The 56731-nt window shown below is 69.1% G+C and carries 51 protein-coding genes, 1 other RNA gene and 1 riboswitch (2 of these 53 only partly in view); of the genes, 28 read left to right on the top strand and 24 right to left on the bottom strand.

Going from position 1 to position 56731, the window contains the following annotated elements; genetic code table 11:
* Positions 1-520, top strand: the final stretch of a protein-coding gene (locus tag J4O73_RS13330; protein WP_426218019.1) for a cation:proton antiporter. The gene continues 1322 nt to the left of window position 1, outside the view; 520 of the gene's 1842 nt are visible here — the last part of the coding sequence; the start codon falls outside the window, past its left edge; the stop codon is at positions 518-520.
* A gap of 73 nt (positions 521-593) precedes the next feature.
* On the opposite strand, the gene J4O73_RS13325 is transcribed toward J4O73_RS13330, so the two are convergent.
* Complete coding sequence (locus tag J4O73_RS13325; protein ID WP_426218017.1) at positions 594-1001, bottom strand: hypothetical protein; 408 nt, start codon at positions 999-1001, stop codon at positions 594-596.
* A 368-nt stretch (positions 1002-1369) separates the two neighbouring features.
* On the opposite strand from J4O73_RS13325, the gene J4O73_RS13320 reads away from it, so the two are divergent.
* Positions 1370-2545 carry a vWA domain-containing protein gene (locus tag J4O73_RS13320; RefSeq protein WP_426218015.1) on the top strand — a complete coding sequence of 392 codons (1176 nt, stop codon included), beginning with the start codon at positions 1370-1372 and terminating at the stop codon, positions 2543-2545.
* Between the two features lie 55 nt (positions 2546-2600).
* Here the strand turns inward: J4O73_RS13320 and J4O73_RS13315 are convergent, their stop codons facing one another.
* Together J4O73_RS13315 and J4O73_RS13310 are read right to left on the bottom strand one after the other, a co-directional pair.
* Positions 2601-2921 (bottom strand): 2Fe-2S iron-sulfur cluster-binding protein, encoded by a 321-nt coding sequence (locus tag J4O73_RS13315; protein WP_378972443.1) that lies wholly within the window; start codon positions 2919-2921, stop codon positions 2601-2603.
* Between the two features lie 134 nt (positions 2922-3055).
* Positions 3056-3373: an Hpt domain-containing protein gene (locus J4O73_RS13310; RefSeq protein ID WP_426218014.1), complete on the bottom strand. Its 318-nt coding sequence runs from the start codon at positions 3371-3373 to the stop codon at positions 3056-3058.
* Positions 3374-3617: 244 nt separating this feature from the next.
* Between J4O73_RS13310 and J4O73_RS13305 the strand changes: the two genes are divergently transcribed.
* The 3 genes from J4O73_RS13305 (at position 3618) to J4O73_RS13295 (ending at position 13748) form a co-directional block, all read left to right on the top strand.
* Positions 3618-11243: a hypothetical protein gene (locus J4O73_RS13305; RefSeq protein ID WP_426218012.1), complete on the top strand. Its 7626-nt coding sequence runs from the start codon at positions 3618-3620 to the stop codon at positions 11241-11243.
* Positions 11244-11555: 312 nt separating this feature from the next.
* The gene (locus J4O73_RS13300; RefSeq protein ID WP_426218010.1) at positions 11556-12104 is read left to right on the top strand and encodes a protein phosphatase CheZ; all 549 of its coding nucleotides are present in this window, start codon (positions 11556-11558) and stop codon (positions 12102-12104) included.
* A 186-nt stretch (positions 12105-12290) separates the two neighbouring features.
* Positions 12291-13748 (top strand): sensor domain-containing diguanylate cyclase, encoded by a 1458-nt coding sequence (locus J4O73_RS13295; RefSeq protein WP_426218009.1) that lies wholly within the window; start codon positions 12291-12293, stop codon positions 13746-13748.
* A 121-nt stretch (positions 13749-13869) separates the two neighbouring features.
* On the opposite strand, the gene J4O73_RS13290 is transcribed toward J4O73_RS13295, so the two are convergent.
* The 4 genes from J4O73_RS13290 to J4O73_RS13275 all read right to left on the bottom strand — a co-directional run bounded on the left by J4O73_RS13290 (position 13870) and on the right by J4O73_RS13275 (position 20437).
* A complete protein-coding gene (locus tag J4O73_RS13290) occupies positions 13870-16734 on the bottom strand; it encodes a putative bifunctional diguanylate cyclase/phosphodiesterase (protein WP_426218007.1) in 2865 nt (954 codons plus the stop codon).
* Positions 16731-17537, bottom strand: coding sequence for a PstS family phosphate ABC transporter substrate-binding protein (locus J4O73_RS13285; protein WP_426218005.1), 807 nt, complete (start codon positions 17535-17537; stop codon positions 16731-16733). The genes J4O73_RS13290 and J4O73_RS13285 overlap by 4 nt, the downstream gene beginning before the upstream one ends.
* A gap of 74 nt (positions 17538-17611) precedes the next feature.
* Positions 17612-18649: a 2Fe-2S iron-sulfur cluster-binding protein gene (locus J4O73_RS13280; RefSeq protein ID WP_426218003.1), complete on the bottom strand. Its 1038-nt coding sequence runs from the start codon at positions 18647-18649 to the stop codon at positions 17612-17614.
* Positions 18650-18664: 15 nt separating this feature from the next.
* The gene (locus tag J4O73_RS13275) at positions 18665-20437 is read right to left on the bottom strand and encodes an ethylbenzene dehydrogenase-related protein (RefSeq protein WP_426218002.1); all 1773 of its coding nucleotides are present in this window, start codon (positions 20435-20437) and stop codon (positions 18665-18667) included.
* Positions 20438-20814: 377 nt separating this feature from the next.
* On the opposite strand from J4O73_RS13275, the gene J4O73_RS13270 reads away from it, so the two are divergent.
* Complete coding sequence (locus J4O73_RS13270) at positions 20815-21252, top strand: DUF2852 domain-containing protein (RefSeq protein ID WP_426218000.1); 438 nt, start codon at positions 20815-20817, stop codon at positions 21250-21252.
* Between the two features lie 95 nt (positions 21253-21347).
* Here the strand turns inward: J4O73_RS13270 and J4O73_RS13265 are convergent, their stop codons facing one another.
* The 10 genes from J4O73_RS13265 to J4O73_RS13220 form a co-directional block, all read right to left on the bottom strand.
* Positions 21348-22220: a type 1 glutamine amidotransferase gene (locus J4O73_RS13265; RefSeq protein ID WP_426217999.1), complete on the bottom strand. Its 873-nt coding sequence runs from the start codon at positions 22218-22220 to the stop codon at positions 21348-21350.
* Positions 22221-22427: 207 nt separating this feature from the next.
* Positions 22428-23099 carry a zinc metallopeptidase gene (locus J4O73_RS13260; protein ID WP_426217997.1) on the bottom strand — a complete coding sequence of 224 codons (672 nt, stop codon included), beginning with the start codon at positions 23097-23099 and terminating at the stop codon, positions 22428-22430.
* 93 nt (positions 23100-23192) lie between these two features.
* The gene (gene soxA, locus J4O73_RS13255) at positions 23193-23954 is read right to left on the bottom strand and encodes a sulfur oxidation c-type cytochrome SoxA (protein ID WP_426217995.1); all 762 of its coding nucleotides are present in this window, start codon (positions 23952-23954) and stop codon (positions 23193-23195) included.
* A 38-nt stretch (positions 23955-23992) separates the two neighbouring features.
* A complete protein-coding gene (locus tag J4O73_RS13250; protein ID WP_426217994.1) occupies positions 23993-24313 on the bottom strand; it encodes a thiosulfate oxidation carrier complex protein SoxZ in 321 nt (106 codons plus the stop codon).
* Between the two features lie 6 nt (positions 24314-24319).
* Positions 24320-24808, bottom strand: coding sequence for a SoxY-related AACIE arm protein (locus J4O73_RS13245; RefSeq protein WP_426217992.1), 489 nt, complete (start codon positions 24806-24808; stop codon positions 24320-24322).
* Positions 24805-25275, bottom strand: coding sequence for a sulfur oxidation c-type cytochrome SoxX (gene soxX, locus J4O73_RS13240; protein ID WP_426217991.1), 471 nt, complete (start codon positions 25273-25275; stop codon positions 24805-24807). Before soxX ends, J4O73_RS13245 begins: the two co-directional genes overlap by 4 nt.
* Positions 25272-26534, bottom strand: a complete 1263-nt coding sequence (locus J4O73_RS13235; protein ID WP_426217989.1) for an FCSD flavin-binding domain-containing protein — start codon at positions 26532-26534, stop codon at positions 25272-25274. The genes soxX and J4O73_RS13235 overlap by 4 nt, the downstream gene beginning before the upstream one ends.
* Positions 26534-26827 (bottom strand): c-type cytochrome, encoded by a 294-nt coding sequence (locus J4O73_RS13230; protein ID WP_426217987.1) that lies wholly within the window; start codon positions 26825-26827, stop codon positions 26534-26536. The genes J4O73_RS13235 and J4O73_RS13230 overlap by 1 nt, the downstream gene beginning before the upstream one ends.
* On the bottom strand, positions 26824-29019 hold the full coding sequence (locus J4O73_RS13225; protein WP_426217984.1) for a molybdopterin cofactor-binding domain-containing protein: 2196 nt from the start codon (positions 29017-29019) through the stop codon (positions 26824-26826). Before J4O73_RS13225 ends, J4O73_RS13230 begins: the two co-directional genes overlap by 4 nt.
* Before the next feature lie 14 nt (positions 29020-29033).
* On the bottom strand, positions 29034-29495 hold the full coding sequence (locus J4O73_RS13220) for a (2Fe-2S)-binding protein (RefSeq protein ID WP_426217983.1): 462 nt from the start codon (positions 29493-29495) through the stop codon (positions 29034-29036).
* A gap of 557 nt (positions 29496-30052) precedes the next feature.
* Between J4O73_RS13220 and J4O73_RS13215 the strand changes: the two genes are divergently transcribed.
* Positions 30053-31033, top strand: a complete 981-nt coding sequence (locus J4O73_RS13215) for an SMP-30/gluconolactonase/LRE family protein (RefSeq protein ID WP_426218370.1) — start codon at positions 30053-30055, stop codon at positions 31031-31033.
* A gap of 74 nt (positions 31034-31107) precedes the next feature.
* Here J4O73_RS13215 and J4O73_RS13210 read toward each other — a convergent pair whose 3' ends face one another.
* Positions 31108-31386: a hypothetical protein gene (locus tag J4O73_RS13210; protein WP_426217981.1), complete on the bottom strand. Its 279-nt coding sequence runs from the start codon at positions 31384-31386 to the stop codon at positions 31108-31110.
* 657 nt (positions 31387-32043) lie between these two features.
* On the opposite strand from J4O73_RS13210, the gene J4O73_RS13205 reads away from it, so the two are divergent.
* Both J4O73_RS13205 and ssrA read left to right on the top strand, forming a co-directional pair.
* Entirely contained in the window at positions 32044-32322 is a 279-nt protein-coding gene (locus tag J4O73_RS13205; RefSeq protein WP_378972303.1) for an adenylosuccinate synthase, read from the top strand.
* Between the two features lie 129 nt (positions 32323-32451).
* Positions 32452-32623: a transfer-messenger RNA gene (ssrA, locus tag J4O73_RS13200) on the top strand.
* 263 nt (positions 32624-32886) lie between these two features.
* Here ssrA and J4O73_RS13195 read toward each other — a convergent pair.
* The 3 genes from J4O73_RS13195 to J4O73_RS13185 form a co-directional block, all read right to left on the bottom strand.
* On the bottom strand, positions 32887-33108 hold the full coding sequence (locus J4O73_RS13195) for a hypothetical protein (RefSeq protein WP_426217980.1): 222 nt from the start codon (positions 33106-33108) through the stop codon (positions 32887-32889).
* Between the two features lie 165 nt (positions 33109-33273).
* Entirely contained in the window at positions 33274-33714 is a 441-nt protein-coding gene (locus J4O73_RS13190; RefSeq protein WP_426217978.1) for a DUF1489 family protein, read from the bottom strand.
* Between the two features lie 48 nt (positions 33715-33762).
* Positions 33763-34776, bottom strand: a complete 1014-nt coding sequence (locus J4O73_RS13185) for a hypothetical protein (protein ID WP_426217976.1) — start codon at positions 34774-34776, stop codon at positions 33763-33765.
* Between the two features lie 135 nt (positions 34777-34911).
* Here J4O73_RS13185 and J4O73_RS13180 point away from each other — a divergent pair, with 135 nt between their 5' ends.
* The 6 genes from J4O73_RS13180 (at position 34912) to J4O73_RS13155 (ending at position 41242) form a co-directional block, all read left to right on the top strand.
* Positions 34912-36081 carry an MFS transporter gene (locus J4O73_RS13180; RefSeq protein WP_426217974.1) on the top strand — a complete coding sequence of 390 codons (1170 nt, stop codon included), beginning with the start codon at positions 34912-34914 and terminating at the stop codon, positions 36079-36081.
* A 207-nt stretch (positions 36082-36288) separates the two neighbouring features.
* Complete coding sequence (locus J4O73_RS13175; protein ID WP_426218368.1) at positions 36289-37365, top strand: ABC transporter permease; 1077 nt, start codon at positions 36289-36291, stop codon at positions 37363-37365.
* A 140-nt stretch (positions 37366-37505) separates the two neighbouring features.
* Positions 37506-38303 carry an ABC transporter ATP-binding protein gene (locus J4O73_RS13170; protein ID WP_426217972.1) on the top strand — a complete coding sequence of 266 codons (798 nt, stop codon included), beginning with the start codon at positions 37506-37508 and terminating at the stop codon, positions 38301-38303.
* A gap of 4 nt (positions 38304-38307) precedes the next feature.
* On the top strand, positions 38308-39390 hold the full coding sequence (locus J4O73_RS13165; protein WP_426217970.1) for an MlaD family protein: 1083 nt from the start codon (positions 38308-38310) through the stop codon (positions 39388-39390).
* Positions 39391-39520: 130 nt separating this feature from the next.
* Complete coding sequence (locus tag J4O73_RS13160) at positions 39521-40102, top strand: ABC-type transport auxiliary lipoprotein family protein (RefSeq protein WP_426217968.1); 582 nt, start codon at positions 39521-39523, stop codon at positions 40100-40102.
* A 67-nt stretch (positions 40103-40169) separates the two neighbouring features.
* Positions 40170-40275, top strand: a riboswitch (SAM-I-IV-variant riboswitch).
* Between the two features lie 34 nt (positions 40276-40309).
* Positions 40310-41242: a homoserine O-succinyltransferase gene (locus tag J4O73_RS13155; protein WP_426217967.1), complete on the top strand. Its 933-nt coding sequence runs from the start codon at positions 40310-40312 to the stop codon at positions 41240-41242.
* On the opposite strand, the gene J4O73_RS13150 is transcribed toward J4O73_RS13155, so the two are convergent.
* The 3 genes from J4O73_RS13150 to thiE all read right to left on the bottom strand — a co-directional run bounded on the left by J4O73_RS13150 (position 41217) and on the right by thiE (position 43473).
* On the bottom strand, positions 41217-41855 hold the full coding sequence (locus tag J4O73_RS13150; RefSeq protein ID WP_378972279.1) for a helix-turn-helix domain-containing protein: 639 nt from the start codon (positions 41853-41855) through the stop codon (positions 41217-41219). The genes J4O73_RS13155 and J4O73_RS13150 overlap by 26 nt on opposite strands.
* A 101-nt stretch (positions 41856-41956) precedes the next feature.
* Complete coding sequence (gene thiD, locus J4O73_RS13145) at positions 41957-42760, bottom strand: bifunctional hydroxymethylpyrimidine kinase/phosphomethylpyrimidine kinase (RefSeq protein ID WP_426217965.1); 804 nt, start codon at positions 42758-42760, stop codon at positions 41957-41959.
* Positions 42757-43473 (bottom strand): thiamine phosphate synthase, encoded by a 717-nt coding sequence (gene thiE, locus J4O73_RS13140; protein ID WP_426217963.1) that lies wholly within the window; start codon positions 43471-43473, stop codon positions 42757-42759. Before thiE ends, thiD begins: the two co-directional genes overlap by 4 nt.
* A gap of 149 nt (positions 43474-43622) precedes the next feature.
* Here thiE and J4O73_RS13135 point away from each other — a divergent pair, with 149 nt between their 5' ends.
* The 13 genes from J4O73_RS13135 to J4O73_RS13075 all read left to right on the top strand — a co-directional run.
* A complete protein-coding gene (locus J4O73_RS13135; protein WP_426217961.1) occupies positions 43623-43919 on the top strand; it encodes a succinate dehydrogenase assembly factor 2 in 297 nt (98 codons plus the stop codon).
* 11 nt (positions 43920-43930) lie between these two features.
* Positions 43931-44173, top strand: coding sequence for a hypothetical protein (locus J4O73_RS13130; RefSeq protein WP_426217959.1), 243 nt, complete (start codon positions 43931-43933; stop codon positions 44171-44173).
* Between the two features lie 110 nt (positions 44174-44283).
* A complete protein-coding gene (gene mfd / locus J4O73_RS13125) occupies positions 44284-47892 on the top strand; it encodes a transcription-repair coupling factor (protein WP_426217957.1) in 3609 nt (1202 codons plus the stop codon).
* 308 nt (positions 47893-48200) lie between these two features.
* Positions 48201-49052: a manganese catalase family protein gene (locus J4O73_RS13120; RefSeq protein ID WP_426217955.1), complete on the top strand. Its 852-nt coding sequence runs from the start codon at positions 48201-48203 to the stop codon at positions 49050-49052.
* Positions 49053-49168: 116 nt separating this feature from the next.
* The gene (locus J4O73_RS13115; protein ID WP_426217953.1) at positions 49169-49519 is read left to right on the top strand and encodes a metal-sensitive transcriptional regulator; all 351 of its coding nucleotides are present in this window, start codon (positions 49169-49171) and stop codon (positions 49517-49519) included.
* The gene (locus tag J4O73_RS13110) at positions 49519-50823 is read left to right on the top strand and encodes an AmpG family muropeptide MFS transporter (RefSeq protein WP_426217951.1); all 1305 of its coding nucleotides are present in this window, start codon (positions 49519-49521) and stop codon (positions 50821-50823) included. The genes J4O73_RS13115 and J4O73_RS13110 overlap by 1 nt, the downstream gene beginning before the upstream one ends.
* Before the next feature lie 167 nt (positions 50824-50990).
* The gene (locus tag J4O73_RS13105; protein ID WP_426217950.1) at positions 50991-52118 is read left to right on the top strand and encodes a DUF2778 domain-containing protein; all 1128 of its coding nucleotides are present in this window, start codon (positions 50991-50993) and stop codon (positions 52116-52118) included.
* Between the two features lie 184 nt (positions 52119-52302).
* Positions 52303-52803, top strand: a complete 501-nt coding sequence (locus J4O73_RS13100) for a cupin domain-containing protein (protein ID WP_426217948.1) — start codon at positions 52303-52305, stop codon at positions 52801-52803.
* Between the two features lie 253 nt (positions 52804-53056).
* Entirely contained in the window at positions 53057-53392 is a 336-nt protein-coding gene (gene yajC / locus J4O73_RS13095) for a preprotein translocase subunit YajC (protein ID WP_426217946.1), read from the top strand.
* A 79-nt stretch (positions 53393-53471) separates the two neighbouring features.
* Positions 53472-55076, top strand: a complete 1605-nt coding sequence (gene secD / locus J4O73_RS13090; protein WP_426217944.1) for a protein translocase subunit SecD — start codon at positions 53472-53474, stop codon at positions 55074-55076.
* Positions 55077-55307: 231 nt separating this feature from the next.
* A complete protein-coding gene (secF, locus tag J4O73_RS13085; RefSeq protein ID WP_426217942.1) occupies positions 55308-56249 on the top strand; it encodes a protein translocase subunit SecF in 942 nt (313 codons plus the stop codon).
* A 12-nt stretch (positions 56250-56261) separates the two neighbouring features.
* On the top strand, positions 56262-56660 hold the full coding sequence (locus J4O73_RS13080) for an Mth938-like domain-containing protein (protein ID WP_426217940.1): 399 nt from the start codon (positions 56262-56264) through the stop codon (positions 56658-56660).
* On the top strand, positions 56660-56731 hold the beginning of the coding sequence (locus J4O73_RS13075; RefSeq protein WP_426217938.1) for a phytoene/squalene synthase family protein. It continues 816 nt past the right edge of the window; 72 of the gene's 888 nt are visible here — the first part of the coding sequence; its start codon is at positions 56660-56662; its stop codon lies beyond the right edge, outside the window. The genes J4O73_RS13080 and J4O73_RS13075 overlap by 1 nt, the downstream gene beginning before the upstream one ends.

Here is a 56731-nt window from a genome sequence, read left to right as displayed (position 1 = left end):
CATCCCCTATCTCGCCCTCGATTCCGATGCGGCCCGCGTCGCCGAGCAGCGCCGGGCCGGGGCGCCGGTCTATTTCGGCGATTCCGGCAATGTCGAGATCCTGCGCCGCAGCGGCATCGACACGGCCCGCGCCCTCGTCGTGACCCTCGACACGCCCCGCTCAGTCGAGGAGGCGGTGACGGCGGCGCGCAGCGAGCGGCCGGACCTGACCATCGTCTCCCGCGCCCGCGACGCGAAGCACGCCGCCGCCCTCTACGAGCTCGGCGTGGACGATGTCGTGCCCGAGACGATCGAGGCCTCGCTGCAATTGTCGGAGGCGGTGCTGGTGGATGTCGGGGTGCCGATGGGCCTCGTCATCGCCTCGATCCACGAGCGACGGGACGAGTACCGCACCCTGCTCAAGAAGCGTGAGAGCGAGGCGAAGCCGGTCTTCCGCGCCCGGCGGACCGTGGGGAAGGCCGCGCGTGCCGAGCCCGAGAAGCGCGAGGCTCCCGCCCGGCCGGAGAAAGCGGCGAGCTAAAGCGCTTTCCGGCGAAGGGGTCGCCGGTTCGCCGAAAGACAGCGCATGGCAACATTGGTCGCGAGCAGACCCGTCACACCGGCGGCGGGGCGGCGTCCTGGGTGGCGGCGCGGCGGGGGGCGCGGGTCCGTACGACGGGCTCGTAGCCTTCCGCGAAGCTGCACCGGTAGGTGATCTCGTCCGGTGCGCCGAGGCCGGTGACCAAGGGCACGGTCACGGTGTCGCCCTGGAAGCGCCAGCCGCGCGCGCCCTTGTCCCAATAGAGCCAGACGGTGCCGGGATAGCCGCGCAGGCTGAAGACGGCCGCCTTCTTCGACAGGGCCTGCACGGCCCGCGGCGCGTACATCCCCCTGTCCCGGTAGGCCGCCCGTGTCGCCTCGGGTTGCCGGTCCATAAAGGTGTTACGCACCACTTGAATCGTTGCGCCCGGCTTCGCTAGAAACCGCTTGAACTCGGGTAAACTACGCAGGATGACCGCCACGGCAGGTCTCCTCGACACCGGCTCTCGCCCGCACGATCGCGGACGCATCACCGTTCCGAATGAGTTGGGGTGATTCCCGTGACGGTTTAAGTGACTACGCGAGTCTCAGCTGGTGGGATATCAACAGGAATCGGGACTTATACCCAGATTCAGGCTCTTGAAGCCGAGTCCAGGCCGGTCAAGGTCCCCTCGAAGTCTTCCGCGGCGCCGCAATCCACTTAAGCCCACGCTTTCAAGACTCTGGGCCGATTCGCTCTGATTCGCCCGATGCGGTGCGAAGACTCTGCGGCGATGCGAAGGCCCCCTCGCCTGGAACGAGCTCCGCCGCCGCACTTGACCCCGGCGCCCCGCTCGCGCGTTGTCGGGCCATGCTGCTCCAGTTCTTCACGGCCCTGCGCGAGGCGAAGGTCCCCGTCACCCTCAAGGAGTATCTCGTCCTGCTGGGCGCGATGGAGCGCGACCTGCCGGGCAAGAGCGTCGAGGAATTCTACTTCCTCTCGCGCACGGCCCTGGTGAAGGACGAGACGCATCTCGACCGGTTCGACCGGGTGTTCGGCACCGTGTTCAAGGGGCTCGAGACCGTCGGCGAGGCGGTGGAGGCCGTGCCGATCCCCGAGGAATGGCTGCGCAAGCTCGCGGAGAAGTACCTCACCGATGAGGAGAAGGCGCAGCTTCAGGCGCTCGGCTGGGACAAGCTGTTCGAGACGCTGAAGCAGCGCCTCGCCGAGCAGAAGGGCCGCCACCAGGGCGGCTCGAAATGGATCGGCACCGGGGGCACCTCTCCGTTCGGCGCCTATGGCTACAATCCCGAAGGCATCCGCATCGGGCAGGACGGCAACCGCAACTTCCGTGCGGTGAAGGTCTGGGACCGGCGCGACTTTCGTGACCTCGATGACGATGCCGAGATCGGGGCCCGCACCATGCGGCTTGCGCTACGGCGCCTGCGCCGCTTCGCCCGGACCGGGGCGGCGGACGAGCTCGACCTCGACGGCACGATCCGGGCGAGCGCCCGCCAGGGCTATATCGACGTGAAGATGCGCCCCGAGCGGCGCAACGCCGTGAAGGTGCTGCTCTTCCTCGATGTCGGCGGTTCGATGGACTGGCATATCGAGCAGGCGCAGGCGCTGTTCTCCGCCGCCCGGTCGGAGTTCAAGCACCTCGTGCATTTCTACTTCCACAATTGCGTCTACGAGGGCGTCTGGACCGAGAATGCGCGGCGGCACCAGGCGCGCACGCCGCTCATCGACGTCATCCGCACCTATGGCAGCGATTATCGCCTCGTCTTCGTCGGGGACGCGTCCATGAGCCCCTACGAGATCGCCGTGCCCGGCGGCTCCGTGGAGCATTGGAACGAGGAGCCGGGCGCCGCCTGGCTCGGGCGGCTGCTCGACCACTTCCACAAGGCGGCGTGGCTCAACCCCGTGCCCGAAACCCATTGGGGCTACACGCAGTCGATCGGAATGGTGCAGCGCCTGATGGCGGGCCGCATGTTCCCGCTCACCCTCGAAGGGCTCGATGCCGCCGCCCGCGCACTGGTGCGCTGAGCCTTACGCGCCGTCATTGCTTCGCTGACGCACGCAATGACGAGGGAGACGCCAGCTACCCCTGCTGGGCCGGGGTCGCGACCTTGAGGCCGTCGAGTTCCGGCGAGATCTTGATCTGACAGGACAGGCGGGAATTCTCGCGCACGTCGGTGGCGAAATCGAGCATGTCCTGCTCCATGTCCTGCGCCTTGCCGACCACATCGATCCAGGCATCGTCCACGTAGACGTGGCAGGTGGCGCAGGCGCAGGCGCCACCGCATTCGGCATCGATGCCGGGCACGTTGTTGCGCAGAGCCGTCTCCATCACGGTGGCGCCGACGCTGCCCTCGACGGTGCGTTCCGTCCCGGCGTGATCGACGTAGGTGATCTTGGGCATGCTCTAGGCTCCTCGTGCGCGCCGGGTCGCAGGGCGGCTCGTCGCGCGGCGGTGACTGATTGGAGGCTCGCAAGGCGGAAAGCAAGCGGATCGAGGCCCGCAAACGCCACAGCGCGGAGCGACTTTTCGAAGCCTCAGGCCTCGATCTCGGCGAGCGCGGCCCGCATCGCCCCGGCCAGAGCCGCGACGGCGGCCTCGGCGCCCGCCTCCCCCGCGCACAATCCGGCTTCCGCCTCCCCGGCGAGGCGCTGCACCCGCAGGGCGCCGAGACCGGCCGCCGCGCCGCGGATCGTATGGGCGATGTCGGCGCGTCCGGCCGCACCGAGAGAGGGATCGGTCAGGGCGGGCAGGAGGCGGCGGCACTCGCCCGCGAACAGCGCCAGCACCTCGCGGGCCAGCGCGTCATCGCCGCCGGTCTGCGTTTCGAGGATGTCGCGGTCGATTTCTGCCATCGGTGACCCCGCAATCCACATCGTATCGCCCGCGACGGGCTCCCCCTCGCCTCGCGCTCGGGCTCCGTCCCTGGCAGTGTGGCTGCGCCCGCGGACCGGTCTCGGTAACCATTCGGTTAATGTTACCTGGGGGCGGTCCACCCCGCTCCTTCCGGGGCAGGGTGCCGGAGCTTAGGCTCGGGTGGTAAACGGGAAGTTGCGTCTTCGGCGTGCAAGCGCCGGACCCGTGCGTGTGAGGCGTTCTATGGCGACGGACAAGAAGCTGAAGGACCCGGCCGAGGCCGCCCTCTCAGCCATCGAGCAGGCGCTGAGCCTCGACGCCCTGATGCGCGACGGCGGCGCCCGGTCGGAGCCGCGTCTGCCCGATGTGGGCGATGCCGATCCCCTGTCCGACGGTGGTCGCGATGCGTCCGGCCGCCTGCCTCCGCCGCGCCTCGACATCGAGCGTCCGCCGGGCGGCCCGCAGCCGCTGATGCAGGATCCGCCGCTCGCCTCCGACCTGCCCTCCCCCGATCTCGACCGGCCCCGCCGCGAAGGCGGTCTGCTGCCGCCCGATCGCTCGCTGGTGGCCAACGACGACCGGCGCAACATCGGCATCCTGCAGCAGACCCTGCGGGTGCGCCCCTCGCGCAAGCCCTACATCGTCGCCTCCGTCATCGGCCTCGCCTGGATCGCGGGCCTGCTCGGCGTCGCCTGGACCCAATCGGGCGGCGATCTCGCGGGCTTCGTCGCGGGTCTCCCGCCGCTCCAGGCCATGGGCGCCGTCTCGGCCCTGCTCGGCCCGGTGATCCTGTTTGTCGTCGTGGCGATGCTTGCCGTGCGCGCCCAGGAGATGCGCCTCGTCGCCCGCGCGGTGGGCGAGGTCGCGGTGCGCCTCGCGGAGCCTGAGGGCTTCTCGACCGATGCCGTTCTGACCATGTCGCAGACCGTGCGCCGCGAGGTGGCGGCGGTGGGCGACGGCGTGGAGCGCGCCCTGGCCCGTGCGGGCGAACTCGAGACCCTGGTGCGGGGCGAGATCGCCACCCTGGAGCGCGCCTATTCCGACAACGAGATCCGCATCCGCTCTCTGGTCGATGAGCTGGTCGCCCAGCGCGAAGCCATCGTCACGAACGCCGAGCGCGTGCGCGGCGCCATCGCGGGCACGCACCAGAACCTGACGCAGGAGCTCGACGGCGCGGCCCAGCGCATCGTGGCGGCCCTGGACGGCGCGGGCGAGCGCGTCACCGGCGCCCTGGATTCCCGCAGCGCGATCATCACCTCCTCCCTCGGCGAGGTGGGCGAGCGCGTCACCGGCCTGATGAGCGAGCGCGGCGACACGCTGATCGAGCGCCTGTCGCAGACGGGTTCGGGCGTGCGCGAGAGCCTTGAGGGCGTCAGCGCCGAACTGGTCCGCACCTTCGAGAGCCGCACGGTGGAACTCACCGGCTCGTTCGAGGCCACGGGGCAGGCCCTCACCGGGCGGCTCGCCGAGAGCGCGGGCCGTGTCGCGCAGACCCTGGCCGCAGCCGGGGCCGAGGTCGGCGCCACCATCGAGCGCCAGGGCCAGGCGGTGCGGGAGAGCTTCGAGCGCTCCACCACCGGGCTGGAGACCGCCTTCCTGACGCGCGGCACCGAGCTGACCGAGCGTTTCGCCGCCACGGGCGCCGAGATCACCGGCCGCTTCGCCGAGGTCGGCACCGCCTTCACGCAGGATCTGTCGGGCCGGGGCACGGCGCTGCGCACCGAGATCGAGACGGCGGGCCGCGACATCGTCGGCGCCATCGCCCAGAGCGGGAAGACCGCGCAGGACACCCTCGCCCAGGCGGCGGACGGGGCTGCGGCGACGCTCGCCGACCGCGCCCTCGCGATGCGTGACGACCTCGTCGGCGCCGCCGAGCGGATCAGCGAAGAGGTGTCCGGACGCGGCGGCGAACTCGCCACGCGGATGGAAGGTATCGTCTCCCGCCTGCATGAGACCATCGCGGTCGAGGGCTCGGGCCTGGAAAACCGCCTGGAGGCGGCGGCCGAGCGCGCGAGCGGCCTCGTCGCGGGCCGCACGCGGGAAGCCGCCGAGGGGCTGGAAGCCGCCTTCGCCGCTCTCGGCCGGGGCTTCGAGTCCGGCGCAGGCGATGCCGTCCGCAGCCTGCGCACCAGCGTCGAGCACCTATCCGGCGAGATCGACGGCCGCGCCAGCGAGGCCGCCGAGGCCATCCGCGCGGCAGCCGCCACGGCGGGCGAAGCGGCGCAGACCCGCGTCGCCGAGGCTGCGAACCGCCTCACCGAGAGCCTCGGCACGCTGCGCACCGCCTCCGCCGAGGTGACGGGCGCCATCGAGGCCGAATCCGCCATCCTGCTCACCCGCTTCCGTGAGGCCGCCGAGCGGGCGACCGAGGAGCTGGGCTCGCGCGGCGCCGCCGCCGTCGCGGAACTGCGCACCGCCCTCGAAGGGCTCGACCGCGAACTCGCCGCCCGCACCACCGCCACGACCGGTGCCCTGGAGCGCGCCGCCGCGCAGGTCGCCTCCGACCTGTCGAGCCGTTTGGGCGAGATCGAAGCCACCTTCGGCGCCCATGGGCGCGACGTGGCGGACCTGCTCTCCACCCATGCCGAGGAGACCCACGCCCGCATCGCCGGGACCGGCCGCGACATCGTGCTGGCCGTGGCCAACCAGGGCGCTCGCATCGCCGACAGCCTCGGGCGCACCGGCGACACCTTCGCCGAGACCGCCGACGGGCGCGTCAAGGTCATCGAGGAGGTGCTCGGCAGCCGCCTCGCCGCCCTGCAGGAGACCATCGCGCGCGGCGACATCCTGGCCGACCGGATCGGCCGGGACACGGCGGCCCTCGGCCAGACCGTGGGCCAGCAGCTCGATGAGGTCACGCGTCTCATCAGCGACCGTGGCCAGGCCGTCGCGGAGACAATCGCCGGGCAGGCCCGTGAAGCGGGTAGCCTGATCGAGACCCATCTCGGCACCCTGGAAGAGCGGTCCTCGCGTCATGCGGACGAGGTGGCCCGCCGCGCGGCCAGCCTCGCCGAGACCGTGGCCGGGCTCGTGGGTGAGGCGGGCACCGTCATCGAGACCAAGTTCGGCTCTCTGGAAGAACGCTCCGCCCGTCAGGCGGACGAGGCGGCCCAGCGCGCCGCTGCCCTGGCCGAACGCGTGGCCGCCCTCGTCAGCGAGGCGGGCGACGTCATCGAGACCAAGCTCGGCTCCCTGGAAGAGCGCTCCGCCCGTCAGGCGGACGAGGCGACCCGCCGCGCCGCCGCCCTGGCCGAGACCGTCACCGCCCTCGTGGGCGAGGCTGGCACCATCATCGAGAGCCGGTTCGGCTCACTGGAAGAGCGCTCCGCCCGTCAGGCGGACGAGGCGACCCGCCGCGCCGCCGCCCTGGCCGAGACCGTCACCGCCCTCGTGGGCGAGGCTGGCAACGTGATCGAGAGCCGGTTCGGCTCCCTGGAAGAGCGCTCCGCCCGCCACGCGGACGAGGCGGCTCGCCGGGCCGCCACTCTGGCCGAGACGGTTGCCGCCCTCGTCGGCGAGGCTGGCAACGTGATCGAGAGCCGGTTCGGCTCCCTGGAAGAGCGCTCCGCCCGCCACGCGGACGAGGCGGCTCGCCGGGCCGCTGCCCTAGCTGAGACGGTTGCCGCCCTTGTCGGCGAGACCGGCACCCTGATCGAGACCAAGCTCGGCGCCCTGGAAGACCGCTCCGCGCGTCATACCGCCGAGGTCGCGCAACGCACCGCCGAGATGACCGAAGCTCTGGCCGGTCTCGTCGGTGAGGTCGAGGGCAAGTTCGGCACCCATGCCGACGCCCTGAAGGAAGCGCTCGCCGCCCGCGCGGGTGAGATGGCCCGCCTCGTCGATGAAGGCAGCCGCAGCTTCGCCGAGGCCGTTGATGCCCGTCTGGCCTCGGCCTCCCGCGACTTCGAGATCCGCTCCGCCGGGTTCGGCGAGGAGATCGAGCGTCGCACCGCCGAGATCGCCCGCGCCCTGGATTCCGGTGCCGAGCGCTTCGACGGCACCGTGCTGCGCCGCCTGGAAGAGATCAGCGCGACGCTGGAAGAACGCGCCCGCCTCGTGGACGAGAGCTTCGGATCGCAGGCCTTCGAGGCGATCCGCCTGATCGAGGCGCGTACTCGGGCCGTCGATGCCGAACTGACCCAGCGCACCCAGGACCTCGTGGAGGCGATCGAGTCCCGCACGGGCGGGCTCGACGCGGCCATGGGCGAGCGCATCGCCGCCCTGACCGGAGCGGTCGAGGCGCATACCCGCAACCTCGATGAGTCCCTCGCGGCTCGTGCCGAGGACATCGCCCGCCTCGTGGGCGAGCGCGCCGATGCCGCCGACGCCGCCCTGACGGCCCGGACGGAGGATGTCCGCGCCGCCTTCGCCGAGCGCTCCGGCCTGCTCGGCCGCCTGATCGACGAGCGCACCGAGGCCATGTCGCGGGAGCTGGACGAGAAGGGCCGCGCCGTGTTCGGCGTCATCGGCAACCGCATCACCGAACTCGCCCGCCTGTTCGACAGCGGAAGCACCTCGCTCGCCGAACTCATCGACAATCGCGGCGAGGGCGTGCTCGCCAAGCTGCAGCAGACCATCGCCGATGCCGAGCGGATGCTCGAGGAGGGCGAGGGCCGCCTCGGCCATACGCTCGCGAGCCGCACGGGCGACATCAGCGCCCTGCTCGATGAGGGCGTGCGCACCGTGCACGGGCTGCTCGACGAGCGGACCACGCAGGTGCGCACCATGCTCGATGGCCATGCGCGCACCCTGGTCGAGACCCTGGACGGTCGTACCGGCCCGCTCAGCGAGGCCCTGGACGGTCGCGGTCGCGAACTCGTCACGGCGCTGGAAGGCGCGCTCGTCGGTGCCGCCGGGGCGCTGGAGAGCCGCACCGAAGCGCTGGGGAGCCTATTCGACTCCCGCCTCGGCCGCCTGGAAGATCTGGTCGAGGGCCGAGGCAACCGCCTCGCCGAGACCCTGGACGCCCGCGCCGAGGGCCTGCGCACCCTGTTCGAGGAGGCGCACGCCACCCTCGACGCCGCGGTCGAGGGCGGCAGCGGTCGCTTCGCCGCCTCGGTCGATGAGCGGCTTCAGACGCTCCGCGTGCTGCTCGAGGAGGCCCCGGCCGCCGTGGCGGCCCTGGTCGAGACGCGCGAGCGCCAACTCGCCGCCACCCTCGACAGCAGGACACAGCGCCTGCGCGCCCTGTTCGAAGAGGCGCAGGACGGTCTGCGCGACCTCGTGGAAACCCGTGGTGGCGACATCGCCCAGACGATCGCCACTCAGACCGACGAGCTGCGCGGCATCCTCAACGCGGCCCCGGCCGGTGTCGCCGACCTGTTCGACGCCCGTCTCACCGCCCTGCAATCCACCTTCGATGAGGCCCGCGCGGCCATCGACGGCCTGCTGGAATCCCGCAGCCGCGGCCTGATCGAGGCGGCCGACGACCGTGTCGGCGCCCTGACCGAGACGTTCGAGACGCGCCTGCGCGAGCTCGACGGAGTGGTCGAGGGCCGTACCCAGGATCTGACCCGCGCGGTCGATACCCGGGCGGATGCCTTCACCCAGCGGATCGACAGCCGGATCCAGCGCTTCGCCAACCTCGTGGGCCAGCGCGCCGACGCCCTTGCCTCGGCCTTCGACGAGCGTCACGACGCCTTCGCGGGCCTCATCGAGGAGCGCACCGCCGGGCTCGGCGCGGCGCTCGACGAGCGCGCCCGCGCCCATGCCGAGCAGGTCGAGGCGCACACGGCTGCCCTGGCGGCGACGCTGGCCGCCCGCGAGGCGGCGCTCGCCGCCCTCATCGACCAGCGCGCCGAGGCGATGGGGATCGGCTTCGAGCGTCGGGCGAACGCCCTCGGCTCCCTGGTGGATGCCCGTGGCGAAGCCCTGGCCCGTCGTCTGGCCGAGAGCGCCGAGACCCTGGTGCGGGCGATCGAGGAACGGGGCGGTGCCCTGCTCGAGAGCCTCAACACCAGCGGCGAGACCGTCGGTGGCGAGTTGGAAGGCCATGTCGCGCGCTTCCGCGCCGCCGTGGATGGCCCGATGCGCGACCTCGCCGATGCCCTGTCCGACCGGGCGGGCACGATCGAGCGGGTCCTGGAGGAGACCGGCCTGCCGCTCGCCGAGACCCTGCGCACCAACACCGAGCGTCTTGCGGTGCAGACCCGCGCCTCGGCCGACATCCTCCGCGCGGCGGTGGATGAGGGCGCGGCCCGGACACTCGCCGATCTCGCGGAGACGAACGAGCGGCTCACCAGCGAGCTGGGCGGCGTGATCGTGCGGGTCGAGAGCGCCAACGCAGCCCTGTCGGGCCTCGTGGCGGGCGCCGACTCGCATCTCGGCTCCATCGAGCGGAACCTCTCGGGCCGCCTGTCGCAGATCCGCACCGAACTGGAGCGGGTCGCCGCCGAGACCAACCGCGCCGGGACCGATGTGTCGGCTCAGGTCGCGGCCCTGCGCGAAGCCTCCGAGGGGGCCCTGCGCGAGGCGACCGGCCTTGCCCAGAGCCTCGACGGCGCGGCCAGCTCCCTCGACGCGGTCGAGACGCGGCTCTCCTCGGCGCTCGCCGAGCGGGAACGCGCCCTCAATACGGCGCTGGAGGAGTTCGAGGTCCGTGCCGAGACCCTGGAATTGCGCGGCTCGGCTTTCTCCGGGCAGATCGACAAGGTCTTGCGCGATGCCGAGAACCGGGCGCGGTCGCTGACCGAGACCCTCGCCCGCTCAGCCGAGAGCGCGGGCGCGCAGGTCACGGGGGCCTTCGCGGGGCTCAAGGACGATGCCGGTGCCGAGGCCGAGAAGGCCGCCGCCGGTGTGCGTGAGGCCCTCGACGCGGCCTCCCGCGAAATGCGCGAAGGACTGGAAGAGGCGCAGGCCCGCTTCGGCGAGTCGGTGACGAACCTGCGCGAGATGGCCGCCTCGATCCGGAGCGAACTCGAATCGACCCGCGCCGACCTCGCCCGTGGCGTCCTCGAACTGCCGCGCGAGACGCAGGATGCGGCGGGCGAGATGCGCCGGGTGGTGTCGGATCAGATCAAGGCCCTCAACGAGTTGTCGGCCCTGGTCGCCCGCACCGGCCGCTCGGTGGATGTAGCTCAGCCGATGGCGCAGCCGCAGCGCCGCACCGCCGAGGGCGGAAGCCGCGCCGTCGCCGCGCCGCCGGTCCCTGCCCCGGCTCCGGCTGCTGCGGCTCCCGCGCCGGTCGCGCAGGCGCCCGTCGCGGCGGCTCCGAGCCCGGCTCCGGTTCAGACGCCGGCTCCCGCCCCCGCGCCCCGGCCGACCCCGGCCCGTACGGAAACGCGGACCGTGACGCCGCGCCCCGCCACTCCGGCGGCCACGGCGGCAGGCAACAACAAGCGGGGTTGGCTCTCCGACCTTCTCACCCGCGCCTCGCTGGACGAGGACGAGGAGAACCCGGCCGCGCCCGCCGCTCCGGCAGCATCCAGCCCTGCCCCGGCCGCCCCAGCCCGCGAGTCCCGGAGCACGACGGCTTCCGCCGCCCCTGCCCCGCGCAACGGGAAGGCCGCCGCCGCCGAGACCGGCCGGATCGCCCTCGACACGATCTCGACCGACATCGCGCGGATGATCGAGCACCGGACGGCGGTCGATCTGTGGGAACGCTACCGCCGGGGCGAGCCGAATCTGTTCACGCCGCGCATCTACACGGCGCAGGGACAGTCGACCTTCACCGAGATCCAGCGGCGCTACCGCTCGGATCAGGAGTTCCGCCGCAGCGTCGATCGCTACGTCAGCGAGTTCGAGCGCCTGCTCGGCGACGTGGTCAAGAACGACCCCGACGCCAAGCGCACCGATGCCTACCTCACCTCCGAGACGGGCAAGGTCTACACGATGCTGGCCCATGCCAGCGGGCGGTTCGAGGGGGCGTAGCCACGCGTGCTTCGCTCCCGGCGTTGAAGCCGAGGTTCTGGTGAGGTTCTGAATGCCCCCGCTGCTTTCTGAGGAGCGGGGGCGGCCTCGACTCAAACGATGTCCGGACGGACTGCTCGGCGTGCAGCGGCCTGCGACCCTAGCCCAATCGGACGGCAATCCGGGCGCTCTCGCTGAGCGTGAGGGATTTGTCCGTTAGACAGCCATCAATGCTGCATTTACCACGGTCACCCGTTTCAAATAGCTTAATCACTTTGATGATACGGAAAACGGCACAATAAATTTCGGGCTCGTAATGCCATGAAAGCCAGCATGCCGGATATGCCCTCGATCGAAGATCACGCCGCCCTGCTGCATCGCCATCTCATCTCGATCTCGGAGACGATCGCACGAACGCGTCAGGAGATCGCCGAGCTGCATCAGGAGCAGGAAGCCGGTCGCGCCTGCGACGAGCTCAACGCCGTTGTCCAAGGCACCGAGCACGCGACCAACACCATCCTCACTGCGTCCGAGACCGTCGACACCCTCGCCCGCCGACTGGCGCGGAACACCCTGGATCAGGCGACCAAGGACGACGCCGAGGCGATCCAGGCGCAGATGCAGACGATCTTCGAAGCGTGCAATTTCCAAGATCTGACTGGCCAGCGAATTTCCAAGGTCGTGCGAACCGTCGGCTTCGTGGAGGAGCGTGTCGCCGAGATGCTCCGCCTGTGGTCCGGTTCGGTCTCCAGCGCGGCTCAGGCGTCTTCGACGCGATCCAAGCCGGCCCGGCACGTCGATCAGGACGGGCTCCTCAATGGCCCGGCGTTACCCGGAACAGCGGCGGTCTCACAGGACGCCGTCGATGCGCTGTTCGATTGAGGTGAGATCTCGGCGCCGGTCGCACCAACCGGTGGCCCTTGCCGTCCTCCCCCGCTTTCCGTCGCACGCCTGAGAAGTGTCATGAACGGGCCTGCGCATCATCAGACAAGCTGGCGTCGCTCCGCCCGAATCTGGGTCGGGCTGGGCATCGTTGTCCCCGTGGGGATGGTCGCGGTTTGCTCCGCGATGCTGCTCCAATTGCGGTGGGATGCGTGGGATAAGGCCGAACAGACTTCGAAGAACCTGATTCAGGTGATCGAGCGTGATATCGACCGCAACATCGAGATCATCGACGTCGCACTACAGAATGTCGTCGACAACTTGAGGGCGTACGACCTCGAGGCCATGAGCCCGAATCGCCGCCAGAGCTTCCTGTTCGACCGGGCGGTCAACGCCAAAGACCTCAACGCACTGCTCGTGCTCGATCAATACGGCAACAGCATCTACGATGCCGCCAGCTGGCCGCCGCGCCGCTACAACAATGCCGATCGACCCTACTTCCAGGCCCATAAGGCCGATCCGAATCTCGGGCTGGGTGTCAGCGGACCGATCCTGTCGCGTTCGGTGGGAAGGCCTGTTCTCATCCTGAGCCGGCGGACCGGAATGCCCGGAGGCTCCTTTGAGGGCGTCGTGCTGGGCAGCCTGTCGTTGACCTACTTCGACCGGCTGTTCCACGACATCCAACTCGGCCAGGCCGGTACGATCAATCTCTTCCTCAATGACGGGACGCGGATCCTGCGCTACCCGCAGCCTGATTCCGGCCCCCCGCCCAACTTCTCAGACGCGCCGAACTTCCAGCGCTTTCTCCACGAGGGGCGCGGTCGTTTCGTCGCTACGACGCAGTCGGATGGGATCGAGCGTCTCTATACGTTCACCCGTGTCGGCAATCTGCCGTTGATCCTCAACGTCGCTCTCTCCAGCGAGGAAATCGAGGCCGAGTGGCGCGCCAAAGCCTTGGTCATCGGGCTGATCGTGTTCGCCCTGTGCGGACTCACCGTCGGGCTCTCGTTCCTCGTGGCCTCCGAGCTCGAACGGCGCAACGCGGCTGAGGCCGAGTTGGCAATGCTGTCTGGCACGGACGCCCTCACCGCCCTGCCGAACCGGCGTGCCTTCGAAGCGGCCTTCGCACAGGCCTGGGATCAGGCCCGTCGGTCCGGCGGCACCATCGCTCTCCTCGTCATCGATGCCGACCACTTCAAGCGCTACAACGACCGCCACGGCCACGCTGGGGGCGATCGTGTGCTGAAGGCCCTCGCCCGCGCCCTAGCCTCTTGCACCGACCGGCCGGGCGACTTAGTCGCGCGGGTCGGCGGCGAGGAGTTCGTCGTGCTTCTGCCCGGCGCCGAAGCCGAGGGCGCCGCCCGCGCGGCGGAGAGGGGGCACGCTGCCGTCGCCAATCTCGTCGTCGAAAGCGACGGCGTCGATATGGGACGGGTTACAGTCAGCATCGGGCTCGCTTTCTGTATGCCCCGGCGAGGCGGCTCCCCCGATGATCTGTTTCGCTTGGCCGATGCGGCCCTCTACGAGGCGAAGTCGACCGGTCGCAACCGGACCTGCTATGCGGTGATGGATGGTCCCCACGCTGGAGATCGAGCGCCATCCTCTGACGCTGCCCAGCCTGCATCGGCATCGCTCGCGGCTTAGAGCGCCTTCTGCCACCCCTGGATTGCTTCGCTGCGCTCGCACTGACGACGAGGCGAAATGATCCAAGCTGAACCGCAATGGCTTCGGTGAGAGTCCTTCGGGGCGCGAGGCCTCGAGGGGTTCAGGCTGCGGCGCTGAGATGGCTCTGGGAGATGATGAACCCGGCCACTTCGGCGGCGGGAATCGGCCTGCTCAGCAGGTAGCCCTGCACTTCGGAGAAGCCGCTCGCCCGGAGCCGGGTCAGTTGCTCCTCCGTCTCGACGCCCTCGGCCGTCGTGGTGATCTTCAGGCTGCGGCCGAGTTCGGCCACGACATGGACGATCGCAGCGGCCTCGTCGCGGTCCAAGAGGTTCCGGACGAAGGACTGGTCCAGCTTGATCTTGTCGAAGCGGAAGCTGTTGAGAGAGCTGAGGGACGAGTAGCCGGTGCCGAAGTCATCCATGGAGAACCGCACGCCGAGGCGGCGGAGCTCGGTCAACATCTGGTAGGTGGCTTGATCCTGGCTGAGGATCACGGATTCCGTAATCTCGAGTTCAAGGCGCTGGCTCGGCAGCCTCGTCTCTTGCAGCACCTCCTCCACGATCCGGTGGATGTTGCCATCCCGGAATTGGATCGGCGAGATGTTGACCGCCACACGAAGCGATCCAGGCCAGCTCATTGCGGCCGCACAGGCGGTCCGGAGGACGAAGACCCCAAGGGCATCGATCAGGCCGGTGGCTTCGGCGACAGGCACGAACTCGCCGGGCGAGATCATGCCGCGTTCGGGGTGGCGCCAGCGGGCCAGTGCCTCGAACCCCGTCACCGTGTTGGTCGCGAGCGCGAACAGCGGCTGGTAGTGAAGCTCGATCTGCCCATTCGCGATGGCGATGCGCAGCTCACGCTCGATCCAGCGCCGGTGATGCTGACGCTCTTCCATCTCGGGCTCGAAGGCGCGCACCCGCCGACCGCCCTCGGCTTTGGCGACGTAGAGCGCGAGATCGGCGCGGCGGAGCAGGTCCTCGCCGTCCGAGTCGGTCTCAGCCGAAACCGCGATCCCGAGGCTCGCATCGGCCGAGACGAACTGATCGGCGATGAAGAACGGACGCCGGAGCTGGGTCAGAGCCTCCTCCGCGAACCTCAATGCACCGTCGGAAAGGTCCGAGCCGGACAGCACGATCGCGAACTCGTCGCCGCCAAGGCGCGCGACCGTTTTGCCGGGTGAACTCAGGGCGGTCAGCCGGGCGCCGACCTGACGCAGCAGGTCGTCGCCCGCAGGGTGGCCGAGTGTGTCGTTCACGCCCTTGAAGTCATCGAGGTCAATGCAGATCACCGCGGCGGCGCGGCCACCTTCGACATACTCCGAGAACGCCTCGCCCAGGCGCTCGGTCAGCAGCGCGCGGTTCGGCAGGCCCGTCAGGGCGTCGTGAGTGGCGAGGTGCGTGATGCGCGCCTGCGCAATGACGCTCGTGGTGACGTCCTCGTGCGTCTCGACCCAGCCTCCATCCGCCATCGCTTGAACGGTGATTTCGATGTGGCGCCCGTCGGCGAGGGTCGCCGTCGTGACGCGGCCTTGTGCGCCCCCCCTGCCCCGGACCGGCAGATGGCCAAGTCCCGCCAGGAACCAGACATCGGAATGGGTGAGCGCCGGCGCGAGAGCCTCCGCGTCGATCCCGTAGATGTGCAGGAACTGTTCGTTCGACACCTTGAGGTGTCCGTTTGCGCCGTACATGCACAGACCCTGAGACATGTTGTTCAGGGCCGCATCGAACCGCTCGTTCTGCTCCTGAAGCTGGGCCTCGCGTTCCGTCAGGATCTGATTCTTGGCGAAGACGTCGTCGCGCAACTGGTCCCGCTCGGCGAGGGAGTGCTCCAGAACCACGACCGCGCGGGCGATGTCGCCGACCTCGTCCTCGCGCCGGACATCCGGCACCGTGACGTGCCAGTTGCCCCGCGCGACTTCGGCGACCGTCCGGGTGATCCGCACCAGCGGGCGCGTGATGTGGCTCGACAGGAACAGGAGGACGATCGCCACGAGGCAAAGAGTCAGGCCCGCGACGACGCAGAGGGTCGTGAGCAAGGAGCGGGAACTCGCCTCGCCGATGCCGACGACCTTGTTCTTGATCTGCTCCAACTCCTGGAGGGGCGCCGCGACGCATAGCCGGGTCTCTTGCGCCGCCGGAATGCAGCGAGCGACCTTCTCGGTGCCGACGATGGCCTGAAGGCCCGAGGTCGAGGCGACGCCGAGCGTGGCGTCGGGCATCTCGGCACCCGCTGACGACAGAAGGCGGGAGCCCGCGAGAATGAAGACATCGCGCCCGCTCAACGCGTTGAAGGCCGTCAAGATCTCCTCCCGCGGGCGGAGCATCCGATAGCCGACCAGGCCGCCGATCACCTCGCCGAATTCGTCGAACAGCGGCTGACCGAAAACATCGACGAAAGAGCCGGTTTCGTTCGCGGCGAGCGCTCCGGCCACGGTGCCATCCCAGCGCAGCGACATCATGAAGCCCGTCGAACGCTCCCGATCGTTCCGGGCAATGATCGCCCGCAGCGCGGCTGCCAGGGGCGTCCGGCCGATCGCGGTATTGGCCGCGAGCAGGTCCGCCTCGACCCGGTCGGCGGTGAGGGCCCGCAGGTTCTGGTCGAAGGCGATGACGCCATCGAGATCCGCGAGCGCCAGAGCGGGCCGCATCAGCTCGGAGGCCGCGACGGTGTTTCCGGAGAACACGGCCGTGGACACGTCCCAGCGTTTGGCGATCGTGGCGAAGCGCCGTTCCACATCCTCGCGCTGCATCTGCAGCCGCGCCGCAGCGAGCTTCGCGTCACTGAGAAGGCGGCCCGAGAGCTGCGTTTCCGACCAGTGCGAGATCTCCTGGGCCTGCTCGCTCAAGGTCTGCCCTGAGCGCAAAGCCACCAGAAACACGAGGGCCGCGAGGGCGATCGCGGTCGTCGAGAGCGTCGCACCGACGAGGCGCGCGCGGAGGGACCGTGAGAATGGATTATGGGTCACGGCCTGAGCGGTGCGCCGCCCCGCTCCTCCAGTAAGCGTTTCGCGCGGTCGGAGGTCGCGAAGGCGAGGAAATCCGCGGCTGCGGCGTCCCGCGTGTTGTCCTTGTAGATGAGCGCCAGAGTCACCGCGCTGGGATAGGCGGGGTTGTTCGGCGCATGGCCGTCGATCGAAAGGACCGTGAGGTCTGCGGAGAGCGCAGGCGAGAACGGTCCGAAGCCGATCGCCCCCGGATTCTGGCGCACGGTCTCGACGGCATCCTGGGTCGTCGTCGCGGTCTTCGAGCGGCTGGTCAGGACGAGATCCCGCCAGCCGGGCATGCTCGACCGGAGAACCGCCAGGGTGCTGTCGGTATCCTCGCGGCGAACGACGCGGATCTTCAGGTCGGGCCCACCGACCGCATTCCAGTTGTCGATCGTACCCGCGAAGATCGCCGTCACCTGAGCGCTCGACAACTCTGTCACGCCGATGCCGCGATGCAGGAAGATCGCGGAGGGAATGCGGGTCAGGGGCACCTCAACGAGGCCCTGCCCTTTCTCCGCCACGGTGAGCGGGCGGGCGACGCGCCCGAGCTTCTGTCGCTCGCCACCCACGGCCGCAACCGCACCACCCGACCCGATGCTCGGCGGGATCGTCACATGCGCAAGCCCGCCCTCATTGTAGGCCGTCGCCACAGCCTGCAGCATCTCGATGCCATCGCCCGTGCCGACGATGGTGAGGTCTTCCGCCCACGCTCCGAAGGACAGCGTGAAGTAGACCAGGGATACCAGGGGCAGTGCGCGCAGATTGACGAATGCTGAGGCCATGGCCGCAGCTTGCGACCCAATAATTAAATGTATGTCACCGAAGAAGCCGACAATGATCTGTGGTTTATGACTCTTTAGGTCAAAGGCTGGCTTTTCGGAGTCTGAGGACCGGAGACCCGTTGAAGCAGGCGCTGAATGAAATTCAGTTCTCCCGGTAGCTTTGCCGTTTCGGCACGGGCGGCCGAGTAGAACGGATCGGCGTAGCAGGTCGCCCCCGCCGCGGCAGCGATGAATTGAACCGCCGCGACCATCTCAGATCCCCCGGCCGTGATGACTGTATCCGTCGGTGCCAGAAATGGGAGATGCTGCGTCGGTCGACCGGGGCGCGCGTCCTCCGGTGGGTTCGCGCCGCTACAGGTCAGGATCGTCGTCGCCCCTCTGTCGCGCAGCCACTCCAGGGCTGGGCGCATGTAGAGGTTGTGTGCGTGACGCGCTCCGGCCACGACCACCAAGTCGCGTTCCGGTTCACGCAGGCGACTCGCTCGCGCCACAGCCCAGGCTGGCGCGAAGCCCACCCCGGCCGCGACCACCACGAGGCGCCCCCGTCCGAGCCGGTGGAAGGCATGGCCGAAGGGACCTTCGACCTTCACATCGGATCCGGCGCCGATTCGCTCGCCCAGTCGCGACGAGACCGCACCGCCGTTGAGTCGGCGGATCTGAAAGATCAGCTCGTTGAGTTCACCTGATCCGTCCGTGCGAAGGGTCGGGCTGTAGTCCCGCGGCGGACAGCCTGGGAAGGTGACGCGGACGTATTGCCCCGGCAGGGAGGCAAGCGGCTTGCGCAGCCGCACCGTGACCTCGACGATGTCGGGGGTCAGGGGGACCACGCTCCCGACCGTTCCGCTGCGCCGGACGGTGTCTGGCACCTCATCGAACTCGATGACGGTCTCGGTCATGAGACGCGCCCGACAGGCGAGCACCGTGTCACCGACCCGCGTGCCCGCGTCGTCCACGGTGCCGGAATAGACCCTCACGCGGCAGGTGTCGCATTGTCCGGTGGCGCAATCGTGCGGGATTGCGCGACCGCTGGCGAGACCGGCTTCGAGCAAGGTCTGCCCGGCGCGTGCCGCGACGCGCCGACCGTTGATGACGAGGGAAACCGATCCGGCCATGGGGGCTGTTCCGCTTCAGCGCAGCAGAACTTCGACCGGCCGCATGTGCCGGGTGTGCCGCGTCTGCGTGTGATCGAAGGCCGAGACGTACAGGTAGAAGACGTTGCCGGGCAGGAAGTCCACGTCGTACTTGCTGCCGGTGGCGATCTTGCGCGACGCGACCAGGGTCCAATGGTCATCGGCCCACTTGGCCGCCGCCGTGATCCCCGCCCGGTCGCCGGTATAGCCTTCGGTCAGCAGCACGCCGGGCATGATCGTGCCTACCGGGATCTGCGCGTCGACGTCCTTCGCGTACGGGACTGTCTCGGATGCCTCGACCATCCACCAGACCGCGCCCTCCGAGGCGCTGGCATCCGGATCGAGGTCCACCGTCCCGAGCTTGGCCTTGGTGACCTGCCAGTCCTTGGGGAGCCGCAGCGGTTCGACCGCGCCGGTGTAGCCGCCCGGACCCTCGAAGCGGAAATTGTAGCGATAGGCGCTCGTGCCGGGATCACCCCAGTAGCCCGCCTGATAGCGTCCCTTGACCGCGCGCTCCGCCGCCGTCGGATCGGTCGGGGGCCCGATATGCATGTCCTCGACCACGCCGAGCATGCCGCCCCGTCCCGACTTCCACTGCCACATGTCGATGTAGCTGCCATCGGTGGTGTAGTGGTAGCCACGGCCATTCAGGGGCGCAGGCGCATCGCTGAGCGGCTTGGGACCGAGATGGGTCGAACCGCCGGAGCCGAAGGCGTCGGAACGTGAGAAGATGACCGCGAGCTTATCCTCGTAATAGGCGGTCACGTCGGCCTTCGCGGCGTTCGCGTCGAGGAGGTGCCAGCCGTCCTCGCGCTTGATCATCGGCACGCGCTTCAGCGAGCGTGACGGATCCCACCAGCGGAAGGCGAAGTAGACGGTCTTGTCGTCCCGCACCGCCCGGATCTCGACGTCGGTCTCGCCGGTTCCTCCGAAATTGGCCCCCTGCATCGTGCGAATCGAGACCGGGCGGGCTGTCTTCCAGACGGGATCGCCGAGGAGCTTGCTGAGGTCCGGCCCCGCGGCCACCCGGTCCACGACGAGGGTCGACCGTCCGGCGAAATCCGCCCAGGCAATCCCGCTGACCACCACGACGCCCAGGGCCAGGGCCGCCAGCAGCGGGCGGCGTCGGCGGAGCGCTTCGTCCGCCAGGGGGGCGGGACGGAACAGCCGGAGAAGTTGCCACAGGCCGCCGTACAGGAAGTGAGCCAGGGTATGGACCGCGATGTAGCCGAGCGCCACCAGCGCGCAGGTGGCGTGCAGCCACACCACCCATCCACCGTAGCCCAAGTAAAGCGCGATACCGGTGCCGGTGAGGACGAGGGTGACGGCGTAGATCGCCCAGTGCAGGGCGACGTTGATGCCGCCCCAGCGGGCCTTCCGGGCGGCTTTCGTGCGCCCCCTGACGAAGATGGCACGCAGGCGAGACACGCCGTTCCGGTCCACCAAGCGCCCGCGCACGAGATAGACGAGATACGCGGTGATGCCGAAGAACAGGCTCAGTCCAGCGATGAAGTGAACGGTCCAGACCTCGCCCTGAGGCAGCAGTGGCTCCAGGAACTTGGCCGTTCGGGCCACGGGCGCATCCGCCGAGATCCGCAATCCTGTGATCAGGCTCGCGATCATCGCGACGGCGACGATCCAATGGATGACGATCGTGCCCGTGTCGGAGCGCGGGTGCCGGTCGACGCGTGCGGCCGCCTTCGCCCTTACGTCCGGAACGGATGTCGGCTCCGCTGGTGGATGGGGCACGAGAGCGAATGTATCGGACATACTGGTCACCAAGCCGCTCGCCCGTACCGAACTCAGTACTTAGGTACTTTTGCAACTTATGACTGTCGGCCGGCCCATGCCAAGGTTAAGAATTCGATAATCCGGTGGAATTTTCCGAGCGTGACGAAGCTGCATCGCCGGGCGCCGATTCCCGTCTGGCCGTGAGGACATCAGGCACGATCCCCTCGCGCCTGATGTCCGGCGAAGGCGACGACCCCATGACCGTTTCGGAGGGGTGAGACGTCGGCGGTCTGCCACCGACCGGCAGGGCCTGAAAGCTTAATCCTGTCTGAACCGTCCGGTTCAGCCTGCAGCAGCGGCGCGTCGGCATGCTTCGCCCATCGTCAACGGCGCCGACACGCGCAAGGAGCTTTCCCATGCCCATCATGCCCTGGATCCACGAGGCCCTGTATCTCGGCGGCTTTGCCGGCCTCGTCGTCGTGGCGCGGCAGGCGCTCGTACGGCGCGATCTCAGGCTGTCCGGTTTGCCCGGCCTCGAACGTCTGCGTCGACCGTTCGGACTGGGTGCCGGCTCGCGGGACCGCCCGTGGTTCACATCGGCGCGGACCAGCGGCAACACCGCCTTCGATGCGTGGCGCGACGGCGAGATCAGCCGCATCGAGGAGCAGCGCCGCGCTCTCGAAACCCGTCTCCAAGAATTCGAGGGCTTCGTCGATAAGCTGAAGCGCGCGAAGGATCGTGCGACCTTCGAGCGGTTCGTGGCCGAACATCCCCATGGACGGGGGACGCTGGCCGACAGGGCCCAAACCGCCGGTCATCCCGAACAGCGACTGAGTGAGAACGGTCACGGTTGAGAGTGGATCGCATCGCTGCGCTCGCAGTGACGGCGTCGCGGAGACGCACCTCGCCCGATCTGACCATCGTCATGATCAGGCGAGGCTGCGGTGGTCTACCGGCGCCGCGCCTGGGTTTCATGCACGATCGTCTCGATGAAATTGCGGATCTCGATCTGCCGCTTGTCATCGTCCGTGACTTGGTCGTCCAGGCCGAGACGCCATGCGAGGTCACGGCGCGTGGGCTCGCGGTGGAGTGCCTCGACGAGGTCAGCTTGGTCCTCGACGTCGCGGCGGGACCGCGCCAGCCCGGCGTCCACGAGGTCGTCCGCTTGGCGGCGCAGGGCCCCGGTCACCTCATCCAGTCCGATTTCGGGGTGGTACTGCACGCCCCAGAACGTGCCGCCTTCGAACCGAATCTCCGCGGCCTGCACGAGGGTGGACCGGTTGAACGCGATCAGTGTCGCCCCTTTGGGGAGAGCCTCGACCTCATCCGTGTGGATGCTCGGTGCATCGAAGGCCGCGGGCCGCCCCCGCAGAAGCGGATGGGATCTCCCCATCTCGGTCGGCACGATGCGCCGGGCGAAGCCTGCCTCCGTGCTGCTCTGGTTCGGCCGGACAGTGCCGCCCGCCGCGACCGTGGCGAGCTGCAGGCCTGCACACGACCCGAACGAGGGCGTGCCGGACGCGAAGACGGCCCCCATGAAAGCGATCGACCGTCGGACCTCGGGAGTCTCCTCGTACAAGGACAGGGGTGATCCGCTCAGGAACACGGCGTCGTAATCGGCCAGCGACACACCGGACGGCAGCGCCTCATCCGCATCGGCGGGCTTGACCCGATCGCACGTCGCTCCGGGAGCGAGGCGTTCGAGAATGGCGAGATAGGTCTCCCCAGATGAGCGCCCGACGCTCTCACGCCGTTCCTCCCGGGCGTCCGGCGGCTCGCTCTCGGCTACGAGGAAGCGGAGACCGGATGACGATGACTGCAAGGGTTCGATGCCTTTCCGGTCGGATATCCCTCTAGCGAACCGAAGCGGCCGGGCGGCGTTCCGGGGCGGGCGGTCCTGACGCAGGCCTCGCCCAACGCTCTTCGGGGGCGAAGTCACTCCAAGACCAGCTCAAGCATCTCTGCCTCATCCGCGGTCTAAATGATCGTGTTGTCTCGCCTGATCCCGCGGGTCCTGGAATGGGGCGCGTTATCGAAAGCGGGCAATGTTCAGGAGCGATACGAGGGACGAGGCCACGTAGGTCAGAGCCGCAGCGCGCAACACGGAACGCGCGCCAAGCAGATCGCCAGCGTCGAGGTAGCGGCCCGTTTCCAGGATCGGCAAGGCCCGGCGAAAGCTCGCGTCGAGTTCGACGGGCAGCGTCAGGAGGTGGAGCACCAAGCGTACGCTGAGGAGCGCCAGACCGACCACGACTTGGAGGCCGAGCAGCGCAGGCGACTTGACGACGGCCAGCACGAGGGGCGCCGTCAGCATCACCACGCCGGCCGCAAGCTCGACGCGCCCGACGATCCGGGCGAAGGCCGCCCGCGCCGCGAGGAGCCGGTCACCCGCCGCGTGCTGAAGCGCGTGGGAGACCTCGTGCGCGGCGACTGCGACGGCCGTGATCGAGCGGCCGTCATGATTTTCCGGCGACAGGCGTACGACGTTCGCGATGGGGTCGAAGTGGTCCGCTGGCGCGATCTCGACGGGCACGTGCTGAAGCTGTGCCAGGTCGAGCAAATGGCGGGCAAGTTCGCCGCCGGTCCCAGGCAGATCCGGCCGCTCGGTGGCGTGCCGCGTCATCACCCGGCGCACCCACCATTGGGGGCCGAACACGAGGCCGAACAGAAGGGCGACGCCGAGCGCCAGGAGAAGAGGCATAACCCAGCATGTAGGCGTCCGGCCGGGCCGGTGTAAGCGCGGCCGTTGCCCTCAGGAGGAACGCGGCATCGGACAGAGCCGATCCGGGACGGATCAGGGTCGAACGGCGGGCGTCTCCAGCGTCAGCGGCGCGGCCCGGGTCGCGAGGTAGAGTTCGAGCGCAATGTATTCCGGTGCCCCGTATCCGAACGGCTCGGCCCGCATGCCGGTGAGGCAGTTGCGCAGGCGCCGGTGGAGCGAGCCCAAGCCCTGCCATTCGAGACGGTAGAGCGGATAGCCGGTCGGTTGGCCCTGCGGGATCACTGCCGCGCCGAGGCGGCGGCCCCAATGCTCGTCATGGCAGATCGCGCAGGACAGGCCGAGCTGTCCTTGGCGCGCCCGAAACAACGCGTGACCCGCATTCCGTGCGGGTTCGAGCCGGGGATCGTCGGGAGGTGAGATCGGCAGCCCACGCGATTGCGCGGCGACGAAGGCCGTGAGGGCGAGCAGATCGGGGCTCTCGGAGGCAAGGGGTTCGGCCCCCTGATGCTCGCGGCGGCACGCGTTCACCCGCCCCTGCAGGTCGATGGGCTGTCCTGTCCGCGCGTCCCACGCGGGATAACGTGCCGCGACGCCGCGCATCGTGGACGAGGCCACGCCGTGGCATCCGGTGCAGGCAGGCCCGCCGGAGGGAGGCGCCTTGGTCCAGAGGTCTTCCCCATCCGCGACCGCGAGCATGCCGGGATTGGCCCCGTCGTCCCGCTGCATCGCCTGGATTTCGGGGCTCATCTGGTCGAAGCCCGAGCGCCGCTCGCCCGGTGGAATCGGCTCCGCCCCCGCGAGAGTGTGGGAGAGGAGCAGCCCAACGAGCGCCATCGGCAGCAAGCAGCCCGCAGGGCGCGACAGGGCCGGGCTCAAGCTACGGCGATCGTTGCGGATTCGGTCTGGTCGAAACCGCCGTCGCCGCGCCACGTGAAGCTGAAGCGCCCGCTGCGCGTCGCGACCCAGGTGAAGGTCAGATACGGATTGGCCGCCGAGGCGGGAAACAACTCGGCCCGGAAGATCTCCTCGTCCTCGAAGCGGCAGACGAACTCCGTCACGATGTTGCGCGGCAGGATGCGGCCGTCCGCGCCGGGGCGGAAGCCCGTCTCCATCGGATGCGAGATCAGCGTCTTGATCGTGATCGTGTCGCCGGGCTTGGCGGTCTTGGGCAGGTTGATCAGCGTCCGGGCCATCGGGGTTCAGCCCTCCAGGCAGGCGGCGAGGGTCACGATGGCGTCCGCGCTCGCCGACCAATAGGTGCCATCGCTCATCTCGGCGATGGCGGTGATGCGCTGCGTGTCCGCGAGCCGGATGCGGGTCGAGACCTGCGCGTGACCGGCGCCCGGCCGCAGGTGGACCGTGATGACGTTCGGCTGCGGGTTCTTCTCGTTGAACACGCCGATCCGGCGGACATGGTCCTCGGGCGTCATCGCGCTCTCGACGCTCACCGTGAGCGGCACCGTGTTGCCGTTCTCCACGAGCGGCGGCAGGTCGAGCGTCACCCGGCCCGGCCGGATCGGGTTGTCGCCCGCGAAGCGCCGGATGGCGGATTCCGTCGTTTCCGTGCGCGGCAGCGCCGTCGCGGCGGCGGCGGGGCGCAACGCGATGGCGAGCGCGGCCCCGGCCGCCCCGGCGAGCACATCGCGCCGGCCCACTGCAGGCGCGCTCCGTCCCCTTTGCCCGCTCATCGGCTTACCCCGGATGCATCCTCGCGCAACGTCGCCAGGAAGGCGACGACGTCTTCGATTTCGGTCGTGCTCAGGATCGTGCGCCCCTGCCACGCCCGTCCCACGCGGGCGAGCCCCGCCAGTGAGTAATAGGATGGCATGATCGTTTCCGGGTTCAACACCCGTCCGTCCACCAGTCGCAGCCGCAGCTGTCCCGGGCTCAACCGCCCGCCGACGCCCGTGAGATCCGGCGCGAGGTTGCCCTGGAACCGCTCCTCCGGGAACGGTCCCGCATGGCAGAGCAGGCAGAGCCCGCGGGTCCGGTCCGCGACGATGGCCCGGCCGCGCGTGGAATCGCCCGGCGCGCCGGTCAGGCTCTCGGGGATCGCGTCGCCGACGATCGTCCTGGGCACCAAGCCCTCCTCGGCCTGACCAGACGAAACGCCGAGTGCCAGCACGAGCAGGGCGGCCACACGCCTCCGCCTCATCCGAACACGTCCCGGGTGATCGTCCGGTACCAGCTCTCGCCATAGGCCGCCTCCTGCGCGCGCACCGCGTCGGGCGCGTCGAGGGGACTGATGCCGCCCGCTCCCGGAACATCCGCGAGCAGGCCGTCGGCCGGACGGAAGACGCCCGCGATCGAGATGCCGTCGCCGGGCGCGACGAGGCTCCAGCAGGTGTTGATGAGCTTCGGGCTCTCGGGCTCCCGTCCGGCCAGCAGGTCGATCACCGCCTGCGCGCAGACCTTGGCTTGCGCATTCGCCGAGAAGGCGGATTTCGGCATCGCCCCGGCGATGATCGCGTCGCCGATGACATGAATGCCCGGCACGAGGCGCGATTCGAACGTCACGGGGTCGATGGGGCACCAACCGCTGCGGTCGGCGCAGCCCGCCTGCGCCGCGATCCGGCCCGCGCGCTGCGGCGGGATGATGCAGGCGACATCCGCCTTGACCTCGGCGAAGTCGGTGCGAACAACCATCGCTGCGGGATCGACGTCCGTCACCGCGCCGCCCGAGGCGAGCGGCACGTATTCGAGCACGCCCGGATAGAGCCTCGCCCACGCCGCCTCGAACAGCTTCTGCTTCGAGAACGTGTCCTTCGCGTCGAGCAGGACGAGCTTCGCCCTCGGCTTCCGGGTCTTCAGGAAATGGGCGATCAGGCTGGCGCGCTCGTAGGGGCCGGGTGGGCAGCGATACGGGTTGGCGGGCGCCGAGAGGACCACCGTGCCGCCCTCCGGCATGGCCTCGAGCTGGCGGGCCAGGAGCACCGTCTGTGCCCCGGCCTTCCAGGCGTGGGGCATCACCTCCGCGGCCTTCGCGTCGTAGCCCGGCACCGCGTCGAAGCGAAGGTCGATGCCCGGCGAGAGGATCAGGCGGTCATAGGACAGTGCCGTGCCATCGCCGAGCGTCACCCGGCGTGCCGCCGGATCGACCGCATTCGCCATCCCCCGGACGAAGCGCAGTCCGGCCCGCCCGAGGGCCTCGTAGCCGAAGGTCTGGGCCTCGATTCCGCGCAGGCCCACCACGACCGCGTTGCTGCCCGTGCAGGCGACGTAGCGCTCGGCCGCCTCGACCAGGGTCACGTCGATGCCGCCCGCCGCGAGGCAGCGCGCTGCTGTCGCGCCGCCGAACCCGGCACCCACGACCACGACGCGGGGGGACGTGCCGCCGAGCGCGGGACGGACCAGCGCAACGGCCGCGGCCCCCCCGATCAAGGCGCGGCGGCTGGGCGAGGGGGAAGCGCGCATCACCTCTTCCCCTGCTCCGCGAACCAGACGGCGATCGCGTGTGATTCCCGCGCGTCGAACCCCTTCGCGATGCGGTTCATGATCGTCGCCGGGCGCGACCCGGAGCGGAAGGCTTCGAGCGCCCCGACGATCTCCGCCTCAGGTCGCCCCGCGAGGACACCCATGGCGGAGCCTTCGGCATGGCAGCCGGTGCAGGACGAGGCGCCGGGCGGCGGACGCAGCCCGGCGGCGCCTGCGCCCCCTGCCCCGACAAGCACGGCGGACAGAATGAGCGCCGGAAGCAGCGCCCTCATGCCCGGCGAAGGTCCGTGTCCTTCAGCGGAAGCTGGCGGACGCGCTTGCCGGTCGCCGCGAAGATCGCGTTGAGCACGGCCGGTGCGGCCACCGCGATGGTCGGCTCGCCGACGCCGCCCCAGAAGCCGCCGGACGGCATCAGGATGGCCTCGACCGCCGGCATCGCGTCCATCTTCATGACCGGGTAGCTGTCGAAGTTCGTCTGCTCGATCCGCCCGTCCTTCACGGTGCAGGCGCCGTAGAGCGCGGCCGAGAGCCCGTAGACGAAGGAGCCCGCGACCTGCGCGTCGATCTGCTGCGGGTTGACCGCGTGGCCGGGGTCGGTGGCCGCCACGATGCGGTGGATCTTCAACTCGCCCTGGTCGGAGACAGAGACCTCGGCCGCCCCCGCCACGTAGCTGCCGAAGCCCATCGTCTGGCAGATGCCCCGGTAGACGCCCTCGGGCGGCTTGGTCTTCCAGCCGATCTTGTCGGCCACCGCCTGGAGCACGGCCCGGTGCTTCGGGTGGTTGTCCATCAGCTTCAGCCGGAAGGCGAGCGGGTCCTGGCCGGTGGCATGGGCCAGCTCATCCATGAAGCATTCGAGGTAGATGGCGTTCGGGTTCAGGTTCACGCCCCGCCAGAAGCCCGGCAGGATGTGCGGGTTGCGCATCGCATGATCGACGAGGATGTTCGGGATCGTGTAGCCGATCGCGGCCTCCGGGCCGCCGGGGTTGAGCCCCTGGAAGGTGACCGGATCACGCCCCTCGACCATGCGCTGGGGGGCGACCGAGGCCAGGATCGACTGGCCGGAGATGCGCATGTGCAGCCCGGTCAGGTTGCCGTCCTGATCGAGGGCGGCGCGCATCCGGCACTGCGTGACCGGGTGATACCGGCCGTGCGTCATGTCCTCCTCGCGGGTCCAGAGCAGCTTGACCGGCGTGCCTGGCATCTCCTTGGCGATGAGCACCGCCTGCCGCACCCAATCGTGGGTCGCGCCGCGCCGACCGAAGCCGCCGCCGAGATGGATCTTGTAGACCTCGCAGGAGGTGGCCGGCAGTCCCGCCGCGTCGGCGGTCGCGGCAAGGGCGGCCTCGCCGTTCTGCGTCGGCGTCCAAACCTCGCAGCGCTCCGGCGTCCAGAGTGCCGTGGCGTTCATCGGCTCCATCGTGGCGTGGTTCTGGAACGGCACGCCGTAGACGGCCTCGACCACCTTGGCGGCCCCCTTGAACGCCCCCGCCACGTCGCCGGCCTTGTTGCCGACGAAGGCTTCCTTCGCGTCGAGCCCTTCCCGCAGGACCGCCGCGATGGTCTCGCTGGAGACCTCCGCGTTTGGACCCTCGTCCCAGACGATGGGCAGGGCGTCGAGGGCGGTCTTGGCCCGCCAGAACGTATCAGCCACCACCGCGACCGCGCTGTCGCCGACCTGCATCACCCGCTTCACGCCGGGCATGCCCGACACCGCCGCGGCCTCGAAGCTCTTCACGCTGCCGCCAGTGACCGGACAATCCCGGATGGCGGCATTGAGCAGACCGGGCAGCTTCAGATCGATCCCGTAGACTTGGCTGCCGTCGAGCTTCGGCAGGGTGTCGAGCCGCTTCAGCGGCTTGCCGGCGATGGTCCAGTCCTTCGGGTCCTTGAGGGTGACGTCCTTCGGCGGCTCGATCGCGGCGGCCTCCGCGGCGACCGCGCCGTACGTGGTGCTGCGGCCGGACGGGCCGTGGGTGATCACGCCCCGCTCGACGCGGCACTCGGCGGGTGGCACGCCCCAGCCCTTCGCGGCGGCGGCGACCAGCATGGTGCGGGCGGCGGCGCCGCCCTTGCGCACGTATTCGTGGGAGTCGCGGACACCCCGGCTGCCGCCGGTCGAATAATCACCCCAGACGCGCTTGCGGGCGAGGTTCTGGCCCGGGCTCGGATACTCGGTGGTGACCCGTGCCCAATCGCAATCGAGCTCCTCGGCGACGAGCTGTGCGAGGCCCGTGAGCGTGCCCTGGCCCATTTCCGAGCGGGCGATGCGGATCACGACGGTCTCGTCCGGCTTCACCACGACCCAGGCGTTCACCTCCGGCGTGGTGGGCGCCGCACCGAGCGTCGCGGCGCGTGCGGGGAACGGGATATGAAAGCCCAGGGTGAAGAGACCGGCACCGGCCAGCAAGGTGCGGCGGGTGGGGCGGGCGGCCTGCGGAGCGGCCTTGGAGTCGAGGCTCATCGTCTCTCTCCCCCTCAGTCGGCCTGGCCGCGCTCGGCGGCGAGCTTGATGCCCGCCAGCACGCGGTTGTAGGTGCCGCAGCGGCAGATGTTGGTGATCTCCTGGCGGATCTGGTCCTCGCTCGGGCGCGGGGTCTGCGCCAACAGGGCCGCCGAGGCCATGATCATGCCCGGCTGGCAGAAGCCGCATTGCGGCACGTCGAGCTCGGCCCAGGCCTGCTGGACCGGGTGGCGAGCATCCGGGGCGAGCCCCTCGATCGTGACGATCCTCTGCCCCGGCTCGACCGCCGAGAGCGGCATCGAGCAGGAGCGGACGGCCGCCCCGTCGATATGGACAGTACAGGCGCCGCATTGAGCGATGCCGCACCCATACTTGGTGCCGGTCAGGCCGATCTGCTCGCGGATGACCCAGAGGAGAGGCGTGTCCGGCTCGGCATCGACCTCACGCACGACCCCGTTCACGTTCAGTCGTGCCATCGGATCCTCTCGTCTGAAATGCGCTTATTGCATTCAATATCCCGGAAAAACGAATTTCGCTCAAGAACGGAGGCTGCGACGCTTCGGCAGCGCGTCCGGTAGATGCCAAACCGCGCGCTCGCGGCCCGAATGAGCCAACGTTGGCGCTGACGACGGTGTGGCCGCCGTTGCCATCCAACCGCCTGTCGATGCTGAATTTCGTCGATGAGAGGACCGGTCAGCACACACACGAAAGGGCCGCCCGGTGGGTCTCCGCTTCATCGTCATGCTGACGCGCAACGACCGCACGGTCGAGGACGCGCAGGCGCAGCTCCGCACGTCCCTCGAACTCGGCGTCCGGCAATCGGCTTCAAGGATATCGGGCTGCCGATCGCGCTGTGGCCGACCCCTAGCCGCCGACCGCGTGCGGGTCTCGCCGCCATCGGAGCGATGTGGGTCGATGGCACGGTAGCCACCGCGCCCGACATCCGTACAATCTGCCCTGTCCGGCGCGAAGACCGGATCGGGGGAGACGAGTGATGAACCGACGTGACGTCCTCGCGGATGCCGTGGCCCTGATGGCGACCACGGTCGCGGCGCAGGCAGACCGGCTGCCCCTCGGCAACCTGCCGGGCACCCGCTATCCCGACCCGCGGGTCGAGGCGATCGACAAGCGCTTCCGCTACAAGGTCGGCAACGCCGCCATCGAGCGCATCGCCACCGGCTTCCGCTGGGCGGAGGGCCCGGTCTACTTCCGGGACGGCGGCTACCTGCTGTGGAGCGACATCCCGAACAACCGGATCTTGCGCTGGCTCGAGAACGGTCACGTCAGTGTCTATCGGGCCAACGCGAACTACGCGAACGGCAACACCCGCGATCGTCAGGGCCGGTTGATCACCTGCGAGCACGACACCCGCCGTGTGACACGCACCGAGCCGGATGGCACCATCACGGTCCTGATCGACAGGGTCGACGGCAAGCCGCTCAACGCCCCCAACGACGTGGTGGTGGCCTCCGACCATGCGATCTGGTTCACTGATCCGGGCTACGGCATCGACGGGAACTACGAAGGGCACCGGGACAAGGCGGAGTTGCCCACCCGCGTCTACCGGCTCGACCCCTCGACCGGGCAGGCCAAGGTCATGGCGGACAGCCTCGACCGGCCGAACGGCCTCGCCTTTTCGCCCGACGAAAAGACCCTCTACGTCGTCGATTCCGGTATCACCCATGGCGGGCGGTCCAACATCCGCGCCTTCACGGTCGACGGCGACCGGCTGACCGGTGATCGCGTCTTCGCGGAAGGCTTCGCGCCTGGCTTCACCGATGGGGTCCGCACCGACATCGACGGCAATGTCTGGTGTTCGATGGGCTGGGCCGACCCGAACGAGGACGGCGTGCGCTGCTACGCGCCGTCGGGCGATCTGATCGGCAAGATCCACCTGCCCGAGACCTGCGCCAATCTCTGCTTCGGCGGTGCGAAGAGGAACCGCCTGTTCATGGCAGCCAGCACTTCGATCTACGCCGTCTATGTCGAGACGCAGGGGGCGATGGTGCCTTGAGCGACCTCAGCAGCGTCACGACGACCGCACGGCGGCCTGATCCGGCCTGCGATGGCCCGCTCGGTCGATCGGAATCAGATATTCTCGCGAGCGCTTTGCTCGGAGCATGCCTTGGCGACCTCTGAGATCGGCAAATTCGAATGACCCGCCGTGAGGGCGGTCGTGTCGAGACAGGAGCGGATGCGGTTCCGCGCAGCATCGCCGCCGCCTGCCCCGTCCAGCGTCCGCAACACAGCATCCTTATCCTGGGATGAGGCGGCACCCCAATCCCGCATCGTGTCTCCTGCGCCCAGCGCGAAGGCAGGCGTTCCGAGGGTGGCGAGACAGACGGCGCAGATCGAGAGAAAGCGCATGGCGATAACCTCGGATGATGAAGCCACTTCGCCTGCCTTGGAGGTTGCGAAGATTGCGGGCCGCGTCGGACGTTTCGGCGGTCTCAGAGACAAGCAGCCGAACCGAACGACCTGACGATGAAACTAGGTCTTGAAGCGACGTCGCGGACTGGCGGAGACTCGAGTCAAAAACGCACAGGGCTACAGGCCGGTCCGCCCTTTGACCCGGCTCGGCCGCACGGCTCGCTCTGAAGCGGTCAAGCGCTGGCTGTCGTGATGGGCCGGATCGGGCTAGGGATCGGAATGACCCATGATGTGATGAACCCAGTGAGACGAGCGCGCTGGGCTCTGCTCACGATGTCACTGGTCTCGCTCTGCGGAGGGGCTGCAGCCGCCAGCAAGACGTCTCAGCTCAGCTTCGGGCTGATCTGCGGATCGATCTCATTTCTGGTTCTGTTGAGCGCTTACAGCCTCGTCGCGTTCGTCCTCGGCTGGCCTCGACCGAAGTGGAGCGACGTATGGGCCGTCGGCCATCTTCTGCCATGAGCCGCCGATCATCCGGTCGAAGACTTCCGTCCGGGCCTCCACGGGAGCAGACACGGGACATCGGCCCGCGTCTTCGAGAAGGCTGAGGGGTCGGGCCCGACGCGAACGGGCGCATGGATGGGAGACGCAACGATGGCGTTCAAGCCGAAGACAGCCGCCGAGACCAAGGCCCGTGATCTCGGTCTGGCGCTCGCCAGGATCGCGGAGAGCGAGGGCATTCCGGCCAGCATCGGCGTCGATCGGTTGAGATCGGCCAATCCCCGCCTGACGCCACAGGCGGTCGGCCTGATGGTGCGAAAGGAGCGTGCGCTGATCGAAGACACGTTGTCGGAGCGTGGCCTCGCGCTGGCCGATTACGGCGATCAGGGCCCCGGGCGAGGGATGGAGTTCACGATCGACGCGGCCTCATGACCGCTCGGCCCCGCCCCGATCGGATCTGCGAGACGCGAGGCGGCCCCCCGTCGCGTGATGCTGCAATCCCGCTTCGAAGCAGTGGACCATTTGCCGACAAAGGCGTAAGGTGGCGGCGAGGTTGATGACCGATTCATAATAACGTTTCAGGACCCGGGGGCGGTACCCGGCGCCTCCACCAGAAGCATCCTGCCCCGGATACCGCACGGGGGTAGAGCGAGCGCCCGGCGTTGCGGGTTGCGCGCTGCCAGGGTGCTTCTGCTGGGGGCGAAATAGGATCGACTGGACGGTAAAGGGATCGCGAGTTCTACCCTGTTTCGGCAGGATAAGATGCGACTTTCGGTAAGGACTCGACCGGTCTGGCGCAGGCAACCCCTGTTCCGGGCACCTGACCAAAACTCTAAATGCCAACGATAACGTTGTCATGGATGCCCGCCTCGCGGCGTAAGCATCTTGCGGCAGGGCAGCCGTAGAAACAGAACCCAGGGCTTCGGCCCTGGGGCCCACCTTTCAAACACCTCTGAACGTGTGAACGGCCGTCACGCTTCCGCTGGCGCGCGTCCTTCAGCCGTCGTCGCGCCCACCCGCGTCCCAGGCGGAGTCTGGCGGCGCAAAGGGTGCTGCGGGGGCGCTCTCGACGAGTAACGCCAGCATCGCGCGGCGGGAGCAGAGCAGGATCGCCGGGGGCTCGCCCGTGAGGAGGCGCCAGCGCTCGATGAAGACGGCTTCCGGCATGCGAGCCACGGCGTCGGGCTTGAACGGCGAGGCGTCCCCTGGCGTCTGCAACGGCGTGTCCATGGTCCCACAACAGGGACGGGCCGCGTCTGGTCGACTCCGACCGTGCGGGGTGGTGAAGGAAGTGTTCGCCTGTCCTCACACGCATGAGGCCGCCATGGTTGGCGGGCATCATGCCGCCCCTTGCCTGGCAACGGGGCTGACGAGGCCCGGAGATCACAACAGGCCCAATTCCGCGAGTTCCCGGCGCAAGGTCTCGGGCATCTCGGCCACATCGCCGTCATGGCCTGCGCCGAGATCGGCCGGGGCGTCCTTGGCGGGCAGATAGCGCCAGCCCTGGAACGGACGGTAGGGCCTGGGCACCACCGGAATGAGCGGCGGGTCGAGCACGATCCGGCAGCGGGGAATCCCGTCCGCGCCGGTCTGGGCCTCCAGGGCGCGGATCGACTGGCGGCAGCACAGGCTGCCCTTGATCACCCAGTAGATCGAGCCCTGTCCCACGATCTCCCCGTGCCGCTTGGGCAGAGTCCGCGTCACGTGCACCGGATACGGCGGAAGGCCCTCGCGGGCGGCGCGGGCGGCGTATTCGGTCTGATAGGCGGCGAGGTCGGCGATGGAAGCCGGGCCGACGCTGAGCTTGATGAGGTGCAGTGCCACGGTGAGCCGGAGGGAGCGGAACGGTGCTCCCTATATCGGCACCCTGCCTCAGGCGAACAGGGCGAGCCGCTTCTCCGGGGTCTCCGCATCGAGCCCGTCGAGGGTCATCGGCTCGGTGTCGGGGAGCACGAAGTCCATCAGGGCGTCGTCGGAAGAGGAATCCGCCCAGTCCAGCTGGTATGGGTCGGCCGCTGCCTCGGCGGTGGCCTCAGGCTCGGGCACTTCCTGCAGGGCAAGGACCTCGGCGTTGAAGTCCTGAATGGCGGCTTGGACCGCCGCCTCGGCCGCCGGCTCCAGCGGCGTCGAGACCGGCACGAACACGATGTCCTCGTGCAGGGTCGGGCTACCCGGCTGGGCGGCGATGGCCGCCGCCGTCACGGACGGCACGGACATGGCGATGTAGCGGTCGACATCGAGCTGGCACAGCTCCTCGTCCGTGGGCTGCGCGCTCTCGCTCCCCAGCGGCGGCACGCGGCCGATCTCCTCGCCCCAGATCGCGATCATCGCGGCGATCCGGTCTTCGAGGTAGCGCAAGGTGTAGATGATCCGCGCGGTGCGCTGGGCGGTGAGGTCTTGGAACGAGCAGGCCGTGTAGATCGCGGTCGCGTGGCGGTCGAGCGCCTCGCAGGTCTCGGCCTCGACGTTGCGCTCGCGCAGGGTCCAGGCCGCCTCCTGCACCGCCTCGGCGGCGCCGAGGATGTCGGAGGTCGCCTGCTCGGTCGCGCGCACGATGGCGTCGAGCGCCTGGGAGGCGGAGGTGAGGCGGGTCTGGTCGCCGCCGGGAAGGCTGAGGGCGGAGATTTCGGCCTTGGTCCGGCTGATTGCCTCGGCCATCTCCATCAGGCCGCCGCGCAGGGTGCCCACCGCTTCGGTGGCGCGCTCGGCAGTGACGGTGCGCTCCAGACGCTCGATGGCCGAGAGCACCGTGCTCATCTCCTCGGCGCGGGCGCGGCGGGCGTGCTCGGCGAGGAATTGCTGGCCCCGCTCGCTCGCGCCGATCGTCGATTCGATCGCCGCGTATTCCGCAGCATCGATCGCGTGGGCGCTGGGCAGACCGGACATCGACGGCGCTTCCGAAAAGGGCTGCCGCGCAGGGAGAAGACCCCGCGCCCGCCATGCCCCGAACCCCCGGACATTGACAGACGTGGTTTAACGCGCGCTTACGAAGGCGCCTCCTGTCAGCCCCTCCTCTCCTCCGTGCCAGCCTCTTCCGGCGCGCTGCGCCTGTCGCTGCTCTACGCCGTCGTCTTCACCGAGATCGGCATCGCCATGCCGTTCCTGCCGGTCTGGCTCGCCACGCTCGATCTCGATGCGGGGGTGATCGGCCTGCTGCTCGCCCTGCCCATCGCCACGCGGATCGTCGCGACGGCGCCGCTGATGGGGCTGATCGACAGGGGGCTCGGCGCGCGACGCCTGATCGTCGCGGGCAGCTTCGGCGTCGCGGTGACCTACGGAATCATGGCACCCGCCTCGTCCCTGGGCTGGCCCGCTCTGGCGGTGCTCACGGTGCTGAACGCGGTGGCCGCCGCGCCGCTCGTGCCGTCCATCGACTACCTCACCCTGTCCGCCGCGCGGCGGGATGCCCGCCTGACCTATTCGCGGATCCGCATGGCGGGCTCGATCGCCTTCCTCGCCGCCAACCTCGCGGGTGGGGCGCTGCTCGCCGCCCTCGGCGGCAAGCTCGCCGTGCCGATCCTTCTCACCGGTCTCGCCCTGATCGCCTGCCTCACCGCGTCCCTCGACCGGACCCCGGCCGAGGCGCCCCGCCGGGCGGCGGGCGGCCCGTCCCCTCGCCTGCCGCGCCGCCTATGGCTGTGCATCCTTGCCGCCGCCTCGATCCAGGCGGGGCATGCGGCGGTCTACGGCTTCGGCAGCATCTACTGGACCGCCCACGGCCTCTCCGCGACGGAGGTCGGCGCCCTCTGGGCGATCGGCGTGCTGGCGGAGATCGTCCTGTTCGCCCTGGCGCCGCGCCTGCCCGCCTCCTGGCGCGGGCCGGTACCGCTCCTCGCGCTCGGCGGCGCGGCGGGCATCCTGCGGGCGGCGGGGCTGTTCCTCGTCGGTGACCGGATCGAGACCCTCGTGCCGCTCCAGATGCTGCACGGGCTCACCTTCGGCGCCACCCAACTCGGCGCGATGGAGGCGGTCTCGAGCCTCGCGCCGGAGGGCGCACGCGGCCGGGCGCAGGGCACCCTCTCGGCGGTGAATGCAGGAATCGCGGTGAGCGCGACGCTCATAAGCGGGCTCGTCTACCGGGAGGCAGGACCCTTGGCCTTCCTCGCCATGGCGCCGCTCTCGGGCCTCGGCGTCGCCCTGGCCATGGCGGCCGCGCGGGCGAGGATTCCGGCAAGAAACGGTCAACCGTAATCTCGTCATAACCATGACGCAGCATGGCTGGTCACGCGGCCGTGTGCTCGCACACGGACGGGGCGGGGCAAGCTCGGCCCTACGATCCGCTCCCGGCGCGGGAGCGGCATGGATCGTGAAACACGCGTCTGGGAAGGAGATCCGCTCGTGCTGACCGAAGGGCTCGCGCCCGGCACGGCATCGCTGACGGAAGCGGCTGACGGGCGGATGCGCCTCGGCGGACGCTGGACCGCCGATCAGGCGCCCGCCGTGGAGGCTGCGGCCGCCCGGATCGTGACGGGCGGACCCGCGCGCCTCGTGATCGATCTGGGCGATGTCGAGCGGCTCGACACCCTCGGCGCCTGGGTGCTGGAGCGGACCCGTGCCGAGGTCGAGGCGGCGGGCGGCAGCCTCGCCTATCTCCGGGCGCGGCCCGAGCATCGCACCCTTCTGGGCGAGGTGGTGATCCGCGGCGAGCCCCCTGCCCCGCCCCGGCGTCTCGGCTTTGCCCTGGGCTTCCTCGACGGGCTCGGGCGGCAGGTGGCGCGCGGCGGGCAGGAATTCGCGACCGGCGTGGCCTTTCTCGGCGAGGTCGTGGCCGCCTGTGGCCGGGTCGCCCTGCGGCCCCGGAGCTTCCGCGGCACGGCGGTGGTCAACCAAGTGCAGCAGATGGCGCTGAACGGCGCGCCGATCATCATCCTGATCTCGTTCCTCGTCGGCGGCATCGTCGCGCAGCAGGGCATCTTCCAGCTTCAGCGGTTCGGCGCGCAAACCTTCGTCGTGAACCTGATCGGCCTGCTGATCCTGCGCGAACTCGGCGTGCTGCTCACCGCCATCATGGTGGCAGGCCGGTCCGGCTCGGCCATCACCGCCGAGATCGGCTCCATGCGCATGCGCGAGGAGGTCGATGCCCTGCGGGTCATGGGCCTGGACGCCACCGAGATCCTCATCGTTCCCCGCATCCTCGCCCTGATGATCAGCCTGCCGATGCTGACGCTGATCGGCGATCTCGCGGCTTTGGCGGGCGGCGGCCTCACCGCCATGGTCTATGGCGGGCTCACCGTCGATCAGTTCCTCGCCCGGCTCCAGGCGGCAGTGGGCGTGCACCACGTCACCGTGGGACTAATCAAGGCGCCGTTCATGGCGCTCACCATCGGGCTCATCGCCACGATCGAGGGCTTCGCGGTCGAGGGCTCGGCGGAATCGCTGGGCCGCCGCGTCACGGCCTCCGTCGTCAAATCCATCTTCATGGTCATCGTCCTCGATGGCCTGTTCGCGGTGTTCTTCGCCGCCATCGACTTCTGAGCCACATGCCGTTGCTCCCATCCACTCCGTCATCGCGAGCGCAGCGAAGCGACCCAGGGCAGCGGGCCGCTTTCGGACCTTGCGCATCTCTGGATTGCTTCGCTGCGCTCGCAAAGACGGGGGGCTGAGCGATGGGCGGCATGGACGACACCATCATCCGCGTGCGCGACCTCGTGGTCGGCTTCCGCGACAAGACGATCCTGAAGGGTCTCAACCTCGACATCCGCCGGGGGGAGATCCTGGGCTTCGTCGGGCCGTCGGGACAGGGGAAGTCGGTGCTGACGCGCACGATCCTCGGCCTCGTGCCGAAGCGCTCGGGCACGATCGAGGTGTTCGGCCGCGACATCGACGGCCTGACCTATGCCGAGCGGCGGCGCATGGAGACCCGCTGGGGCGTGCTGTTCCAGCAGGGGGCCCTGTTCTCCTCGCTCACCGTGAAGCAGAACATCCAGGTGCCGATGCGCGAGCACCTGAAGCTGTCCGAGCGCCTGCTCGACGAGTTCGCCCGGCTCAAGATCGAGATGGTCGGCCTCAAGCCCGACGCCGCCGACAAGCTGCCCTCCGAACTCTCCGGCGGCATGATCAAGCGCGCGGCGCTGGCGCGTTCGCTCGCGCTCGACCCCGAGATCCTGTTCCTCGACGAGCCGACCTCGGGCCTCGACCCGATCGGCGCGGGCGAGTTCGACGACCTCGTCTCCACCCTCAAGGAGACGCTGGGGCTCACCGTGTTCATGGTCACCCACGACCTCGACAGCCTCTACACCGCCTGCGACCGCATCGCGGCGCTCGGCGATGGCCAGATCATCGCCGCCGGTACGGTGGAGGAGATGCTGGAGAACCCTCATCCCTGGTTGCGCTCGTACTTCCACGGCAAGCGCGCCCGCGCCGTCGCGGGAGCGCCGCACCAGGATCACCCCATCGCCGCGACCGGAGGCTGACCTCATGGAAACCCGCGCGAACTACGCCCTGATCGGGGCCTTCACCCTCGCCGTCATCCTGGCGGGCTTCGGCTTCACCCTCTGGTTGGCGGGGGGCTCGTCCCGGCAGGTCAGCGAGACGGTGCGCATCGTCTTCTCCGGCTCGGTCGGCGGCCTGTCGCGCGGCTCGAGCGTGACCTTCAACGGCATCAAGGTCGGCGAAGTCACGGACATCAACCTCGCGCCCCACGATCCCCGGCGGGTCATGGCGATGGTCAAGGTCGCACCCTCGACGCCGCTCAAGTCCGACACCCGCGCCCGCCTGGATTCGGCGATGCTGACCGGCGTGTCGGTGATCGCCCTCACCGGCGGCGACGCCGATGCGGCGCCCCTCAAGCCTAGCGCGAACGGCGAGCCCGCGACGATCTTCGCCCAGAGCTCCGACGTTCAGGACATGATGGCCCTGGCCCGCCAAGTGGCGCAGCGGGCCGACGACATGATGGCCCATCTCGACCGGGTGGTCGCGGGCAACGAGGGCGCCATCGCCCGCGCGCTCGCCAATGTCGAAGTCTTCTCGAAGAACCTCGCCGATGCCGCGCCCGCCATCTCGGGCCTCGTGAAGGCGGTCGACGGCAACCGCCTCGGTCGCGTCGTCGAGAACGCCGACAAGTTCTCCTCCGCCCTCGCCAGCGCCGCGCCGGACATCCAGGCGGGCCTTCACGATGCCCGCTCGCTCGCGGCCAAGCTCGACGCCTCCGCCGACCGGATCGACGCCGTGCTGAAGGGCGCGGAGGGTTTCCTCGGCTCGGCCTCGGGCCAGCAGGGCACCAGCACCTTCGCCGAGATCCGCGAGGCGGCGGTCTCGATCCGCGAGGCGGGCAAGGCCTTCCGCACCATGTCGGAGAACCTCGACAAGCGCACCGCCAGCATCTCGACGAATTTCGGCCGCCTCTCCGGCAGCAGCCGCCGCGAAGTCGAGGCCTTGTCCGGCGACGGCCAGCGGACCCTGGGTACGCTCAACCGCACCGTGCGCAGCCTGGAGCGAGATCCCTCGCAGGTCATATTCGGCGGAAAGCCGTCGTTGCCGGAATACAACGGCGGCCGTTGATTCCCCTGCCAAAGACGGCTCCGGCCACGTTTGTGCTGAGGCGCACCGCAGCTTTTCAGTTACTGCGTAGTTTGAGCTGCATAGCTTCGGAGTCCTGTCGGTTTCCGACGGGATGTGACAGGTTGTGCGTATGATCCGATCGGTACTTCCGGCCGTGACCCTGCTCGCCGCCGCCCTCTTGGGCGGTTGCGCGGGCGGTGCCACTCCCCTGACCTTCGACCTCGCCGCCCTCCCCGCAGGCGGGCGGTCCATCGCGTCCGGCCGGGCGATCGTCGTCTCCGAACCCGTGGGCATCCAACCCTTCGAGGCGGACCGGATCATCGTGCGCGAGGGTGGCGGTTCGCTGTCCTTTCTCGGTGGTGGCCAATGGGCGGACCGCCTGCCCCGCCTGATCCAGACCCGGATCATCCAGAGCCTGGAAAATTCGGGGCGTCTGCGCTCGGTGAGTCGTCCGGGCGACAAGGTCGCGGCCGATTACCAGCTCATCAGCGAGATCCGCGCCTTCGACATCCAGACCTCCACAGGCGAGGCCGTGGTCGACCTGTCCCTGAAGCTCGTGGCCGACGGCACCGGCCGTGTCGCAGCGGCGCGCATCTTCACGGCGCGGGTGCCGGTGCAGAAGGTCGATGCGGGCTCGGGTGCCCAGGCTCTCGATCAAGCCCTCGTGACGGTGCTCGGCGACATCGTGCGCTGGGTGAATACCGGGCGGTAAAGCCTGGACGGCGCGGGGAGAACGCTCCCTGCCGATTGCCAACGAAGCGACTTGGCCTTAGAAGCCGCCTCAGCATCAAGAGTTGGGGCGACGCCCAACGCCAACCTGCCGTTCCGGGCAAGGTGGCGCTCCGCAAGGAGGATGTGGCCGAGCCGGCAACCAACGGATCACGCCACGCCTGTCGCTCCGCAAACGGACCGACACGACGTGCCCATCAAGATCCCCGACGACCTGCCCGCCACCCGCACCCTCGAAGCCGAGGGCTTGGTGGTGATGCGCGAGACCGACGCCGTCCGCCAGGATATCCGCCCGCTGCGGATCGGGCTCCTCAACCTCATGCCGAACAAGATCAGCACCGAGACGCAACTCGCGCGCCTGCTCGGGGCCACGCCCCTGCAGATCGAGCTGACCCTCGTGCGGATGAGCGAGCATGTCTCGCGCAACACCGCGGCCGATCATCTCGATGCGTTCTACCGGCCCTGGAGCGACGTCCGCGCCGAGCGGTTCGACGGGTTCATCATCACCGGAGCGCCGGTGGAGCACCTGCCCTTCGAGGAGGTCGGCTACTGGGACGAGCTACGGCAGATCTTCGATTGGACGCGCTCGCACGTCCATCATTGCCTCACGATCTGCTGGGCGGCGCAGGCGGCGGTCTATCACTTCCACGGCATTCCGAAGCACGTCCTGCCGCGCAAGGCGTTCGGCGTGTTCGATCACCACGTTCTCGTCCCGGCCTCGCCGTTCCTGCGCGGCTTCTCGGACGAGTGCGTCGTGCCGGTATCGCGTTGGACGGAGATCCGCCGGGATGACATCCCGTCCGGACGCGGCCTCGATGTGCTGCTCGAAAGCCCGGACACCGGGATCTGCCTGCTCCACGACCCCGCCCAGAGGGCGCTGCACGTGTTCAACCATTTCGAATACGAGGCGGGCACCCTCGCCGCCGAGTTCGCCAGAGATGCCGATGGCGTGCTGCCCGCGAACTACTTCCCCGGCGGCGATCCGGCGCGGCCCCCGGTCAACCGCTGGCGCAGCCACGCCCACCTGCTCTTCGGCAACTGGATCGATACGATCTACCAGACCACGCCGTTCGATCTCGCGGAGATCGGGGGCGGTCTTACTCCATCACGGCGGCCTTCATGATCACCACCATGGTCGCCCGGCCCGGCCCCTCGGTGCAGCGCACGAGATGGGGCCGGTCGCAGCGATAGCGCAGGGTCTCGCCCGGCCGCGCCCGCTGCAGGGTGCCGCCGACCTCGACCTCGAACACACCCTCGCTGACCGACAGGGATTCGACCGAGCCGCGCTGGTGCGGATCGGAATCGAGGACGCCGCCCGGATCGGCGGTGACCTCGTACCATTGCAGCCATTCGACGGTCTTGATCCAGCCGACGATGGCGAGGCGCACCTTGCCGTCCTCGGAGAGGAGGATCGGCGTGTCGGCACGGGAGGTCTTCTCGATGAAGGGCTCCTCGTCGCCCGCCGCGAGAACCCGCTCGATCGACACGTCGAGGGCCTGCGACAGCCGCCAGATGGTGGCGAGCGTCGGGTTGGTCTCGTTGCGTTCGATCTGGCTGATGATCGACTTGGCGACGCCGGATTGCTCCGCGAGGTCCGATAGGGACAGATTGTAGGCCTTGCGCAGACGCTGGATCGTCTTGCCGAGTTGCCCCGACAAGGCCTGCGCACCGGTCAGCAAGTCCCGCGTCTTGCTGACCCGCTCCGGCTTTTCCGCCCGTTCCACCTGATCTCGCATGGCCCTTCGATCCGCCCGGTCGTTCCGTTCATCGAACGATCGTATGTTTCTTCAAACGCAAACGGATGACGGGCGCAAGGTTCCGGTGGCCGCTCATCACATCAGGTCGGCTGCCACCAAGCATGGAAATGGTGCACCGGGCCGTGGCCATGGCCGACGGCGAGGCGGTCGGCGGCCTGGATCGCGGCAGTGAGGTAATCCTTCGCCCCGGCGACGGCGTCCGGGAGGGGAAGGCCCCGCGCCAGCAGGGCGGCGATGGCCGCCGAGAGGGTGCAGCCCGTGCCGTGGGTGTTGCGGGTCTCGACCCGCTGCGCGGCGAGGCGCCGCTCCACGCCGTCCTGCGTGGCGAGGTGATCGACGCTCTCCGGCCCGGTCCCGTGGCCGCCCTTCACCAGGATCGCCCGCGCTCCGAGGGTCAGGAGCCGCTGCGCCAGGGCGGCGCCGTCGTCTTCCGGCTCCTCGCCGAGCAGCACGGCGGCCTCGGGCAGGTTCGGCGTCACGATGTCGACCTGCGGCAGCAGGCGTTCGCGCAGGACCGCCACCGCCTCGTCCGCGATCAGCCGGTCGCCGCTGGTGGCGACCATGACCGGATCGAGCACCACGGGAATGGCGCCCGCATGCCGGGCGAGCCCCTCCGCGACGGCGGCGATGACGTCGGGCCGGGACAGCATCCCGATCTTCACCGCGCCGACCTTCAGGTCGGAGAAGACGCTGTCGATCTGCTGGGCCACGAAGGCGGCGGGCACGTCGTGGATGCCCTGCACGCCCCGCGTGTTCTGCGCCGTCAGCGCCGTGACGACGCTGGCGCCGTAGACGCCGAGCGCCGAGAAGGTCTTGAGGTCGGCCTGGATGCCGGCGCCGCCGCCGGAATCCGAGCCCGCGATGGTGAGCGCGATCGCGGTCATCGGGCAGCTCCGCGCTGCGCGAGGGCCTCATCGATCAGCCCGCGCAGGTGGCGGGCGCTCTGGCGCACCGGCTCGGCGCCGAACAACGCCGAGATGACCGCCACGCCGTCCGCTCCGGCGGCGATGACCTGCGCCGCGTTGTCGGCGCCGATCCCGGCGATGGCCCCGACCGGCAGGCCCGGCCCCCGCGCCAGCCGCGCCCGGAACAGGAGGCGCGACAGCCCATCGAGGCCGACCGGCGGGTCCGGATTGTCCTTGCTCGTCGTGGAGAAGACGCCGCCGATGCAGGCATAGTCCACCGGCAACCGGTAGAGCTCGTCGGCATGGGCGGCGTTCTTCACCGTGATGCCGATGATCGCCTGGGGGCCGAGCAGCCGCCGCGCATCGGATGGGTGCATGTCCGACTGGCCGAGATGCACCCCGTCCGCCCCCGCCGCCAGGGCGAGGTCGACCCGGTCGTTGACGAGGAGCGGCACCTGCCCGCCGATCGCCACGTGGATCGCCCGCAGGCGCTCCAGCGTGGCGCGAGCATCGGTGATGTCCTTCTCGCGATACTGGAGCAGGGTGCAGCCGCCCGCCACCGCTTCCGCCCCGAGGCGGGCGAGGACGGCGCCGTCGCCACCGCTCACGCCGGTATCGAGGAGGCCGTAGAGTCGCAGGTCTACCGCCCGCGCCCCGGCTTCCGCCCTGCCCATCGTCCCGCCCGCCTGCATCTGAGCCCTCCGCCCGCGCCGCGTCGCGGCCGATAGTGTGTTTGCGAAGCGCCGGGCGGGTTGGCAAGGGCCGACCGCGCACACTGGATACCCGCACCCGGCAGGCGTATTTCACCTCCCAAATCCCTTAATGGAAAGGCTTGGGACCCATGTCCGGCACCACCCGTACGAGCGCCGACCTCGACCCCCGCCGCCGCCGGACCCTGTTCCGGGCGTGGCACCGGGGTATCCGCGAGATGGATCTGATCATGGGCCGCTTCGCCGATGCGGAGATCGGCAACCTGTCCGAGAGCGAGCTCGATGAGTTCGAGGCCCTGATCGAGGTGCCCGACCGAGACCTGTTCAAGTGGCTGACCGGCGAGGCCGAGACGCCCTCGAACTACGACACGGCGGTGTGGCGCCGCCTGCGCGACTTCCACCACCACGACGCGCCAATCCATTCGTGAGGGAGCCCGCCATGAGCGAAGACAAGGCCGCGCCGCAGGCGCCCTACGACCATCCCGCCCGCTCCATCGCCACCGAACTGGTGGTGAGGGTGATGCTCGACCTGCTGGAGCGGTCCAACCCGTCGCTCCGCGCCGAGATCCTGCGTCAGGCGGGTGAGAACGCCGCTGCCATGACCCAGGGCATGCCCAACGCGGACTTCTTCCGCAGCCGGGTGGAAACGGCCTTGCGGGAGATCGTCGGCCAGAAGGCCTGAGCAGACCGCAGGCGCGGACGGAACCCTGGATCGGCGCGGCGCGATGGGCTAACGCCCGCCCCATCCGCCGCTTCCGAGTCGACGGACGAACATTTCGCGAACGAGCCCCGATGGCCAAGCCCCAACCGAAGTCGCCACCGATCGCGCCCAAGCCCGCGCCCAAGCCGCAGGTCGCCCGCTTCGCCCTTCCGAAATCCTCCGCGCTGGCCAAGGCCATGGACGCGCTCAAGCGCGGTGACAGCCCGACCCTGGCGGGCGTGCCCGAGGGGTTCGATGCCGTCGTGGCCGCCGACCTCGCCCGGGCGCTCGCGCCGGACTCCAAGGGCGCGGCGGTGCTGGTGCACGTGGCGCGCGATTCGGGGCGCTCGGCCTCGTTCCAGGCGGCGCTCGGCTTCGCCGCCCCCGAACTCGACGTGATGTCCCTGCCCGCCTGGGATTGCCAGCCCTACGACCGGACCTCGCCGACGACCGGCGTCGCCGCCCAGCGCGTGACCGCCCTCGCCCGGCTCGCCCGGACTCGCTCCTCCGAGGAACGCCCGCGCATCCTCTGCACCACCATCAACGCCCTGGTGCAGCGCGTGCCGCCCAAGGCGCATATCGCCCGCGAGACCTTCTCGGCGGCCATCGGCAACGCGGTGGCGATGGACAACATCGTCGCCTGGGTGGAGGCCAACGGCTTCCTGCGCACCGGCACCGTGCGCGATACCGGCGAATACGCCGTGCGCGGCGGCATCCTCGACCTGTCGCCGCCGGGCCTGCCCGCGCCGATCCGGCTCGACTTCTTCGGGGACACCCTGGAATCGATCCGCGCCTTCGATCCCGAGACCCAGCGCACGACGGGTCAGCTGCGCTCCCTCGACCTCGTGCCGATGAGTGAGGTGCAACTCACCACCGAAACGATCCGGCGCTTCCGGCAGAACTACATCCGCAGCTTCGGCACCGCGACCCGCGACGACCGGCTCTACGAGACCGTGAGCGAGGGCCGCCGCTATGCCGGCCTCGAACATTGGATGCCGCTCTTCTACGACGGCCTCGATTCACTGTTCGACTATCTCGGCGGAGTGCCGCTCCTGCTCGATCCGCAGGTGGAGGAGGCAGCCACCGAGCGTCTCGCCCTGGTGCAGGATTACTTCCAGGCCCGCGAGACCGCTTTGAAGCATCCGCAGGCGGGCGTGGCACCCTACAAGCCCCTGCCGCCCCGCGCCCTGTATCTAACGCCCAACGAATTGAAGGAGCGCTTCTCGACCGCCACGGTCGCGAGGCTGACGCCCTTCGACCAGCCGGATTCGCCCGAGCGTGCCGTCATCGATTGCGGTGCGAAGCCCGGCCGGAGCTTCGCCCCCGAGCGAGCCGACGAGCATGCCAGCGTGTTCGATGCGGCCGTCGCCCATATCCGCGATCTCATGGGATCCGGTCATCACGTCATCCTGGGATCCTGGTCGGACGGCTCCCGCGACCGGCTCTGCGGCGTGCTCGCCGACCATGGGCTCAAGAAGCCCGTGGCAATCACCCGCCTTTCGGATGTCTATGCCCTGAAGCGCGGCACCGACTCGGCCGTGGCGGTGTGGGGCCTGGAGGCCGGGTTCACCGTCGGCGAGCTGGCCGTGGTGTCGGAGGGCGACATCCTCGGCGACCGGCTGGTGCGCCAGAAGCGCAAGGCCAAGCGCCCGCAGGACGTGATCCTGGAGGTCCAGGCGCTTCAGCCGGGCGACCTCGTGGTCCATGCCGACCACGGCATCGGCCGGTTCATCGGCCTCAAGACGATCCACGCGGCGGGCGCCCCGCACGATTGCCTGGAACTGCAATATACCGGCGGGCAGCTCCTGTTGCCCGTCGAGAACATCGAACTCCTGACCCGCTACGGCTCGGAAGATTCCGAGGTCGCCCTCGACCGGTTGGGCGGTGGCGCGTGGCAGGCGCGCAAGGCCAAGATGAAGCGCCGCATCCTCGAGATGGCGGGCGAGCTCATCAAGGTCGCGGCGCAGCGCTTCGTGAAGAAGGCACCGCTGCTCAAGCCGCCGGAGGGCCTCTACGAGGAATTCGCCGCCCGTTTCCCGTTCGAGGAGACCGAGGATCAGGCCAACGCCATCGATGCGGTGCTGGACGACCTGAATGCGGGCCGCCCCATGGACCGGCTGGTTTGTGGCGATGTCGGCTTCGGCAAGACCGAGGTGGCGTTGCGGGCCGCCTTCGCAGGGGCCATCGCGGGCAAGCAGGTGGCGGTGATCGTGCCGACGACGCTGCTCGCCCGACAGCATTATCGTACGTTTGCCGAGCGCTTTAAGGGGCTCCCCGTTCAGGTGGCCCAGCTCTCCCGCTTCGTGTCCGCCGCCGACATGAAGCAGACCCGGGCCGGGCTCGCGGCGGGCACAGTCGACATCGTGGTCGGCACCCATGCCCTGCTCGCCAAGACCATCGCGTTCAAGGATCTCGGCCTGCTGATCGTGGACGAGGAGCAGCATTTCGGCGTCTCCCACAAGGAGCGGCTGAAGTCGCTCCAGGCGGATGTGCACGTGCTGACCCTCTCGGCGACGCCGATCCCACGAACGCTGCAACTGGCCATGACCGGGGTGCGCGAACTGTCGATCATCGCGACCCCGCCGGTCGACCGGCTGGTGGTGCGCACCTTCATCACGCCGTTCGACCCGCTCTCGATCCGCGAGGCGCTGCTGCGCGAGCGCTATCGCGGCGGGCAATCCTTCTACGTCGTGCCCCGCATCGAAGACCTCGCGGAGGTCAAGAAATTCCTCGATGCCGAGATGCCGGAGATCAAGGTTGCGGTCGCCCACGGCCAGATGGCGGCGGGGCAGCTCGAAGACGTCATGACCGCCTTCTACGAGGGCAAGTTCGACGTGCTGCTCTCGACCACGATCGTGGAATCGGGCCTCGACATCCCGACCGCGAACACGCTCATTGTCCACCGGGCGGACATGTTCGGCCTCGCGCAGCTCTACCAGTTGCGGGGCCGCGTCGGCCGCTCGAAGGCGCGGGCCTACGCCCTGTTCACGACGCCCGCCGGGCGGCAGCTCACGCCGCAGGCCGAGCAGCGGCTCAAGGTGCTTCAGGGCCTCGACACGCTGGGCGCGGGCTTCCAGCTTGCGAGCCACGATCTCGACATTCGCGGCGCGGGCAACCTGCTCGGTGATGCGCAGTCCGGCCATATCAAGGAGGTCGGCTACGAACTCTACCAGCAGATGCTGGAAGACGCGGTCACGGCCCTGAAAGCGGGCATCGAGGACGTGCCGGAGGAGGCGTGGTCGCCCACCATCGCGCTGGGCGCCCCTGTCACGATCCCGGAGGATTACGTCGAGGATCTCACCGTCCGCCTCGGCCTCTATCGGCGTCTCGCCACCATCCAGGACGATGCCGAGATGGAGGCCTTCGGCGCCGAGATGATCGACCGTTTCGGCCCGTTGCCGCCGGAAGTCGAGCAGTTGCTCAAGATCGGCACGATCAAGATCCTCTGCCTCAAGGCCAACGTGGAGAAGGTCGAGGCCGGGCCGAAGGGCGTGGTCGTGCACTTCCGCGACCGATCCTACGCCAACCCGACCGGTCTCGTGGCCTTCGTCGCGGAGCAGGCCTCCTTCGCGAAGGTGCGCCCGGACATGAGTGTGGTCTTCGTGCGCGAACTGCCCTCGATCCCGTCGCGCCTGAAGATCGCCACCGACGTGCTGCGCAGCCTCGTGAAGATCGCCGAGCGGGGGAAGAAGGCCGCGTAGGACATTGGCCGATTTCAATGTCCTCGCCCTCATCCTGAGGTGCCCGGCCTGCCGGGCCTCGAAGGAGGTCTCCAGAAGGCTCTGCGATCCCTGGAACCCTCCCAGGCCGCTTCGCGGCACTTCATGATGAGGGTGAGGGTCGGCTTCTCGGCATCTTGGAATGGAGAAGGTGCCGGAAAAGAGCGATGCGCATTCCGCTTTTCTCCCTCGCCCGACCGAACCTTCTCGAATCCATGAGGTTCACCCTGTAGGCCGCAAGATACTCCCCAGGGGTATCTCGGCTGTCCGCACCCGCAGGGAGTGCCTCCATGTTCTACTTCGACAAGCGCCTTCAGTATCCCGTGAAGGTCGAGAACCCCGATCCGATCTACGCACGCATGCTCCAGCAGGCGATCGGCGGGATCGAGGGAGAAATCCGGGTCTGCATGCAGTATTTCTTCCAGGGCTGGGGCGCCCGGGGGCCGACGACCAAGTATCGCGACATGCTCCTCAACACCGCGACCGAGGAGATGGGCCATATCGAGATGCTGGCGACCGCCGTCGCCCTGAACCTCGAAAAGGCGCCTGCGACCCTTCAGGAAGAAGGTGCGGCCGATGGTGTCGTCGGGGCGGTGATGGGCGGGGGCAATCCCCGGCACACGATCGAGGGCATGCTCCACCGGCACATCCTCTCGACAGGCATGGCGGCGTTCCCGGCCAATTGCGAGGGTGTGCCCTTCGACATGAGCCACATCTACGCCAGCGGGAACCTCGCGGCGGACATGTATTGCAACGTCGCCGCCGAGAGCACCGGCCGTGTGCTGGCGGTTCGCCTCTACAACGCGGCCCACGATGCCGGCATGAAGGACATGCTGCACTTCATGATCGCCCGCGACACGATGCACCAGCAGCAATGGCTGGCGGTGATTGAGGAACTCGGCGGCCACCAGGGCGCCCTGCCGATCCCGAACTCCTTCCCGCAGGAACAGGAGGATACCGCGAACGCCTACAACTTCTACGTCAGTTCCGTGGACGGCACGACGCCGGAGGGGCGGTGGACGCAAGGGCCGTCGCTGGACGGCAAGGGCACCTACACGACGTTCAAGAACAAGCCGATGGGCGAGGAGCCGGTCCTCGGCCCGGCGCGTCCCGACAGCGGCGCGCAAGTCGAGCAGATGTAGAACTCGAGCCATTGTGATGTGTGGCCCGCCGTCGTTCCGAAGGCGGCGGCGGGCCCCATTCCGCCTGGAAATCAAACTCATGTTACGGGAAGCTCGGGTGTCCGAACGGAGCGGGGATGTCGAGCGAGTCCGAGGTTCAGGGTGAGGTCGTTGGCGACCGTATCCAGTTGACGCGTGGCGAGGCCGCCAAGCGGCCCCTGATCCAGCGGTTGAACCGGATCGAGGGACAGGTCCGTGGCCTGCGCAAGATGATCGAGGAGGACCGCTACTGTCTGGACGAGGTGCAGCAGATCAACGCCCTCACGGCCGCCCTGCGCGAGGTGGCCATGGCGATCATCGCCCAGCACGTCACGGTGGGCGTCAGGGTCGCCGCCGAGTCTGGGGCGTCCAAATCTGGGGCATCCGAGGCCGTGGCCGTCGATGACGTGATGCGCGTCCTGCGCGCGGCGATGCGGTTCGACGGCTGATGGCCGAGGCGACAACCAAAGGCGCCGACACGGGGGCTGACAAGCCGGGCCTGTTCGCGCCGCTCTTCACCGATATCCGCGTGGCGGCGGTGCTGGGCCTCGGCTTCGCGCAGGGCATGCCCTTCCTATTGGTCTACTCGACCCAATCGGCGTGGCTCAGCGAGGCTAAGGTGCCGTTGGCGACCATCGGCCTGTTGAGCGAACTCACCGTCGCCTACAAGCTCAAGTTCCTCTGGGCCCCCTTCCTCGATCGCTACGACCCGCCGCTCCTCGGCCGCTTGATCGGCCGCCGCCGGGGCTGGATCGTCGCCTCGCAACTCGCCGTGGCGGCGGCTCTCGCGGGTGTCGCCTTCGGGGACCCCGCCCACTGGCTCGCCTGGACGGTGGTGTTCTCCCTGGCGCTCGGCGTTGCGGGGGCGACGCAGGACATCGTGGTCGATGGCTGGCGCATCGCCGTCGCGCCTGTCGAGCGGCAGGCGCTGATGTCCTCCTGGGTGGAGATCGGCTTCCGCTGCGGCAACCTCGCGGCAGGGGCCGGGGCGCTTTACCTCGCGGATGCCTATGGCTGGCGTGTCGCCTATCTCTGCATGGCCGCGCTGATGGCACCCGGCACCATCGCCGCCCTGCTCGCACCCGAACCCTCCCTGGAGGGCCAGCCGACCCGCGCGGGTCTGGTCGAGACGGTCTGGTCGCCGATCCGCGACCTGAAGGCCCGGCTCGGACCGTTGGCGGTGCCGGTCCTGCTGCTCGTGGCCGGGTTCCGCATGCCGGGCTACGTGTCGAACGCGATGGCGATCCCGCTGTTCAAGCATCTCGGCTACTCGAACACCGACATCGCCACGGTGACGAAGCTGTTCGGCTTCTGGATCGCCCTGGCCGGCACCTTCCTGGCGAGCGCGGTGATCCAGCGGATCGGCATGATGGCGAGCCTGCTGATCGGCACGGTGGCGGCCTCGGCCTCCCATCTCGCGCTGGCCTATCTCGCGTGGCACGGCGGTCATGGGGGGGCCGCCTTCTGGACCTTCGCGGCGAGCGTCGGCATCGACGGGTTCGCCTATGCCTTCGCCTCGATCGTGCTGATCACCTACATGTCGCGCCTCGCCTCGTCGCAGCACGCGGCGAGCCAGTATGCCCTGCTCACCTCCCTCTGCGCCCTGCCCGGCAGCGTGCTCGCGGGCTTCTCCGGCTTCGTCATCGAGGAGACCGGCTTCCCGCTCTTCTTCGTCGGGACGGCGCTGATCGGGCTGCCGGTCGCGGCGCTCTGCGTGTTCGTCGCCCGGCGGCACGGGCCGATGGAGGGTTGAGCGGATTTCCGGTTCGGCCTTAGCCGGAGATTAACCCTGATGCCCGCTTAATCGCAGCGGTTGAGTTTCCCCAGACGGGTGATCCGGCCCGACCGGCCGACGCGTGCGGACCCGCTCCGCAGCGAAGGACGGCGGCTGCCCGGCGGGGCGAACAGGGCGATGTCGTCATGTCCAGCACCGCGTATGCGCGTCGCACCCGTCGGCGCCGCTCGCCCCTCCCCGCCCTCGCCTGCCTGACGGCATTGGCGGCAGCGGGCTGGACGGTGCTGAACCGCTCCCACGGGGATGACGCGCTTCGCCTTTCCGGTGCCGCCCGGGATGAAACGGTGGCGTCCGCCCCGCTGCGGACCTCCCATCCCGATCTCGCCTGGGTGTTCGATCCTACCCCCACTCTGGGCCGGGGTGCGGCGGGCGGCTTCGTGCGCGACCTGCCGGTGCTGGCACTGAACACATCCGTGGCCCTTCGCCCGTCCCTCGTGGCCGAGGTCCCCGCCCCCATCCGTGCCACGCCCGCTGCCGTGACGCCGGTCCGTCGCGTCGCCTCGGCCGAACCGACTCTCGTGCCCCTGCCGATCCGCCGCCCGGCGGGCCTCGCTGCGGCGGTTCCGGCTGCGGTCCAGGCTCCGGCGCCGATGCCTGCACAGGTGGCGGCGCTCGCTCCCGCCCCAGCTCGCGCCGCCCGCCGCGCCCTGCCCCGCACCCGCGACGTCTTCCGCGCCGCCATCGCGCCCGAGGAGCCCTCGTTCTTCGAGCGCCTGTTCGGCGGCAATGCGGGGTCGAGCGGTCAGGGCTCGGCCCAGGCCCTCGCCTATGCCAACCCGGACGCGGTGGCCTCGCCGCGCGAGCGTCTCATCCCCGGCCCGTCCGCCAGCACCTCGGCGGGCGTGGCGGTCTACGACATCAGCGCCAGCACCGTGACCTTGCCGAGCGGCGAGGTGCTGGAAGCCCATTCCGGCTATGGCGACCTGATGGACGATCCGCGCTACGTGCATGTCCGCATGCGCGGCGCGACCCCGCCCGGCACCTACGACATGCGGGAGCGCGAGGCCCCGTTCCACGGCGTGCGGGCGATCCGCCTCACGCCGGTGGGCGGCAGTGCTGCAATCCACGGGCGCGACGGCATCCTCGCCCATACCTACATGCTGCGCGCCCAGCCGGGTGCCTCGAACGGATGCGTCGTGTTCCGCGATTACGACCGCTTCCTGCGCTCCTACCTGCGCGGCGAGGTCCGGCGCCTGATCGTCGTCGCAGGCAACCGCTCGCCGCGAATCGATCTTGCCGACCGCAGGCGCTAGCAGCCTCAATTCCTACGTCGGCGACATACGTGCTTAATGCGCTCGCACGACGATTGGTTAATAATAAACGATGAGTGCTGTATATTACTGATAAGGGCGCTCTGTATCGCGAAAACGTGAGAATCGGCTGGTCAATGTTGCTGGTTCGTTGCAGGAACGCTTCGAACGAAGGTTGGAACCGGCCGTGAAGAAGACTCTTGTCGCTGCCCTGCTCTGCGCCGCCGCTGCGGCCGGAGCCTATGCCGAGGCCAAGGTCTACGAGGGCGGCCGGGCGCTCGGCAGCACCGCCATGCGTCCGCAAGCGGCTTCGTTCCAGCCGTCCCCGATCCCCGCGAACTGGGTCGTGTCGGGCAATCCCGTGGCCGAAGCCGTCGAGGTCTCGCGGACGGAGGACGAGGGCGCCCAGGTCTTCCTGTGGCGTGTCACCGCGGGCACCTTCAACTGGACCCACAAGTCCGACGAGATCGTCACCATCCTCCGGGGCGAGGTCTTCGTGACCGATGCGGACGGCACCCGTCATCACTTGAGTGTCGGGGACGTGGCGCATTTCCCGCAAGGCGCCATCCAGACCTGGGAGGTGCCGAAGGAGTTGCTGAAATCGGCAATCCTGAAGCACCGCAGCCCGTCCACGGTCGAGGCGCCGATGCGCTGGCTGAAGCAGGTCCGCGCCCTCGTCACCGGTTGAAACGAACGGCTCTTCCCACTGGAATCCGCGCTTGGGCGCCGTCCCGGCGCGTGACCAATTGCAGCGCCTGACGGCGTGCGTTTGGCCGCCGCCGTCGAATAAGCATGGGCGGGGGACGCCGGGGCCGTTGCTTTCGGGAGGTCGCTGGCTATAGTCCGCGCGCTTTTCGCCGAGCCTTTCACCGCTCAGACGACGCCACGCCCGGCGACGCCGGCCGGTGGCGGGCCGGCCTTCCGTACGCAGGAGATGCACGTTGATCACCCCCGCTTTCGCGCAAGGGGCCGGCGCGACCGCCGGCGGAGCGGAGATCGCCTTCCAGGTGATCCCCTTCGTCCTGATCTTCGTGATCATGTACTTCCTGATCCTCCGGCCGCAGCAGAAGCGGGTCAAGGATCATCAGGCGCTGATCAAGGCCGTGCGCCGTGACGACACCGTCGTCACCAATGGCGGCCTCGTCGGCCGGGTGACGAAGTCCCAGGACGATTCCCCCGAGATCGAGGTCGAGATCGCGCCGAACGTCCGCGTGCGGATCGTGCGTTCCATGATCTCCGAGGTTCGTGCCAAGGGCGGCCCCGTCAAGGCTGCTTGAGCACGGTACCGGAACCGTTCGGTCATCACGTGAGGGAGTCGGCGCAAGTCGCCGGCCGGTATAGAGAAACGATCCGCCGATGTTGCGCTTCTCCCGTGCGAAGATCGCCGCGACCCTCGCGGTCATCCTGGTGGGGCTGGCGCTGGCCGTGCCGAGCTTCTTCTCGCCCGAGCAGCGGAAGGGCTTCCTCGCGAGCCTGCCGCCGTGGTTCCCGCATTGGATCGTCCCGACCCGGGCTATCGTCCTCGGCCTCGACCTTCAGGGCGGCTCGCAGCTCCTTCTGGAGGTCGATCAGAACGATCTGATCGCCTCGCAGGCCAAGTCCCTGCGCGACGACGTGCGTCGCACCCTCCAGCAGGAGAACGTACGCGCCGATGGCGGCATCCAGCTGCTCCAGCGCGGCGTTCAGGTGAAGATCTCCGACGACGCGGCGCGGGCCAAGGCCCTGCCGAAGCTGCGTGACCTCGCCGCGCCCATCGCCACCTCCATCGGCCAGACCGGCGCGCGCACCCTCGACGTCACCGAGCAGCCGGGCGGCATCGTCCGCCTGACCATGACCGATGCGGGCATCACCGACCGGACCCGGCGGGCCGTGAGCCAGGGCATCGAGGTCATCCGCCGCCGTCTCGATTCGACGGGCACGACCGAGCCCTCGATCCAGCAGCAGGGCGCCGACCGCATCCTGATCCAGGTGCCGGGCGAGCAGAACCCCGAGAGACTCGAGAAGCTCCTCGGCTCCACCGCCAAGCTCGAATTCCGTATGCTCGCCGACAGCCCCTCGGGTGATGTCGACATGCTGCCCTCCAAGGACAACAAGGGCGCCAAGGTGCCGGTGGAACGCCGGGTGATGGCCGATGGAAGTGAGCTGACCGACGCACAGCCCTCCTTCGACCAGCAGACCCGCGAGCCGATGGTGAGCTTCAAGTTCAACCTGCGCGGCGCCCAACGCTTCGGTCAGGCGACGAGCGAGAATATCGGTCGCCCCATGGCCATCGTCCTCGACAACGAGGTCGTCTCGGCGCCTGTCATCCGCTCCGCGATCACCGGCGGCTCGGGCCAGATCACCGGCAACTTCACCGTACAGCAGGCCAACGATCTTTCCGTGCTGCTCCGGGCCGGCGCCCTGCCCGCCAAGTTCACCGTCGTCGAGCGCCGCGTGGTCGGGCCCGGCCTCGGCCGCGACTCCATCGAGGCGGGCAAGCTCGCGACGCTGGTCGCCGCCGGTCTCGTCGTGGCCTTCATGTTCGCGACCTACGGGACGTTCGGCTTCATCGCCAACATCGCCCTCATCGTCCACGTCGGCCTCATCCTCGGCCTGATGTCGGTGCTGGAGGCGACGATGACCCTACCCGGCATCGCGGGCATCGTGCTCACCATCGGCACGGCGGTCGATTCGAACGTGCTGATCTACGAGCGCATGCGCGAGGAATCCCGCGCGGGCCGCTCCCTGATCTCGGCGCTTCAGGCTGGGTTCGACCGCGCCTTCGCGACGATCATCGACTCGAACTCGACCATGGCGATCGCCGCCCTGATCCTGTTCTTCATGGGCTCTGGTCCGGTGAAGGGCTTCGCCGTGGTGTTCATCCTCGGCATCCTCACCACGGTCATCACCGCCGTGACCCTCACCCGGATGATGATCGCGTTGTGGTACAAGACGTTCAGGCCGAAGGTCCTGCCGTTCTGATCCGTTGTTTGCTTTTTCGGGAGATTGCTGGACGCCCTCAAGACACGCCGTTTTCCCCGCGACCTCATCCTGAGGTGCCCGCCTTGGCGGGCCTCGAAGGAGGGTTTCCGAAGGCTCCGCGATCCTTGGAGCCCTCCTTCGAGGCGGCTTCGCCGCACCTCAGGATGAAGATAGCGGGCGGAACGAGCGGTTCGGGCGCTGTCAGAGCTTCCACACGTTAGGTCCGACACCATGCGCCTGCTTCGCCTCTGGCCCGACGAATCGCATTTCGACTTCATGCGATTCCGGCGCTTCACCTTCCCGCTCTCGGCGCTGCTGTCGCTCGCGACGGTGATGCTGTTCCTGACCGTCGGGCTGAATTTCGGCATCGACTTCAAGGGCGGCACCCTGGTCGAGCTGCAGGCCAAGTCGGGCACGGCCGACGTCGCCGCGATCCGCCACACGGCGGCGGGCTTCGGCTTCGGCGAGCCCGAGGTGCAGGAGCTCGGCAATCAAGGCACCGTGCTGGTGCGCCTGCCGCTCCAGAGCGGCGAGCAGGGCCAGACCGCGGTGATGCAGAAGGCGCACGCCGCCTTCGACAAGGATTACGACTTCCGCCGCACCGAGACGGTGGGGCCGCGCGTCTCGGGCGAGCTCGTCCAGTCGGGCACGATCGGCGTCGTGCTCTCGGTCATCGCGGTTCTGCTCTACCTGTGGTTCCGGTTCGAGCGGGAACTGGCGCTCGGCGCCATCGTCGGCACCCTGCACGACATCGTGCTGACCGTCGGCGTATTCATCATCACCCGGATCGAGTTCAACATGACCTCGATCGCGGCCATCCTCACCATCGTCGGCTACTCGCTGAACGAGACGGTGGTGGTGTTCGACCGGACCCGCGAACTCATGCGGCGCTACAAGACCATCCCCACGGTCGAGTTGCTGAATCTGTCGATCAACTCGACCATGTCGCGAACGGTGATGACCTCGATCTCGTCCTCCCTGTCGCTGCTGGCCCTCGTGCTGTTCGGCGGCGAGGCGATCAACGGCTTCGCGGTGGTGATGCTGTGCGGCGTTTTGATCTGCACCTATTCGGCGATCTTCATCTCGACTCCGGTGTTGATCTATCTGGGACTGATGCTGTCGGGCGCCCGCGCGGCCTCCGAGCGGTCCGGCGTCCCGCAACCCGCCGAGTGATCTGATCGCGACATGGCCGAGCGGGAGAGCCTGAACGACCTCGAATCCGGCTTCGTGCCGGGGCGGCACATTATCGACACCTACGGCAATGGCGGCTTCCGCTTCGCCGGGATGTCGCATCGTGGCTCGATCCTGCTCCTTCCCTCCGGTGTCCGGGCGTGGCCCGTGACGGCGCCGCAGCAGATCGACCGCAACGCCCTCCGTCCGGTTCAGGCCGAGGCGGCGGGGATCGAGTTGCTCCTCGTCGGCACGGGACTCGACATCGCCGCCATCGATCCCGCCCTCCGCGGCTGGCTGAAGGATGTGGGCGTCGGCCTCGACGTGATGCAGACGGGCGCCGCCGCGCGGACCTACAACATCCTGGTGGGCGAGAACCGTAAGGTCGCCGCCGCCCTGATCGCGGTCGCTTGATGGCGGAGGTGGCGCGGGACCAGACGGCGACGGGTGAGACCGGCCTTCCCTTCGCGCAGAGCCATTGCGAG

The sequence above is a fragment of the Methylobacterium sp. NFXW15 genome, from assembly GCF_049887755.1.
In the GTDB taxonomy this organism is placed as follows: domain Bacteria; phylum Pseudomonadota; class Alphaproteobacteria; order Rhizobiales; family Beijerinckiaceae; genus Methylobacterium.
The sequence above is the reverse complement of the archived record's forward strand: the minus strand, read 5'-3'. Positions and strand labels throughout refer to the sequence as shown.

Bases quoted from the DNA above. Each gene is read 5' to 3' on its own strand.
- J4O73_RS13320 (WP_426218015.1), top strand. From the start codon at position 1,370: ATGCTGCTCCAGTTCTTCACGGCCCTGCGCGAGGCGAAGGTCCCCGTC.
- J4O73_RS13315 (WP_378972443.1), bottom strand. From the start codon at position 2,921: ATGCCCAAGATCACCTACGTCGATCACGCCGGGACGGAACGCACCGTC.
- J4O73_RS13310 (WP_426218014.1), bottom strand. From the start codon at position 3,373: ATGGCAGAAATCGACCGCGACATCCTCGAAACGCAGACCGGCGGCGAT.
- J4O73_RS13305 (WP_426218012.1), top strand. From the start codon at position 3,618: ATGGCGACGGACAAGAAGCTGAAGGACCCGGCCGAGGCCGCCCTCTCA.
- J4O73_RS13300 (WP_426218010.1), top strand. From the start codon at position 11,556: ATGCCGGATATGCCCTCGATCGAAGATCACGCCGCCCTGCTGCATCGC.
- J4O73_RS13295 (WP_426218009.1), top strand. From the start codon at position 12,291: ATGCTGCTCCAATTGCGGTGGGATGCGTGGGATAAGGCCGAACAGACT.
- J4O73_RS13285 (WP_426218005.1), bottom strand. From the start codon at position 17,537: ATGGCCTCAGCATTCGTCAATCTGCGCGCACTGCCCCTGGTATCCCTG.
- J4O73_RS13280 (WP_426218003.1), bottom strand. From the start codon at position 18,649: ATGGCCGGATCGGTTTCCCTCGTCATCAACGGTCGGCGCGTCGCGGCA.
- J4O73_RS13275 (WP_426218002.1), bottom strand. From the start codon at position 20,437: ATGTCCGATACATTCGCTCTCGTGCCCCATCCACCAGCGGAGCCGACA.
- J4O73_RS13270 (WP_426218000.1), top strand. From the start codon at position 20,815: ATGCCCATCATGCCCTGGATCCACGAGGCCCTGTATCTCGGCGGCTTT.
- J4O73_RS13260 (WP_426217997.1), bottom strand. From the start codon at position 23,099: ATGCCTCTTCTCCTGGCGCTCGGCGTCGCCCTTCTGTTCGGCCTCGTG.
- soxA (WP_426217995.1), bottom strand. From the start codon at position 23,954: ATGGCGCTCGTTGGGCTGCTCCTCTCCCACACTCTCGCGGGGGCGGAG.
- J4O73_RS13250 (WP_426217994.1), bottom strand. From the start codon at position 24,313: ATGGCCCGGACGCTGATCAACCTGCCCAAGACCGCCAAGCCCGGCGAC.
- J4O73_RS13245 (WP_426217992.1), bottom strand. From the start codon at position 24,808: ATGAGCGGGCAAAGGGGACGGAGCGCGCCTGCAGTGGGCCGGCGCGAT.
- soxX (WP_426217991.1), bottom strand. From the start codon at position 25,275: ATGAGGCGGAGGCGTGTGGCCGCCCTGCTCGTGCTGGCACTCGGCGTT.
- J4O73_RS13235 (WP_426217989.1), bottom strand. From the start codon at position 26,534: ATGCGCGCTTCCCCCTCGCCCAGCCGCCGCGCCTTGATCGGGGGGGCC.
- J4O73_RS13230 (WP_426217987.1), bottom strand. From the start codon at position 26,827: ATGAGGGCGCTGCTTCCGGCGCTCATTCTGTCCGCCGTGCTTGTCGGG.
- J4O73_RS13225 (WP_426217984.1), bottom strand. From the start codon at position 29,019: ATGAGCCTCGACTCCAAGGCCGCTCCGCAGGCCGCCCGCCCCACCCGC.
- J4O73_RS13220 (WP_426217983.1), bottom strand. From the start codon at position 29,495: ATGGCACGACTGAACGTGAACGGGGTCGTGCGTGAGGTCGATGCCGAG.
- J4O73_RS13215 (WP_426218370.1), top strand. From the start codon at position 30,053: ATGGCGACCACGGTCGCGGCGCAGGCAGACCGGCTGCCCCTCGGCAAC.
- J4O73_RS13210 (WP_426217981.1), bottom strand. From the start codon at position 31,386: ATGCGCTTTCTCTCGATCTGCGCCGTCTGTCTCGCCACCCTCGGAACG.
- J4O73_RS13205 (WP_378972303.1), top strand. From the start codon at position 32,044: ATGGCGTTCAAGCCGAAGACAGCCGCCGAGACCAAGGCCCGTGATCTC.
- J4O73_RS13185 (WP_426217976.1), bottom strand. From the start codon at position 34,776: ATGTCCGGTCTGCCCAGCGCCCACGCGATCGATGCTGCGGAATACGCG.
- J4O73_RS13175 (WP_426218368.1), top strand. From the start codon at position 36,289: ATGCGCCTCGGCGGACGCTGGACCGCCGATCAGGCGCCCGCCGTGGAG.
- J4O73_RS13170 (WP_426217972.1), top strand. From the start codon at position 37,506: ATGGACGACACCATCATCCGCGTGCGCGACCTCGTGGTCGGCTTCCGC.
- J4O73_RS13165 (WP_426217970.1), top strand. From the start codon at position 38,308: ATGGAAACCCGCGCGAACTACGCCCTGATCGGGGCCTTCACCCTCGCC.
- J4O73_RS13160 (WP_426217968.1), top strand. From the start codon at position 39,521: ATGATCCGATCGGTACTTCCGGCCGTGACCCTGCTCGCCGCCGCCCTC.
- J4O73_RS13150 (WP_378972279.1), bottom strand. From the start codon at position 41,855: ATGCGAGATCAGGTGGAACGGGCGGAAAAGCCGGAGCGGGTCAGCAAG.
- thiD (WP_426217965.1), bottom strand. From the start codon at position 42,760: ATGACCGCGATCGCGCTCACCATCGCGGGCTCGGATTCCGGCGGCGGC.
- thiE (WP_426217963.1), bottom strand. From the start codon at position 43,473: ATGCAGGCGGGCGGGACGATGGGCAGGGCGGAAGCCGGGGCGCGGGCG.
- J4O73_RS13135 (WP_426217961.1), top strand. From the start codon at position 43,623: ATGTCCGGCACCACCCGTACGAGCGCCGACCTCGACCCCCGCCGCCGC.
- J4O73_RS13130 (WP_426217959.1), top strand. From the start codon at position 43,931: ATGAGCGAAGACAAGGCCGCGCCGCAGGCGCCCTACGACCATCCCGCC.
- mfd (WP_426217957.1), top strand. From the start codon at position 44,284: ATGGCCAAGCCCCAACCGAAGTCGCCACCGATCGCGCCCAAGCCCGCG.
- J4O73_RS13120 (WP_426217955.1), top strand. From the start codon at position 48,201: ATGTTCTACTTCGACAAGCGCCTTCAGTATCCCGTGAAGGTCGAGAAC.
- J4O73_RS13115 (WP_426217953.1), top strand. From the start codon at position 49,169: ATGTCGAGCGAGTCCGAGGTTCAGGGTGAGGTCGTTGGCGACCGTATC.
- J4O73_RS13110 (WP_426217951.1), top strand. From the start codon at position 49,519: ATGGCCGAGGCGACAACCAAAGGCGCCGACACGGGGGCTGACAAGCCG.
- J4O73_RS13105 (WP_426217950.1), top strand. From the start codon at position 50,991: ATGTCCAGCACCGCGTATGCGCGTCGCACCCGTCGGCGCCGCTCGCCC.
- secD (WP_426217944.1), top strand. From the start codon at position 53,472: ATGTTGCGCTTCTCCCGTGCGAAGATCGCCGCGACCCTCGCGGTCATC.
- secF (WP_426217942.1), top strand. From the start codon at position 55,308: ATGCGCCTGCTTCGCCTCTGGCCCGACGAATCGCATTTCGACTTCATG.
- J4O73_RS13080 (WP_426217940.1), top strand. From the start codon at position 56,262: ATGGCCGAGCGGGAGAGCCTGAACGACCTCGAATCCGGCTTCGTGCCG.